Annotated in this window: 52 protein-coding genes, 2 tRNA genes and 1 pseudogene; 12 read left to right on the top strand and 43 right to left on the bottom strand. The window is 61.6% G+C overall.

The window, feature by feature from the left end:
• Positions 1–79 precede the first annotated feature (79 nt).
• From AC07RO_RS04200 to AC07RO_RS04090, 23 genes and pseudogenes are all read right to left on the bottom strand, one after another.
• Positions 80–784 (bottom strand): SPOR domain-containing protein, encoded by a 705-nt coding sequence (locus AC07RO_RS04200; protein ID WP_192172717.1) that lies wholly within the window; start codon positions 782–784, stop codon positions 80–82.
• Positions 768–2,074 (bottom strand): annotated as a pseudogene (folC, locus tag AC07RO_RS04195) (bifunctional tetrahydrofolate synthase/dihydrofolate synthase). Before folC ends, AC07RO_RS04200 begins: the two are co-directional and overlap by 17 nt.
• Complete coding sequence (gene accD / locus AC07RO_RS04190; protein ID WP_192172945.1) at positions 2,071–2,991, bottom strand: acetyl-CoA carboxylase, carboxyltransferase subunit beta; 921 nt, start codon at positions 2,989–2,991, stop codon at positions 2,071–2,073. The pseudogene folC and the gene accD overlap by 4 nt, the downstream one beginning before the upstream one ends.
• A gap of 284 nt (positions 2,992–3,275) precedes the next feature.
• Positions 3,276–3,896, bottom strand: coding sequence for a phosphoribosylanthranilate isomerase (locus AC07RO_RS04185; RefSeq protein WP_495085330.1), 621 nt, complete (start codon positions 3,894–3,896; stop codon positions 3,276–3,278).
• A 59-nt stretch (positions 3,897–3,955) separates the two neighbouring features.
• Positions 3,956–4,780, bottom strand: a complete 825-nt coding sequence (gene truA, locus AC07RO_RS04180; protein WP_122623808.1) for a tRNA pseudouridine(38-40) synthase TruA — start codon at positions 4,778–4,780, stop codon at positions 3,956–3,958.
• A 212-nt stretch (positions 4,781–4,992) separates the two neighbouring features.
• Positions 4,993–7,809: a FimV/HubP family polar landmark protein gene (locus AC07RO_RS04175; RefSeq protein ID WP_495085329.1), complete on the bottom strand. Its 2,817-nt coding sequence runs from the start codon at positions 7,807–7,809 to the stop codon at positions 4,993–4,995.
• 116 nt (positions 7,810–7,925) lie between these two features.
• On the bottom strand, positions 7,926–8,936 hold the full coding sequence (locus AC07RO_RS04170; protein ID WP_495085328.1) for an aspartate-semialdehyde dehydrogenase: 1,011 nt from the start codon (positions 8,934–8,936) through the stop codon (positions 7,926–7,928).
• A 108-nt stretch (positions 8,937–9,044) separates the two neighbouring features.
• Complete coding sequence (locus AC07RO_RS04165) at positions 9,045–9,608, bottom strand: DUF1285 domain-containing protein (RefSeq protein WP_495085327.1); 564 nt, start codon at positions 9,606–9,608, stop codon at positions 9,045–9,047.
• A gap of 10 nt (positions 9,609–9,618) precedes the next feature.
• Positions 9,619–10,224: a DUF4823 domain-containing protein gene (locus AC07RO_RS04160; RefSeq protein ID WP_495085326.1), complete on the bottom strand. Its 606-nt coding sequence runs from the start codon at positions 10,222–10,224 to the stop codon at positions 9,619–9,621.
• A gap of 117 nt (positions 10,225–10,341) precedes the next feature.
• Positions 10,342–11,028 (bottom strand): TetR/AcrR family transcriptional regulator, encoded by a 687-nt coding sequence (locus AC07RO_RS04155; RefSeq protein ID WP_463582786.1) that lies wholly within the window; start codon positions 11,026–11,028, stop codon positions 10,342–10,344.
• A gap of 466 nt (positions 11,029–11,494) precedes the next feature.
• Positions 11,495–12,280, bottom strand: a complete 786-nt coding sequence (locus tag AC07RO_RS04150; RefSeq protein ID WP_495085325.1) for a TatD family hydrolase — start codon at positions 12,278–12,280, stop codon at positions 11,495–11,497.
• A gap of 15 nt (positions 12,281–12,295) precedes the next feature.
• Positions 12,296–12,652 carry a PilZ domain-containing protein gene (locus AC07RO_RS04145; protein ID WP_037011754.1) on the bottom strand — a complete coding sequence of 119 codons (357 nt, stop codon included), beginning with the start codon at positions 12,650–12,652 and terminating at the stop codon, positions 12,296–12,298.
• Between the two features lie 43 nt (positions 12,653–12,695).
• Positions 12,696–13,682, bottom strand: coding sequence for a DNA polymerase III subunit delta' (locus AC07RO_RS04140; RefSeq protein ID WP_495085324.1), 987 nt, complete (start codon positions 13,680–13,682; stop codon positions 12,696–12,698).
• Entirely contained in the window at positions 13,675–14,319 is a 645-nt protein-coding gene (tmk, locus tag AC07RO_RS04135) for a dTMP kinase (protein ID WP_192172727.1), read from the bottom strand. Before tmk ends, AC07RO_RS04140 begins: the two co-directional genes overlap by 8 nt.
• A gap of 43 nt (positions 14,320–14,362) precedes the next feature.
• Positions 14,363–15,586, bottom strand: a complete 1,224-nt coding sequence (mltG, locus tag AC07RO_RS04130) for an endolytic transglycosylase MltG (protein ID WP_495085323.1) — start codon at positions 15,584–15,586, stop codon at positions 14,363–14,365.
• 3 nt (positions 15,587–15,589) lie between these two features.
• A complete protein-coding gene (gene pabC / locus AC07RO_RS04125; protein ID WP_495085344.1) occupies positions 15,590–16,405 on the bottom strand; it encodes an aminodeoxychorismate lyase in 816 nt (271 codons plus the stop codon).
• Complete coding sequence (gene fabF / locus AC07RO_RS04120) at positions 16,405–17,649, bottom strand: beta-ketoacyl-ACP synthase II (protein ID WP_192172729.1); 1,245 nt, start codon at positions 17,647–17,649, stop codon at positions 16,405–16,407. Before fabF ends, pabC begins: the two co-directional genes overlap by 1 nt.
• A 107-nt stretch (positions 17,650–17,756) precedes the next feature.
• Positions 17,757–17,993 (bottom strand): acyl carrier protein, encoded by a 237-nt coding sequence (acpP, locus tag AC07RO_RS04115; RefSeq protein ID WP_007987170.1) that lies wholly within the window; start codon positions 17,991–17,993, stop codon positions 17,757–17,759.
• A gap of 186 nt (positions 17,994–18,179) precedes the next feature.
• A complete protein-coding gene (gene fabG, locus AC07RO_RS04110) occupies positions 18,180–18,917 on the bottom strand; it encodes a 3-oxoacyl-ACP reductase FabG (protein ID WP_037011760.1) in 738 nt (245 codons plus the stop codon).
• A gap of 15 nt (positions 18,918–18,932) precedes the next feature.
• A complete protein-coding gene (fabD, locus tag AC07RO_RS04105) occupies positions 18,933–19,871 on the bottom strand; it encodes an ACP S-malonyltransferase (RefSeq protein ID WP_495008909.1) in 939 nt (312 codons plus the stop codon).
• A 138-nt stretch (positions 19,872–20,009) separates the two neighbouring features.
• On the bottom strand, positions 20,010–21,017 hold the full coding sequence (plsX, locus tag AC07RO_RS04100) for a phosphate acyltransferase PlsX (RefSeq protein WP_192172732.1): 1,008 nt from the start codon (positions 21,015–21,017) through the stop codon (positions 20,010–20,012).
• 4 nt (positions 21,018–21,021) lie between these two features.
• A complete protein-coding gene (gene rpmF / locus AC07RO_RS04095; RefSeq protein ID WP_003179396.1) occupies positions 21,022–21,204 on the bottom strand; it encodes a 50S ribosomal protein L32 in 183 nt (60 codons plus the stop codon).
• Positions 21,205–21,217: 13 nt separating this feature from the next.
• On the bottom strand, positions 21,218–21,745 hold the full coding sequence (locus AC07RO_RS04090) for a YceD family protein (protein ID WP_192172733.1): 528 nt from the start codon (positions 21,743–21,745) through the stop codon (positions 21,218–21,220).
• 106 nt (positions 21,746–21,851) lie between these two features.
• On the opposite strand from AC07RO_RS04090, the gene AC07RO_RS04085 reads away from it, so the two are divergent.
• Positions 21,852–22,430 (top strand): Maf family protein, encoded by a 579-nt coding sequence (locus tag AC07RO_RS04085; RefSeq protein ID WP_463582792.1) that lies wholly within the window; start codon positions 21,852–21,854, stop codon positions 22,428–22,430.
• A gap of 74 nt (positions 22,431–22,504) precedes the next feature.
• Here the strand turns inward: AC07RO_RS04085 and sppA are convergent, their stop codons facing one another.
• Genes sppA through rluC form a run of 3 tightly spaced genes read right to left on the bottom strand, consistent with a single transcriptional unit; the run spans position 22,505 to position 25,134 of the window.
• Entirely contained in the window at positions 22,505–23,497 is a 993-nt protein-coding gene (sppA, locus tag AC07RO_RS04080; protein ID WP_192172735.1) for a signal peptide peptidase SppA, read from the bottom strand.
• A gap of 7 nt (positions 23,498–23,504) precedes the next feature.
• Positions 23,505–24,185: an HAD-IA family hydrolase gene (locus tag AC07RO_RS04075; protein WP_423572748.1), complete on the bottom strand. Its 681-nt coding sequence runs from the start codon at positions 24,183–24,185 to the stop codon at positions 23,505–23,507.
• Entirely contained in the window at positions 24,175–25,134 is a 960-nt protein-coding gene (gene rluC, locus AC07RO_RS04070; protein WP_495085322.1) for a 23S rRNA pseudouridine(955/2504/2580) synthase RluC, read from the bottom strand. Before rluC ends, AC07RO_RS04075 begins: the two co-directional genes overlap by 11 nt.
• A gap of 713 nt (positions 25,135–25,847) precedes the next feature.
• Between rluC and rne the strand changes: the two genes are divergently transcribed.
• Positions 25,848–29,204 (top strand): ribonuclease E, encoded by a 3,357-nt coding sequence (gene rne / locus AC07RO_RS04065; RefSeq protein ID WP_495085321.1) that lies wholly within the window; start codon positions 25,848–25,850, stop codon positions 29,202–29,204.
• Between the two features lie 67 nt (positions 29,205–29,271).
• On the opposite strand, the gene AC07RO_RS04060 is transcribed toward rne, so the two are convergent.
• The 8 genes from AC07RO_RS04060 to AC07RO_RS04025 form a co-directional block, all read right to left on the bottom strand.
• Positions 29,272–29,868, bottom strand: coding sequence for a nucleotidyltransferase family protein (locus AC07RO_RS04060; RefSeq protein ID WP_495085320.1), 597 nt, complete (start codon positions 29,866–29,868; stop codon positions 29,272–29,274).
• A 62-nt stretch (positions 29,869–29,930) separates the two neighbouring features.
• Positions 29,931–30,950, bottom strand: coding sequence for a UDP-N-acetylmuramate dehydrogenase (gene murB, locus AC07RO_RS04055; RefSeq protein WP_495085319.1), 1,020 nt, complete (start codon positions 30,948–30,950; stop codon positions 29,931–29,933).
• Positions 30,951–30,996: 46 nt separating this feature from the next.
• On the bottom strand, positions 30,997–31,761 hold the full coding sequence (kdsB, locus tag AC07RO_RS04050; RefSeq protein ID WP_192172741.1) for a 3-deoxy-manno-octulosonate cytidylyltransferase: 765 nt from the start codon (positions 31,759–31,761) through the stop codon (positions 30,997–30,999).
• On the bottom strand, positions 31,758–31,943 hold the full coding sequence (locus tag AC07RO_RS04045) for a Trm112 family protein (protein ID WP_071551147.1): 186 nt from the start codon (positions 31,941–31,943) through the stop codon (positions 31,758–31,760). Before AC07RO_RS04045 ends, kdsB begins: the two co-directional genes overlap by 4 nt.
• A 17-nt stretch (positions 31,944–31,960) precedes the next feature.
• Complete coding sequence (gene lpxK, locus AC07RO_RS04040) at positions 31,961–32,956, bottom strand: tetraacyldisaccharide 4'-kinase (RefSeq protein WP_192172742.1); 996 nt, start codon at positions 32,954–32,956, stop codon at positions 31,961–31,963.
• Positions 32,956–33,387, bottom strand: coding sequence for an ExbD/TolR family protein (locus tag AC07RO_RS04035; protein ID WP_065993112.1), 432 nt, complete (start codon positions 33,385–33,387; stop codon positions 32,956–32,958). Before AC07RO_RS04035 ends, lpxK begins: the two co-directional genes overlap by 1 nt.
• Entirely contained in the window at positions 33,384–34,058 is a 675-nt protein-coding gene (locus AC07RO_RS04030) for a MotA/TolQ/ExbB proton channel family protein (protein ID WP_192172743.1), read from the bottom strand. The genes AC07RO_RS04035 and AC07RO_RS04030 overlap by 4 nt, the downstream gene beginning before the upstream one ends.
• 84 nt (positions 34,059–34,142) lie before the next feature.
• A complete protein-coding gene (locus AC07RO_RS04025; RefSeq protein ID WP_495085318.1) occupies positions 34,143–36,359 on the bottom strand; it encodes a DNA internalization-related competence protein ComEC/Rec2 in 2,217 nt (738 codons plus the stop codon).
• 153 nt (positions 36,360–36,512) lie between these two features.
• On the opposite strand from AC07RO_RS04025, the gene AC07RO_RS04020 reads away from it, so the two are divergent.
• A complete protein-coding gene (locus tag AC07RO_RS04020) occupies positions 36,513–37,028 on the top strand; it encodes a DUF2062 domain-containing protein (RefSeq protein WP_463582800.1) in 516 nt (171 codons plus the stop codon).
• A 123-nt stretch (positions 37,029–37,151) separates the two neighbouring features.
• Here the strand turns inward: AC07RO_RS04020 and AC07RO_RS04015 are convergent, their stop codons facing one another.
• The 3 genes from AC07RO_RS04015 to AC07RO_RS04005 form a co-directional block, all read right to left on the bottom strand.
• Positions 37,152–37,931, bottom strand: coding sequence for an ABC transporter permease (locus tag AC07RO_RS04015; protein ID WP_495008898.1), 780 nt, complete (start codon positions 37,929–37,931; stop codon positions 37,152–37,154).
• Positions 37,928–38,860 carry an ABC transporter ATP-binding protein gene (locus AC07RO_RS04010; protein WP_495085317.1) on the bottom strand — a complete coding sequence of 311 codons (933 nt, stop codon included), beginning with the start codon at positions 38,858–38,860 and terminating at the stop codon, positions 37,928–37,930. The genes AC07RO_RS04015 and AC07RO_RS04010 overlap by 4 nt, the downstream gene beginning before the upstream one ends.
• A gap of 219 nt (positions 38,861–39,079) precedes the next feature.
• On the bottom strand, positions 39,080–39,703 hold the full coding sequence (locus AC07RO_RS04005; protein ID WP_282373551.1) for a glutathione S-transferase family protein: 624 nt from the start codon (positions 39,701–39,703) through the stop codon (positions 39,080–39,082).
• 213 nt (positions 39,704–39,916) lie between these two features.
• On the opposite strand from AC07RO_RS04005, the gene AC07RO_RS04000 reads away from it, so the two are divergent.
• From AC07RO_RS04000 to AC07RO_RS03985, 4 genes are all read left to right on the top strand, one after another.
• Positions 39,917–42,361: an acyl-CoA dehydrogenase gene (locus AC07RO_RS04000; protein WP_495085316.1), complete on the top strand. Its 2,445-nt coding sequence runs from the start codon at positions 39,917–39,919 to the stop codon at positions 42,359–42,361.
• 198 nt (positions 42,362–42,559) lie between these two features.
• A complete protein-coding gene (locus AC07RO_RS03995) occupies positions 42,560–42,763 on the top strand; it encodes a hypothetical protein (protein ID WP_192172749.1) in 204 nt (67 codons plus the stop codon).
• Positions 42,764–42,827: 64 nt separating this feature from the next.
• Positions 42,828–43,238 (top strand): PA2817 family protein, encoded by a 411-nt coding sequence (locus AC07RO_RS03990; RefSeq protein ID WP_133776461.1) that lies wholly within the window; start codon positions 42,828–42,830, stop codon positions 43,236–43,238.
• Positions 43,239–43,935: 697 nt separating this feature from the next.
• Positions 43,936–45,024 carry an LLM class flavin-dependent oxidoreductase gene (locus tag AC07RO_RS03985; protein ID WP_495085315.1) on the top strand — a complete coding sequence of 363 codons (1,089 nt, stop codon included), beginning with the start codon at positions 43,936–43,938 and terminating at the stop codon, positions 45,022–45,024.
• Between the two features lie 74 nt (positions 45,025–45,098).
• On the opposite strand, the gene AC07RO_RS03980 is transcribed toward AC07RO_RS03985, so the two are convergent.
• Both AC07RO_RS03980 and AC07RO_RS03975 read right to left on the bottom strand, forming a co-directional pair.
• A complete protein-coding gene (locus AC07RO_RS03980) occupies positions 45,099–45,917 on the bottom strand; it encodes a class II aldolase/adducin family protein (protein ID WP_423572768.1) in 819 nt (272 codons plus the stop codon).
• 127 nt (positions 45,918–46,044) lie between these two features.
• On the bottom strand, positions 46,045–46,950 hold the full coding sequence (locus tag AC07RO_RS03975) for a LysR family transcriptional regulator (RefSeq protein ID WP_192172755.1): 906 nt from the start codon (positions 46,948–46,950) through the stop codon (positions 46,045–46,047).
• Positions 46,951–47,150: 200 nt separating this feature from the next.
• On the opposite strand from AC07RO_RS03975, the gene AC07RO_RS03970 reads away from it, so the two are divergent.
• From AC07RO_RS03970 to AC07RO_RS03950, 5 genes are all read left to right on the top strand, one after another.
• The gene (locus AC07RO_RS03970; RefSeq protein WP_495085314.1) at positions 47,151–47,759 is read left to right on the top strand and encodes a cysteine dioxygenase family protein; all 609 of its coding nucleotides are present in this window, start codon (positions 47,151–47,153) and stop codon (positions 47,757–47,759) included.
• Entirely contained in the window at positions 47,756–49,336 is a 1,581-nt protein-coding gene (locus tag AC07RO_RS03965; protein WP_495085313.1) for a rhodanese-related sulfurtransferase, read from the top strand. The genes AC07RO_RS03970 and AC07RO_RS03965 overlap by 4 nt, the downstream gene beginning before the upstream one ends.
• Before the next feature lie 331 nt (positions 49,337–49,667).
• The gene (locus AC07RO_RS03960) at positions 49,668–50,690 is read left to right on the top strand and encodes an ABC transporter substrate-binding protein (protein ID WP_495085312.1); all 1,023 of its coding nucleotides are present in this window, start codon (positions 49,668–49,670) and stop codon (positions 50,688–50,690) included.
• 24 nt (positions 50,691–50,714) lie between these two features.
• The gene (locus tag AC07RO_RS03955; protein WP_495085311.1) at positions 50,715–52,085 is read left to right on the top strand and encodes an LLM class flavin-dependent oxidoreductase; all 1,371 of its coding nucleotides are present in this window, start codon (positions 50,715–50,717) and stop codon (positions 52,083–52,085) included.
• Positions 52,082–53,269: an acyl-CoA dehydrogenase family protein gene (locus tag AC07RO_RS03950; protein ID WP_495085310.1), complete on the top strand. Its 1,188-nt coding sequence runs from the start codon at positions 52,082–52,084 to the stop codon at positions 53,267–53,269. The genes AC07RO_RS03955 and AC07RO_RS03950 overlap by 4 nt, the downstream gene beginning before the upstream one ends.
• 234 nt (positions 53,270–53,503) lie before the next feature.
• On the opposite strand, the gene AC07RO_RS03945 is transcribed toward AC07RO_RS03950, so the two are convergent.
• From AC07RO_RS03945 to AC07RO_RS03930, 4 genes are all read right to left on the bottom strand, one after another.
• Positions 53,504–55,792, bottom strand: a complete 2,289-nt coding sequence (locus tag AC07RO_RS03945) for a molybdopterin guanine dinucleotide-containing S/N-oxide reductase (protein WP_495085309.1) — start codon at positions 55,790–55,792, stop codon at positions 53,504–53,506.
• 48 nt (positions 55,793–55,840) lie between these two features.
• Positions 55,841–56,842, bottom strand: a complete 1,002-nt coding sequence (locus tag AC07RO_RS03940) for an ABC transporter substrate-binding protein (protein ID WP_495085308.1) — start codon at positions 56,840–56,842, stop codon at positions 55,841–55,843.
• 239 nt (positions 56,843–57,081) lie between these two features.
• Positions 57,082–57,157: transfer RNA gene (locus AC07RO_RS03935), tRNA-Gly, on the bottom strand.
• Between the two features lie 3 nt (positions 57,158–57,160).
• Positions 57,161–57,236 (bottom strand) — tRNA-Glu (locus tag AC07RO_RS03930).

Genomic DNA, 57,236 nt, shown 5'->3' with positions numbered 1-57,236 from the left:
CACACCGCGAAATCGAGGGTGGCTGATCCGGCCTCTTCCCGGCTAAAGCCGGTCCTACTGGGGGAAGGCGTCAGTCGAGTTACCTACGCTCCGGCTGGAAGCGCACGACGATGCCTTTGATTTTCTGCTGCTTTTCCAGCGTGTCACGCAAACGATCGGCCTCGGCACGCTCGATCACCGGGCCCACGAAGACACGGTTCACGCCATCGGAGGTGCGGATGTAGGCGTTGTAGCCCTGAGTGCGCAGGGTCTTCTGCAGATTGTCGGCGTTGGCGCGGTTGGACAGGCTCGCCAGTTGCACCGACCACGTGACCGACAGACCATTTGCATCAACCCGGCTGGTGTCAGCCGCCGATGCGACGGGTGCTGGCGCTTGAGCGGGTGCAGGTGTCGGCGCCGGAGCAGGTTTCGCGGGCGCGGTCTGAACGGCCTTCGGCGCAGCAGCCACAGGCTTGGAAGGCGCTGGCGCAATGGGCATTGCCGGCGGCTGCTGACTGGTGCGCTGCTGAACGGGCTGAGCAGTATGGGTGGACTGAGCAGGCTGGGTCAGTTCGTCATCGGTCGGCACGGGCTCCTGCGGCAATGGCTGCTGTTCAGGCACGCTGACCGGCTCGACCTTGATCGGCGAGGTGGCCGGCGCTTGCGGAGCGGCAGGCGCATCGACCTGCACACGGCGGGCTTCGTCCTGACGCGAAAACAGCATCGGCAGAAAAATCACCGCGATGGCAATCAGCACCAACGCTCCCACCATGCGCTGTTTGTACGCTTTATCCAGCAAAGCCATGTGTCACTTCCTCCGTGACGCGCCAGCAAGCCATTCCAGGGCCTCGGCTACGCAGTAAAAAGACCCGAACAGAACAATCTCGTCGTCGGCTGTCGCGTGGGCGCATTGGGCTTCAAGCGCCAGCGCGATACTCGGGTGAGACGTCACGCGAGCGCCAAGGTTCTGCAACGCCTGTTCGATCTCTTGTGCCGGACGACTGCGCGGCGTTGGCAGCGGCGCCACGGCCCAGCTGCTGAACGTTTCGCTCAACTCCGCCAGAACGCCTTGCAGGTCCTTGTCACTGAGCAGACCGAACACCGCCAGCCGCTTGCCTGCCACCGGTCGCTGATTCAGGCGCTGAGCGAGAAACGTTGCCGCATGGGGGTTATGGCCGACATCCAGCAGAAGGCTCAGCGATTTGCCCTGCCAGTCGATGCTGCGACGATCAAGGCGACCGGTGACGCGCGTGTTGACGAGCGCATCCCGTAGGGTCGCCTCATCCCACGGCAAATCCAGCAGCAGGTAGGCCTGCAGCGCCAGGGCCGCGTTCTGCATGGGCAGGTCGAGTAACGGCAGCGAATGCAGTTCGACTTTCCGGCCGTTTGCGTCGGTGCCCGACCAGTCCCAACCCGTCGCGTTGATCTGCAGCTCGAAATCGCGACCGCGCAGCGACAGCGGGCAATTCAGTGACCGCGCCTTCTCGAGCAATGGCTGCGGTGGATCGAGATCGCCGCACAGCGCGGGCTTTCCCTCACGGAATATCCCGGCTTTTTCGAAGGCCACGGTTTCGCGGGTATTGCCTAGAAACTCCGCGTGATCGACGCCAATGCTGGTGACCAGCGCCATGTCGGCGTCGATCAGGTTGACCGTATCGAGCCGCCCGCCAAGACCGACTTCCAGCACGACGGCGTCCAGCCCGGCCTGCCCGAACAGCCAGAAGGCTGCCAGCGTGCCCATCTCGAAGTAAGTCAGGGAGACGTCGCCACGGCCACGCTCGACCACCTCGAACGCCGCGCACAGCTCGGCGTCAGTCGCCTCAACGCCCTGCACCTGGACACGCTCGTTGTAGCGCAGCAGGTGCGGCGAACTGTAAACGCCGACCTTCAGGCCCTGTGCCTGCAACAAAGAAGCAACGAATGCGCAGGTCGAGCCCTTGCCGTTGGTGCCGGTGACGGTGATCACTTTCGGCGCCGGCCGGGTCAGGCCCATCTGCGTAGCCACCTGCTGCGAACGTTCCAGCCCCATGTCGATGGCCGAGGGGTGCAGTTGTTCCAGGTAACTGAGCCAGTCGCTCAAAGAGCGTGCGGTCATAGGTTGGCCGGAGCAGGCGGCACAACGATCGGCTCAAGTTTCGGCGCCACGAATTTCGGCGTCGGCAGCCCCATCATCTGCGCCAGGACGTTACCCAGACGCTGACGCAGTTCCTGACGGTGGATGATCATGTCGATCGCGCCATGGTCGAGCAGGAATTCGCTGCGCTGGAAGCCTTCCGGCAGCTTCTCGCGCACGGTCTGCTCGATCACGCGCGGGCCGGCGAAGCCGATCAGGGCCTTGGGCTCGGCGACGATGATGTCGCCCAGCATCGCCAGACTGGCAGAAACACCGCCGTAGACCGGGTCGGTCAGCACGGAAATAAACGGCAGGCCTTCTTCACGAAGACGCGCCAGCACGGCCGAGGTCTTGGCCATCTGCATCAAAGAGATCAGCGCTTCCTGCATGCGCGCACCGCCGGAGGCCGCAAAGCAGATCATCGGGCAGCGGTTTTCCAGCGCGTAGTTGGCGGCCTGCACGAAGCGCTCACCCACGACCGCACCCATCGAGCCGCCCATGAAGGAGAACTCGAATGCGCTGCACACCACCGGCATGCCCAGCAGGGTGCCGCTCATGGAAATCAGCGCATCTTTTTCACCGGTCTGCTTCTGCGCGGCGACCAGGCGATCCTTGTATTTCTTGCCGTCGCGGAATTTCAGACGGTCCACCGGCTCCAGATCAACGCCGATCTCCTGGCGGCCTTCGGCGTCCAGGAAGATATTCAGACGGGCACGGGCGCCGATGCGCATGTGGTGGTTGCACTTCGGGCAGACGTCCAGGGTCTTTTCCAGCTCCGGGCGATACAGCACCGCTTCGCAGGACGGGCACTTGTGCCACAGACCTTCGGGTACCGAGCTCTTCTTGACCTCGGAACGCATGATCGAAGGGATCAGTTTGTCTACCAACCAGTTGCTCATGCTTTCTTTCTCCAGTACCGATGGCTCGAACGCGATGGCAATCGGTGCCATGCGCATGCCCTTAAACCAATGTCATGTACGGTGCCGCAAAATGTCGTACAGCGATCGGCGCGAGGCCTGACCTGCCAAAACAACACTCAGCAACACCACTCTCAACTTCCATCACGAGACGCAAGACGTCTTCGCTCAATCAATTCGGCCACGCGCATCAGCGGATGGCAGGCTAGTGGACGGCGACCGTTGGTCCGCCGTCACATCCCGGCCAATGTTGCCGGGCAAATGCCCTAAGCCCCGTGTACAGCACTCATGAATGCACGGATCTTGTCGTGGTCCTTCAGTCCTTTGGACTTCTCCACCCCGCCGCTCACATCAACCGCGTAGGGCTGCACCTGCGCGATGGCCTGGGAAACGTTGGCCGAGGTCAGGCCACCGGCGAGAATCACCGGTTTGCTCAAATGTTTTGGAATCAGCGCCCAATCGAAGGTTTCACCCGTCCCGCCCGGAATGCCCGCGACATAAGTGTCGAGCAGGATGCCGCAGGCATTGGCGTAGGCATCGCAGCTGGCCGCGATGTCATCGCCAGCCTGTACGCGCAGGGCCTTGATGTACGGGCGGTTATAGCCCTCGCACTGCTCAGGGGTTTCATCGCCGTGAAACTGAATGAGGTCGAGGGGAACGACGTCGAGCAACGCTTTCAAGTCAGCGCGCTCGGCATTGACGAACAGGCCGACGGTGCTGACAAAGGGCGGCAGCGCGGCAACGATTGCCTGGGCCTGCTCCACCGTCACGAAGCGCGGGCTCTTGGGATAAAACACCAGCCCGATGGCGTCAGATCCGGCCTCAACGGCGGCCAACGCATCTTCTATGCAGGTAATCCCGCAGATCTTGCTGCGAACGGCTGACATGTAGTGGAGACCTCAAGCCTTGCGAAAGTCCCGGATGGTAGCAAATGCAGTCACCTGCGTCAGCCGTCCAGTTCCGAGAAGCCAGTGAGAAAATGCGGGCCGATGTAGCGATCCGGTAATGGGAACTCGTCGCGGTATTCCACCTGAACCAGGTACAGGCCGAAAGGATGAGCCGTCACCCCGCCAGTTCTTCGCACTCGGCTTTCGAGCACTTCCTTCGCCCACTCGATTGGCCGCTCCCCTGCCCCGATGGTCATCAGCACGCCGGCAATGTTGCGCACCATGTGGTGCAGGAAGGCATTGGCGCGAACATCGATGACGATCATCTTGCCGTGGCGGGTGACGCGCAGATGGTGAAGCTGCTTGATCGGCGACTTGGCCTGGCATTGCCCGGCACGGAACGCACTGAAGTCGTGGGTACCGACCAGATACTCGGCGGCCAGCGCCATGCGTTCGGCATCCAGCGGGCGGTGGTTCCAGGTGATTTCCTGGCCCAGGTGCGCCGGGCGGATCTGATCGTTGTAGATCACATAACGATAGCGACGGGCGATGGCTTTGAAACGCGCGTGAAAATGCGCGGGCATGACCTTGGCCCAGGTCACGCTGATGTCGTGGGGAAGATTGATATTGGCGCCCATGGTCCAGGCTTTCATGCTGCGCTCGGCCTGGGTATCGAAGTGCACCACCTGACCGCACGCATGCACGCCCGCATCGGTGCGCCCGGCACACATCAGTGACACCGGCGAATCGGCCACTTTCGACAGGGCATTTTCCAGCGTTTCCTGGACAGTCAGCACGCCGGTCAACTGGCGCTGCCAGCCGCTATAGCGCGAGCCTTTGTATTCCACGCCCAGGGCGATTCTGGAAAAACCTTCGGCGGCCAGTTCGGCTGCCGCTGTTTCTGCCTCGGTGTCTGTAGTTGCCAAGAGCTTAAAGCCTGTCGATGTGCGCAAGGGCGGCCATTATACGGATCGAAAAGAAAGACGCCATCGGCAGCGGCCAACGGTTGACCCGGAGGCGAGGGACAAGCCGAAATGCTCGACCCGGAAACGCAAACGACCGCCGAAGCGGTCGTTTATTACAGCGGTGAATCCGCTCAGACAAGGCGCGACAGCATGTCCCGTGCTTCGGTCTTCTGGCCGTCGTCACCTTCCGCCACAACCTCATCGAGGATGTCGCGCGCGCCGTCGGCGTCGCCCATCTCGATGTAGGCCCGGGCGAGGTCCAGCTTGGTCGCGGCTTCGTCGGTGCCGGACAAGAAGTCGAATTCCGGTTCGTCGTCCGCCAGCAGAGCATCGTCTTCGGTGAAACGAGGCGAAGCATCCACCGGCTTGTCCAGCCCTGTGTCGAACGGCTTGGCGATCGGTGGCTGCTCAAGGCTCTGGGAAAGACGGTCCAGCTCGGCATTGACGTCGTCGATCTCGGAGGCGAACGCCTCGGACGCCTGCTCGGTTTCCATCTCGTCAGCCAGTGAGAGGTCGAAATCAGCAGGCAACTCGATGTCGTCTTCCAGCCCAGGCTTGTCGGCGCCCACCGACGCAGGCTGTTCGAACGGCGGCAGATCACGCAGATCGTCTTCCATTCCCAGCAAGTAATCGTCTTCGGCCTTCAACGCCGGCTGATCTTCTGCCAGATCCAGATCGAAATCGTCCAGATCGGCCGGTTTGGCAGCACCGGATGTCGCCTGCTGCTCGCGCAGGATCGCGTCGAAATCCAAGTCATCGGAAGCCGACCCGGCAAACGGCGCGTCCAGGTCCAGGTCGTCGAGTGCAGCGGTGTTCTGTGCCGCAGCGCGGTTGGGCGCATCAGCAGGCGATTCGCTGTCCAGGTCATCCAGGCTCAGGTCAAAGGCGTTGTCGAACTCTTCGTCCAGCGGCACTTCGGTGACCGTTTCGGCAGCCGGAGCAGGCTGCGCGGCGACTTCAGGCTCATCATGGAGCAGCTCTTCAACGTACTTTGCGTCCATTTCCGCTGCTAAAGCCGCTGCTGCTGCCACCCCTGCTGCTGCGGCAGCCGCAGCCGCCATGGACGGATAGCGGGATTTCAGCTCTTCGACTTCAGCGTGGTTCTTTCCCGTGGCGATCAGTTGCCGCTCCTGCGCGACAAACCCGGATTTGTTGTCCTGCTCGGCATAGACTTCCATCAGCTTGAGGCGCAGATCACTGCGCTGCGGCTCGTGCTTGATGGCGTCTTCGAGAACAGCGACCGCCTGATTGGTGCGGCCGTATGCAATGTGGATTTCAGCCTGAACGAGCGCGTCAGCCGGATGTTCGCGGACCGGCTCGGCGACGGTCGGCGCCGGCGGCGTCTTTGCGTGGGGCGCCGGCGCCTCCAGGCCTTCGAAGCTGCTGGCAGGCATGTCCATGTCGGACGCGAAATCAGACTCTTCGGCCAAGGCGCGCGCCATCTGACGATGCCTTTCCGCTTCGATCAGCGCATTGCGGCGGCGGGCCAGCAGCAACAGAAGCAGCAGCAACAGCAACAGCGCGCCGCCGCCGATCAACCCCATCAGCATCGGGCTGGCGAGGATCTTTTCGAGGGCGCTGCGGTTGTCTTCATCGACCACCGGTTCTGTCGGCACAATCAGCGCTTGATCAGGCGTGGCGCTGGTAACTGCCGCCCCGTCCACCGGCAGTGCGTCTTCGGGGGCGATTTCGTCGGGGGCCTTGCCGGCAACATCAGGCGCCACGGCGTTCGGCACGACCTGGGCCTGCATCGCCGGGTTGGCGGCGTTGTTCGGATTGGTGACGCTGTTGGGGCTGACCGCGGGATTGGCAGGATTGGCGGCATCAATGGGCGGCGGAACCGCTGCGCCCGACGCCTGCATCTTCGCCAACTGGTCATTCTTCAGTTGAATCAGGCGCTGCAGTTTGTCGACCTGGCTTTGCAGGTCGGTCATGCGGCTCTTTAGCTCGGCATTGTCCCGACGCGTGGTATCCAGGCTTTCCTGGGTGGTCGCCAGCTGGTTGCTGATATCGGCATTGTCACCGGCTTTGCCTTTCGCGCCCGCCTTGTTGGCAGAGACGAGGCTGAGGTTGTCCTTGGCGTCAATCTGCGACGGCGCAGCGCCAGCCCGGTCGCGACGGGTCGCATCAACCTGACGCGCACCGCTCGGCAGGCGTCGGCCTTCGCGCCAGGCGCGATTCTGCTCGGCCACTTCGGCCACCGCGCGGGGCTGCGCGAGCGCTGTTGATTCCTGCGGCGACGGCAGACGCAACACCTGACCTTTTTTCAGGCGGTTGATGTTGCCGGCAATAAAGGCATCAGGGTTCAGCGCCTGAATCGCCAGCATGGTCTGCTGTACAGTCCCGCCATTTTTCACGCGCTCGGCAATTTCCCAGAGCGTGTCGTTATTGGCGGTGGTGTATTGAGTGAATTTGGGTTCCGGCGCCGGCGCTGGAGCGGGCGTTGGAGGCGCAGCGGCCGGTGTTTCGGCGGCGGGAGCCGGAGCAGGCGCGGCGCTCGGTGCCGTCGACGGCAGTTGAGCGGCGGCCGCAGCGGCTTGCGGCGAGAACTTCGGCGGGTCCAGCAACAGGCTGTACTCGCGCAGCGCACGGCCATTGGGCCAGAGCACTTGAACGAGGAACTTCACGTAGGGATCGCGGATGGGTTTGGTGGAGGTGATGCGCAACACGCTCTTGCCACCGGGATTGACCACCGGGGTAAAGGTCAGGTCATCCAGGATCGCCACCCGGCCGACGCCGGCCTGAGCAAACTCCGCAGAAGTCGCCAGACTTGGCACCACCTGGGAGGCATTGAGGTCCTGCACTTCCGTCAGCTCGATTTCGGCCAACAGCGGCTGATTCAGGGTCGACTTCACGGTCAGACCGCCGAGGCCGAGCGCTTGGGCCATTCCCGATGACAGCGCCGAAGCCGCAGCGATTGCTAAAACGAGTTTACGAACCTGAACCATAGCCCATCCCTTGTTTGAAATTTCCCCGGCAATCGCGAAGATAATGCCTGCTCGGGTGTAGGGCGTATCGACACGCCGCAGCTAGAATGATTCTTCGAGTTGTGGGCAAGTATCTTTTACGCAACATCTTTTATCAACAACTCAGCCACCTGCACAGCGTTCAACGCGGCGCCCTTGCGCACATTATCCAGCGTGACCCAGAAATTCAGTTCACAACCGTCGTCGACGCCCCCGCGCAAACGTCCTACATAGACAGCATCCTGCCCTACCGCGTCGCCTACCGGCGTCGGGTAATCGCCGGCCTCAACCAGCTCGATGCCCTCGGCCGTTTCCAGCGCCACATTGACCGCGTTGATGTCAACCGCCTCGCGGGTCTGCACCGACACGCTCAGGCTGTCGCCGAAGAACACCGGTACCTGGATGCAACTCACGCCGACCTTGATTAAAGGCAGCGAGAGCAACTCGCGCAACTCACTGACCAAACGTTTTTCAAGTGGCACATGACCTTCGGCGTCAGGCTTGCCCACCTGGGCCAGCACGTTGAACGCCATCTGCCGGTCAAACACCTTGGGTTCGAGGGGGCGAACGTTGAGCAGCTCGGCGGTTTGCCGGGCCAGTTCGGTGACCCCTTCGCGGCCCATGCTCGACACCGCAAGGCACGCCGTCACGGTGATCCGCTCGATGTTCAGCAGTGCGCGCAACGGCGCCAGCACCAGCGCGAGGGCGGCGGCGCTGGAACTTGGGCAGGCCACCTGCTGCGGTGTGGCCAGATCAGCCAAACGGGCGCCGTTGACCTCGGGCACCACATTCGGCGCCTGCTCGACTGACAAGCCGGCGGACAGGTCGATCACCACGCAACCGGCGGCGGTGGCGCGCTCGGCATAGCTGCGGGTGACGGCAGCGCCCGCGGCGAAGAACGCAATCTTGGCCTTGCTGAAATCAAAGGCATCGACTTCACGCACGCGGACGTTCTTGCCACGGTACGGCACCGAGCTGCCGGCCGATTCGACACTGGCGAGCAGGTGCAAATCGCCGACCGGGAAGTCGCGCTCTTCGAGAATCTGGACGATGGTTTCGCCGACAGTACCGGTGGCGCCGATCACGGCGATATCAAAGGACTGACTCATGGAAAAACCTCAGGAAAAATCGGGGGGCGGCACTGTAACTGCCTGGCAAAAGTCAGGCAATTGGCCGCGAGCGGATTAGCGAACGTGGTGGAAACAGAAATGAAGGGATCAGGGCTCAAGGCCAATGGGGAAGAACTCGCCACCACTCCATACCCCCAGCCAGCGCTGCCCGTCGATCTCACGCACCACGGCCAGGTCCACCAACTGATAGAAGACGTTGCGGTGGATAAGCGCTTCGAGGTTGTTGCGCACCAGAATATAAGGCGCCGGTTCCTGGCTTTGCGGATCGAGGTCAATACGCAGCGGGTGGTCGGTCCCCGCCTCCACCACGTCGTCGACGTTGGTAGTAAAGCGCAGCAACTGCGACTCGCCGCTGCCTTCTACGTCCAGCAGGACCGCCACAAAAGGGGCGTCGTCAACCTTGATACCGACTTTCTCGACCGGGGTGATGAGGAAGTAGTCATCGCCATCGCGGCGAATAATTCTGGAAAACAACCGGACCATCGGCTTGCGACCGATGGGCGTGCCCAGATAGAACCAGGTGCCATCGCGGGCGATGCGCATGTCGATGTCACCGCAGAAATCCGGGTTCCACAGGTGCACCGGCGGCAAGCCCTTGCCGCTCCTGGCAATCTGGGCCAACAGATCGTTGGCTTTGTCCTGCCCACTCATACGCCACTCCTCAGCGGGCTTCGACGCCCAGCAAACCTCGAGCGTAAGCTTCCATCGGGGGTCCTAGCAAATCCTCGGGCTTGGTGTCGTACAAAGTCAGCAGACCACCACGGAGGTGAATGCGTGCCGAATCGATAAGGTAGCGGGTGTTGGTTTCGATCAGCATCAGCTGTATGACGCCGTTGTCGATGCCAAGACGGTCCACTGCTTCCTGGTCCGACCACTCGTCAAACGTGCCGATGCGGTCATCAGCTTTGGCAAAACGGGTGTACAGCAGATAGTGCGCGCCGGCGGCCCGAGCCTCGTTCATCGCGTCATCCAGACCTTCCGGGGCGCGGGCGCGGCGGACCATCGGGAAATATTCGATAAAACCGTTGAAGGCTTCTTCGGCCACGACATTGGGACGCGGGTAGGCGCCGCCCGGGGGAGCAAAGGCGCCTTGGGCGATATAGATGAACGAGTCAGCTTGCACGCGAAAGTTGTTCAACCGGCGGGTCGAACTGTGATCCAGCAGCCCGGCGTCACTGAGCTCATCGTGAGCGCCTTGTGCCAGATCGCTGACGTGCATGCAGCCACTCAACGCCAGTAGAGCCAGCAGTAAAACCAGGCTACGCATTTTTATCTCCAAAGTCCGGCGACGGAAAACCGGCGAATGGCCGGTTAATGCAGCTTTTGCGCCATGTCGGACCTGGAGAAGGTTTCGCTCGCTGAATCGGGTTTTTGCGGCTGTGGTTTATTCGGCGGCCGGGTCAGCCTGGGAGTCGGATTGGAGCTCGGGTTTGGTCTCGTGGCCGTGGTCGACATCCCGCTTGCGCTTGTTGCCCATGCGCACACCGATGTCCATCAGGAACTGGAAGAAACCTTCCTGATCTTCAAGGACATTGCTCCAGAACGGCGAGTGGTACAACGCCACCGCGCCATGCACCAGAGCCCAGGCGGCGCAGTAGTGGAAATACGGAGGGACATCTTCCAGCTTGCCTTCGGAAATTCGGCCCTTGATCAACAAGGTCAGGTGCTCGAAGTTGGAGGCGCGGATCTTGTGCAACTCCTCGACCAGCTCCGGCACCTGATTGCCCTTGACGACCTTCTCTTCCAGGCGGTCAAACAGCCGGTAGCGCTGGGGGTCGCGCATGCGGAATTCAAAGTAGGCGCGGGACAGCGCTTCCTTGTCCTTGTCGACGTCCGCCGAATGCAGCAACTCGTTCAAATCACGCTCGTAGTCGAGCATCAGGCGCAGGTAGATCTCCGCCTTGGATTTGAAATGCTTGTAGATGGTGCCTTTGCCGATACCCACGGCATCCGCGATCATCTCGACGGTGACGCTGTCTTCGCCCTGTTCAAGGAACAGCTTGAGCGCGGTGTCGAGAATCTCCTGCTCACGGCGGCGAAACTCACGGACTTTACGAGGTTCTTTCTGCATAGGAGGAGACTGTGGGTTCGGAATCAGAAGCGCCACATTATGCCTATCCCGCAGCAGAATGCACGAACGATCCGACCTCTATCCGTTTTCTGACGATTTTCGACAACGGCAGGCAAAAAGGAAACGCTCGAGACCGAACCAGTCTCGGTTTTTGGCGGGATGAGACAGGCAGTCGAAAATCAGGGGCGTCGGTGGAATTGCGGTATCAGCAGGCCGTCAGGTATTCCAAAACTGTTTAAAAATCGTACAGCGTGCGGCTGGACGCCTGCGGATTATAGCCAATACTTATATTCGCCAACGCAGCATCTCCCCCAAGTGCCCGCGTTGGTAAGGACACCAATGGATAGCGTGTCTTTGTTTTACTCCTAATGGTCTTAACCCGGATTCACCCCCCAGAACCCGGGTTTTTTTTGCCCTTGATTTGCTGAACGTCGGGGGCTGGGCAATCACTGCCATGCACGGCAGATCAGCCCTGGACGCGCGCCAGCGGGAACAGCCGCTTGAAGTTCTCGCTGGTCTGCTCGGCAAAACGCTCGTAGGTCTCTCCGCGCAACATCGCCAGAAACTCGGCCACTTCACGCACGTACTGAGGCAGGTTCGGCTTGCCTCTATACGGGATCGGCGCCAGGTACGGCGAGTCGGTCTCGACCAGCAGCCGGTCGGCGGGCACTTTGCTGGCGACGTCCCGCAGCGCGTCGGCGTTGCGGAAAGTGACGATACCGGACAGCGAGATATAAAACCCCAGATCCAGCGCGGCCTTGGCCATGTCCCAGTCCTCGGTGAAGCAATGCAACACCCCGGCTTGAGGCAACGCGGCTTCACGCAACAGCTCCAGCGTGTCGGCACGCGCACCGCGGGTGTGGACGATCACAGGCTTGCCGGTCACGTTGGCCGCCTGCAGATGAAGCCGGAACGAGGCCTGCTGCAACTCGGCTGCCTCAGGCTCGTAGTGATAATCCAGACCGGTTTCGCCGATAGCCACCACGCGCGGATGGTTGAGTTCGTCGAGCAGCCACTCCAGCGCAGGCGCCTCGCCGGGCTTGAGGTCCAGCGGGTGAATGCCGACCGAGCAATCAACGTCGTCGTAGCGATCGGCCAGCGCTTTTACGGCACCGGCATTCTCGGCACTGACGCCGATGCACAGGAAGTGTCCGACGCCCCGCTCTCTCGCCGCTTGCAGGGCGTTGTCGAGGGAGCCGTCGTGGGCGCTGAGGTCGAGGCGGTCAAGGTGGCAGTGGGAATCTACAAGCATGGCGGCGGGGGCAACTTACATCGTGTGGGTAGGACGGTCGGACTTAAGCGCTCCGGCCAGGTAGTTTTCAATCATGTTGCGCGCGGTGTTGTCGCCATCGTTGAACTGCACCCCAACGCCAGCGGCGCGGTTCCCTTGAGCGCCCTTCGGCGTGATCCAGGTGACCTTGCCCGCGACCGGAATCTTTTCGGGCTCGTCCATCAGGTTGAGCAACATGAAGACTTCATCGCCCAGCTTGTAGCTTTTGCTGGTGGGAATGAACAGGCCGCCGTTTTTGATGAAGGGCATGTACGCAGCATACAGGACGGACTTGTCCTTGATGGTCAGGGACAGGATGCCGTTACGTGGACCTGGACTCAGTGGCACGCTCATCTCGTTTCCTCAGGCAATGCATGATGTCATGCAGATGGCCAGTCTAACCCTGTCCGGTCAGGCCTGCCCACTGCACCAATAACGCTTCGAGCAACAAAACCCGGTTGAGGTTCGCTTTTGACATGACCTTCTGGCGCTGCAGCAGCACCCAGTCCTGAATCGCCAGCACGTTGCGCTGGGACGATTTCTGCGCCAGATACTGCACGACCTTGCGCATGTCAGTCAGGCCCAGGCCTTCTTCGTCCTGGGTCAGCTGATAGCGCAGGATCAGGCTCGACCAATCGCAGAACCAGTCGAACAGCAACAACAGCGGAATGTCCTTCCAGCCTTCGGCCAGCTGGGTCGGTGATTGCTGGCCCTTGAGCAACTTTTTAACGCCGTCCACCACCAGCGCCCGTTGCTCATGAACACCCTGGGCGTGCAGCTTGACCGCCACCAGGGGCGAACCGGCCGCGAGAGTCAGCAACTCAACGCGTTCCTGATCGGTGCAATCGGGCAGCGCATCGGCCAGCCAGGCGATGCTCATGGCATCACTGGGCAGCGGACACGCCTGTTGCACGCATCGGCTCTTCACCGTAGGCAGCAGCCGACTCGGCTGATGGCTGACCAGCAACAGAACGGTGTTGCCCGACGGCTCTTCCAGACTTTTCAGCAGGGCATTGGCGGCATTGATGTTCATCGACTCGACGGGCTCGATCAGCACCACCTTGCGCCCGCCCATCTGCGCGGTCTGTACCACGAAGCTGACCAGATCGCGCACTTGATCGACCTTGATCGCCTTGTCGGCCTCTTCAGGCTCCAGCACGTAATGGTCGGGGTGACTGCCGGCCGCCAGCAACGAGCAGGATTTGCACTGGCCGCACGCTTCAAGGCCTGCCGGGCGTTGGCACAGCAGCAGGTACATCAAACGCTCGGCCAGCGCCCGCTTGCCGATACCGGCCGGACCGTGCAGCAAATACGCGTGAGCATGTTGCTTGCGACCCGCCAGTTGCTGCCACAGGCCATGCTGCCAGGGATAAGCCTCAGCCATGCCGGCGAGCCGCCAGCAGCGCGGTCAACTCAGGCACCAGCACATCGAGGGATGCCTGGACTTCGGTCAGCGGCAGCGCCGCGTCCACCAGGCGATAACGCTCAGGCGCCGCGGCCGCGCGGGACAGATACGTACTGCGCACGGCGTCGAAGAACGCTCGGCCCTCTTGCTCGAAACGGTCCAGCTGACCGCGCGCGGAGGCACGGGCAAGGCCGATCTCGATGGGCAGATCGAACACCAGGGTCAGATCCGGACGCAGGGCGCCCTGAACGAAATCTTCCAGCACGGCGATGCGTTCGATGGGCAGGCCTCGGCCGCCTCCCTGGTAGGCATAAGTGGCATCGGTGAATCGGTCGCAAAGCACCACGGCACCCCGCGCCAGCGCCGGGCGAATCAGCGCGGCGAGGTGCTGCGCGCGCGCGGCGAACATCAGCAGCAGTTCGGTATCCACGAACATCTGCTCGTCACCCGGCGTCAACAGCAGCTCGCGGATACGCTCGGCGAGCGGCGTACCGCCGGGCTCGCGGGTCAGGACGACATCAATGCCCTCACTGCGCAGCCGTTCGGCCAGGTAGTCGCGGTTGGTGCTTTTGCCCGCGCCTTCGGGGCCTTCCAGGGTAATAAACAAACCGGTCACGGGCAGTCCTTGGTCAGATTCATGGCGAGTGTGCTCGCTGTTGTCATTTGCCGGGGTCATTGGCTGGAGTCGACGGAGCTGCAGCGTCTGTCTGCGGTTTCGGCGACTGCTCGCTGGCGTCCGGCTCAGACCCCTTCGGCTCGTTCGCCTTCGATTCTGTCGATGGCGGCTCTATGGGTTGCGGCTCTGAAGGCGGCTGCTCGACGGCGTTCGCCGGCAGCGCCGGTGCAGCGACAGGCGCCGGGCTGGAGCGATAGTCCGCGCGACGCTTGAGCTGAAACTCCTTTACCGCCGCGTTGTGCGCATCCAGATCGGCGGAGAATACGTGACTGCCGTCCCCTCTCGCCACGAAGTACAGGCTGTTGCCGGCCACCGGGTGCATCGCCGCATGGATCGCTTCACGCCCGACCATGGAAATCGGCGTTGGCGGCAAACCGGAGATGACATAGGTGTTGTAGGGCGTAGGTTCTTTCAGCAACGCGCGGGTGATCTTGCCGTTGTACCGGTCGCCGAGCCCGTAAATGACGGTCGGATCGGTCTGCAGCAACATGCCTTGCTGCAAGCGACGCACGAACACACCGGCAATCTGGCCGCGTTCCTGAGGCACGCCGGTTTCCTTTTCCACCAGCGATGCCATGATCAGCGCCTGGTAAGGATCGGTGTAAGGCACATCGGCAGCGCGCTTCTCCCATTCCTCCTGAAGTACTTCATCCAGGCGGTTGTAGGCTTGTTTCAGCAGCTCGACGTCGGTCATGCCGCGCACGTAGCGATAGGTGTCCGGGAAAAACCGGCCTTCGGGGAAGACGTCCGGATGCCCCAGCTTCGCCATCAGCTCGGTGTCGCTGAGGTCGCTCGCCGTCTGCTCCAGCTTGACCTGTTTGGCCAGTGCCGCGCGCACCTGACGGAAGGTCCAGCCCTCCACCAGGGTGACGCTGTACTGCACCACTTCACCTTTTTGCCAGAGATCGAGCAGCGACTCGGCGTTCATGCCCGGTGCCATGCGGTATTCGCCACTGTGCAGCGACTGGCCCTGCAGATTGAAGCGCCAGTACAAACGCAGCCAAAACGCGTCCTTGATGACGCCGTCGGCTTGCAGCCGATTCAGCACGCCGGTCGGAGAAGAGCCAGACGGCACGTCCAGCAGTTTTTCCTGGGTCAGATTGAGGGGCTGCTGCAGCGCGCTGTTCTGCTGCCAATAAGCCACACCCAGCAAGAGCCCCGCCAGAACCACACCTCTTTCCAGCAAGACGAGTAATTTTCGGATCACGAATCAGATATCCAGAAGCCCGCGAACAAGGTGTTGGAGTTTACGGGTCAGCGGCCCAACCGGCCAGTTCAGATGCTCGACGCCGCGCACCGGCCAGATGCCGTACACGCTGTTGCAGACAAACACCTCATCGGCCTTTTGCAGGTCGGACATCTGCAGGTCAAGCTCACGGGCCGGCATGTTCTCGCGCTCGGCCATCGCCAGGATCTCGGCCCGCATCACGCCGGCCACGCCACAGCGGCGCAGGTCCGGCGTCAGCAACACCCCGCCCTTGACCATAAACAGATTGCTGTAGACCGCTTCAACGATACGCCCCGACACGTCCCGCATCAGCCCTTCCGCGTACTCGGCACTTTGCCACTCGCCACGGGCCAGCACTTGCTCAAGGCGATTGAGGTGCTTGAGCCCGGCCAGCAGCGGCTGCTCGGCGAGGCGGGTCTGACAAGCGAACAGTTTGACGCCCTGCGCTGCATGGGCCTCGGGATACGCCGGCAGCCCACTTGACTGGAGGATGCGTCGCGGCTGCGCGTCCGAAGCGGGTGCATAGCCCCGCACGCCATCGCCACGGGTAACGATGAGCTTCATCACACCATCACCCAACTGGGCAGCGAAGCGGCAGCATTCCTCTTCGACCAATGCCAGATCCAGGTTCAGCGCCAGGCGCTGTGCACCCAGTGCCAAGCGTTGCAGATGACGCGGGAAGAGCAATGGCTGTCCGGCCTTGACGAGGACGGTCTCGAAGAGACCATCGCCGTATGCCAACCCCCGATCCTTGACGGCAAGGGAGTCAGCAGCAAGGCCATCGATCCAGCTCACGATCATTCGGCGTACCGGCGGAAGACCAGCGAACCGTTGGTGCCACCAAAACCGAAGGAGTTGGAGATCACCACGTCGATCGGCATTTTGCGCGGCTCGTGGGGAACGAAGTCCAGGTCGCAGCCTTCATCGGGCTCGTCGAGGTTGATCGTCGGTGGCGCGACCTGATCCTTGATCGCCAGCACACTGAAAATCGCTTCGATCGCACCGGCGGCGCCCAACAGGTGGCCCGTCATCGACTTGGTCGAACTGACGGCCAGCTTGTAGGCGTGCTCGCCGAACACCTTCTTGATGGCGCTGACTTCGGCCAGATCGCCCGCAGGCGTCGAGGTGCCGTGGGCGTTGATGTATTGCACGTCCTCTGGACGAATCTTCGCGTCACGCAGGGCATTGGTGATACAGCGCGCGGCACCGGCGCCGTCATCCGGCGGCGAGGTCATGTGAAACGCATCGCCGCTCATGCCGAAGCCGATCAGCTCGGCATAAATCGTCGCGCCCCGGGCTTTGGCATGCTCGAGCTCTTCGAGGACCATGGCGCCGGCACCGTTGGACAGTACAAACCCATCGCGACCCTTGTCCCACGGACGGCTGGCGCGGGCGGGCTCATCGTTGCGGGTAGACAGCGCGCGCGAGGCGCCAAAGCCGCCCATGCCCAGGCCGCAGGCCGCCATTTCAGCGCCGCCGGCAATCATCACGTCGGCTTCGTCGTAGGCAATGTTGCGCGCGGCCATGCCGATGCAGTGGGTGCTCGTGGTGCACGCAGTGGCAATGGCGTAGTTGGGGCCCTGTGCGCCGAGGTGGATCGACAGGAACCCGGAAATCATGTTGATGATCGACCCCGGCACGAAGAACGGGGAGATCTTGCCTGGCCCCTGTTCATGCATCAGCCGGCTGGTGTTCTCGATATTGGTCAGGCCCCCGATGCCCGATCCCATCGCCACGCCGACGCGCTCGCGATTGGTGTCGTCGATCTCGATACCGGAGTTGCGCACGGCCTGAAAGCTGGCAGCCAGCCCGTACTGGATGAACAGATCGAGTCTGCGGGCCTCTTTGGCCGACAGGTATTCCTCGACGTTGAATCCCTTCACCGATCCGCCAAAACGGGTGGTGTATTTGGACAGGTCCGTGTGTTCGATAGGCCCAATGCCACTCTGGCCAGCCAGAATGCCTTGCCAGGTGCTCGGCACATCCGTGCCCAAAGGCGTCAGCATACCCATACCGGTGACCACGACGCGTCTACGCGACACAGGACTCTCCTTTCTTCTATTGATGAAACGCTGCCCTATTCAAAGAAAAAACCGCACGCCAGGGGCAGTGCGGTTTCTCCAGGACAGCAAACTACGATTACAAAATCTTACGCCTGGTGGGCTGTAACGTAATCGATAGCGGCTTGTACGGTGGTGATCTTCTCGGCTTCTTCGTCAGGGATTTCGGTCTCGAATTCCTCTTCCAGAGCCATTACCAGCTCTACGGTATCAAGGGAGTCGGCACCCAGGTCTTCAACGAAGGAAGCAGTGTTCACGACTTCCTCTTCCTTGACGCCAAGTTGTTCGGCAACGATTTTCTTGACGCGCTCTTCGATGGTGCTCATACCGTGTTTTAACTCCTAGTGGACAAATTCAGGCAGCTGGCCGATGGGTAAGTGTATAGAAGAGGTTTTGCGCATTTCAAGCTAAACGCAATTCCCGCTACGCCCAACAGCCCTCTACCCCTTAAAAGATTTCAGCTTTATAACGGATTTTAGACAGCCCGTATGACATTTTTTCGATACGACCGGTCACATGTACATGCCGCCGTTAACGGGGATTGTAGCCCCGGTAACGTAGCCTGCACCTTCTGAGGCAAGAAAAGCGACAACATGCGCGATCTCTTCTGCCTGCCCCAGTCGGCCCAGAGGAATCTGTGCCGTCAGGGAATCACGTTGCGCTTCTGGCAGCTCGCGGGTCATGTCGGTGTCGATGAAACCCGGCGTCACCGAGTTGACCGTCACTGCGCGCGACCCGACTTCACGTGCCAGGGCACGACTGAAGCCTTCCAGACCCGCCTTGGCGGCTGCGTAGTTTACTTGACCTGCGTTGCCCATGGCACCCACCACCGAACCAATGCTGATGATCCGGCCCCAACGCGCCTTGGTCATCCCGCGCAGAACGCCCTTGGACAGGCGAAACAGACTGCTCAGGTTGGTGTTGATGACGTCATGCCACTCGTCATCCTTCATGCGCATCATCAGGTTGTCACGGGTGATACCGGCGTTGTTGACCAGGATCAACGGCGCACCAACGCGTTCGGTGATCTGGGCCAGCGCGGCGGCAACGGATTCGTCGCTGCCCACGTCCAGCGCCAGGCCGAAGCCTTCGATGCCGTTTTCCTTGAAATAAGCGGTGATCTTCTCGGCGCCGGACTCGGACGTCGCCGTACCCACGACGGTGGCGCCGTTACGACCCAGTTCAAGGGCGATCGCCCGGCCAATGCCACGGCTCGCGCCGGTGACAAGTGCAACTTTACCCTGACTCATGCAGGCGTCTCCTAATCAGGCCAGCGCCGCGCGAGCGGCGGCGAAGGCGTCTGGGGTATTGAGGTTGTGAGTGGTCACGCCATCAGCGCAGCGCTTGTTCAAGCCGGCGAGCACCTTGCCCGGGCCGCACTCGACCAGTTGCAGGGCGCCCTGAGCCGCCAAGGTCTGAATCGATTCGACCCAGCGCACCGGCTTGTACAGCTGCTGCAGCAAATCGGTTTTCAGCGTTTCGAGATCGGACACGACACTCGCAGTGACGTTCTGAACCAGCGGGATCTGCGGCACCTGCCAGTCGATGGCGGCGATGGACTCGGCGAAGCGTTCGGCTGCCGGACGCATCAGTTCGCAGTGGGAAGGCACACTCACCGGCAACGGCAAGGCGCGCTTGGCGCCTTTGGCCTTGCAGACTTCGATGGCGCGCTCCACAGCGGCCTTGGCACCGGCAATCACAACCTGCCCGGGCGAATTGAAATTCACCGCGCTGACCACATCGCCCTGAGCCGCTTCGGCACAGGCGGCTATAACCACCGCATCGTCGAGACCCAGAATGGCCGCCATGCCGCCCTGCCCCGCCGGCACAGCTTCCTGCATTAATTGACCGCGACGCTCGACCAGCTTGACCGCGTCCGCAAGGCTCAGACTGCCGGCCGCGACCAGCGCGCTGTACTCACCCAGACTGTGGCCGGCGACATACGCCGGGCGCACGCCGCCTTCCGCCAGCCACAGGCGCCACAAGGCAATCGATGCAGTGAGGATGGCAGGCTGGGTTTTATCGGTCTGGTTGAGGCTCTCTTCCGGGCCCTGCTGGGTCAGCGCCCAGAGGTCATAGCCCAGCGCAGCGGAAGCTTCTTTGAACGTCTCCAGCACCAGCGGATGCTGCGCGCCCAGCTCGGCCAGCATGCCGAGGGACTGCGAGCCCTGGCCCGGAAAGACAAATGCGACGGAAGCAGACATTAACAAGCCCCTGATTATTCTCGTCAAAATGAGCGTCCGGCGGGCCGAACGCGAGGTAATTCAATGTGTTGCGATGGACAGTTGGATGACCATGCGGTCACAGGCGTCACATTCTAGCCCAAGACTCGCATTGAAGCCTTAAAGCAGATCCTCAAGACGACCGCGCAAGCGCTGCGGGAGGTTTTCCTGAATCTCGATCAGCGCCCGCTGTATCGCGCTCTGGAAACCCTGAGCATCGGCCGAGCCATGACTCTTCACCACGATGCCCTGCAAACCGAGAAAACTGGCACCGTTATGCCGCGCCGGGGCCAGATCGGCCTTGAGCCTGCCGAGTACAGGCCTTGCCATCAAACCCACCAGTCGCGACAACACGTTGCGGCGAAACAACCGCTCAATCCGCTCACCAATCATCAACGCCAGGCCTTCGCTGGACTTCAGCAGCACGTTGCCGACAAAGCCGTCGCAGACCACGACATCCGCCTCACCCCGGTACAGGCCATCCCCTTCGACAAAGCCGATGTAATTCAGCCCCGGTGCGGCCTGCAAAAGACTCGCGGCCAACTTGACTTGCTGGTTGCCCTTGATGTCTTCAGTGCCAACGTTCAGCAGTGCGACTCTGGGTCGCACCACGCCCAGCGCCTCGGCGGCCACCGAACCCATCACGGCGAACTGATAAAGATGTTCGGCGGTACAATCCACGTTCGCACCCAGATCCAGCAACTGGCAATAACCGCGCTGTGTCGGAATCGCGGCCACCATGGCCGGCCGGTCGATACCGGGCAAGGTTTTCAGCACGAAGCGGGACAGCGCCATCAAGGCACCGGTATTGCCTGCACTGACACAGGCGTGGGCCTTGCCATCGGCGAGGAGCCCCAGCGCAACGCGCATCGACGAATCAGGCTTGCCGCGCAAGGCCTGGGACGGACGCTCATCCATGGTGATGATCTCGCTGGCATGCACAACGTGCAGGCGTGAGCGATCGACACCGGAGTGGCGTGCGATGAGTTCTTCAAGAAGGTGGGATTGACCGACGAGGGTCAGGTGCAACGAGGGTGTGGCAAGCAGGCAGGCAATGCTGGCCTGAACAATGTGGCGGGGACCGAAGTCCCCGCCCATTGCATCGATCGCGATGACCGGAGCAGACAAGAAATTACTCGTCAGCGCCCTTGTCGATCACTTTACGGCCACGGTATACGCCTTCTGGCGATACGTGGTGACGCAGGTGAACTTCACCGGTGGTTTTTTCTACAGACAGAGTGCTAGCCTCGAGAGCGTCGTGGGAACGACGCATGTCACGGGCAGAGCGGGATTTTTTGTTCTGCTGAACAGCCATAATTGATTAACTCCTAAACGTTTGGGTCACGCTTTAACTGCGCCAATACACTGAACGGGTTGGACCGCGTTACCTCGTCCTCGCTCGGTTCGGACTCGTTGAGGTCCGCCGGCGGCTGGCATTCTTTCGGATCATGAGTTGGAACAATGGGCAAGGCGAGCAGAAGCTCATCCTCGATCAAAGCCAGCAGATCCATGGGATCTTCGCCGAGTTCCAGCACGTCATAGCCTTTCGGCATCGACTGGGTGTTTGCACCCTCCTTCACCACGGCATAACTGCATTCGCTGTGGATCGGAAAGGTGACCAGCTCAAGACAACGCTGGCAAACCATTTTGACTTCGACGTCAATTGCACTGTGGATAACCACAGCGCGCTGCTCGTCTCGCTCAAAAACGAATTTCGCCTGCACCGTACCGAGATTGTCAGCAAGCGGGTCGCAGAGTCTCTCCAAATCAGCCAGCAGCATCTCTCCCTGAAGAGTAGTGCCACGATCAGCTAATTTGCGCGGGTCAACGTGAGGTGGAATCGGGTCATTCAACATAGGCGCAGCATTCTAGGGACGACCCTGGCGACTGTCAAAGGAAATTCAGGCCTGTTCGCAACCTGACCTGCTGATTACACTCGACTTTCATGTTTCGGAGCTACCCATGCTGCCTCTACTCCTTGCTTCCAGCTCGCCTTACCGCCGTGAATTGCTCGATCGCCTGCGCTTGCCATTCGTCTGTGCGTCGCCTGACATCGACGAAAGCCGCCGGCCGAACGAGCCTGCTATCGACCTTGTGACCCGCCTGGCGCGTGAGAAAGCCATGGCACTGGCCGAACGATTCCCCGACCACCTGATCATCGGGTCAGACCAGGTCGCCGTGCTTGGCGAACAGATCCTTGGCAAGCCCCACACGTTCGAGCGCGCGCTGGAACAGCTGAAGGAGAGCAGCGGCAACAGCGTCAGCTTCCTCACCGGCCTTGCGCTCTTCAACAGCCGCACGGGTCAGTGCCAAGTCGATTGCGTGCCCTTCACCGTGCACATGCGCCAGCTGGACGAGACGCGTATCAGCCGCTACCTCCACGCCGAACAACCCTATGACTGCGCCGGCAGCTTCAAGGCCGAAGGACTGGGCGTCAGCCTCTTTCGCAGCACCGAGGGCGCGGATGCGACCAGCCTGATCGGCCTTCCTTTAATACGCTTGGTGGACATGTTGATGAACGAAGGCATCGAGCTGCCCTGATCTCGACAAAATAAACAGATGCGAAAAGCCCGACCAATGGCCGGGCTTTTCTTCACACGCGAAGGCTGAAGCGATCAGCGCAGGGACGGCCCTTTGAAGCCTGCCCACATTGCGATCTGCTCGGCCACGCTGGCGCCCATCTTTTTGGAGAAACGATCGAACGCCGACTCTTGCACCGTGTAATCGACCATCTCTTTCTCGCCGATGATATCCCGCGCCACATAGCTGGCACTGCCAAGCCCATCGACCAGACCCAGGCCCACCGCCTGCTCGCCTGTCCAGACCAGCCCCGAGAACAGTTCCGGATGGTCCTTGTCTTTCAGGCGATCACCGCGACCCGCCTTCACACTGGCGATGAACTGCTTGTGGGTAGTGTCCAGAACGCCCTGCCAGAAGGCAGTCTCGTCAGGCTTTGGCGGCTGGAACGGATCAAGGAACGCCTTGTGCTCGCCCGACGTGTAGGTACGACGGTCAACACCCAGTTTTTCCATCGTGCCGACGAAACCGAAGCCGGCTGCCGTGACACCGATCGAACCCACCAGACTGGCTTTGTCCGCGTAGATCTGGTCGGCGGCGCTGGCGATGTAATACGCACCGGACGCACCCAGATCAGTGATCACCGCATACACCTTGATGTTCGGCTTCTGCGCGCGCAGACGACGGATTTCGTCGTAGATATAGCCGGACTGCACCGGACTGCCGCCCGGGCTGTTGATGCGCAGAATCACGCCCTTGGTTTTTTCATCTTCAAACGCTTTCCGCAAACTGCCAACGATGTTGTCGGCGCTGGCCGCCTCGGTGTCGGCAATCATGCCCTTCACTTCGATCAGCGCAGTGTGACTGGTGCTGCGTGAAGCGCCCTTGCCGAAATCCATCAGCGGCGAGAACAGTGCCAGTGCGCCGAACAGATAAAGAAAGGTCAGGGATTTGAAGAAGATCCCCCAGCGCCGCGACCGACGCTGCTCCTGCACGCTGGCGAGCAGGGTCTTTTCCAGCAGTTTCCAGCTTTTTGCATCCCCTGCGTCGTCGCGCTCTGGCGAAGACGGAGATTTCCATTCGTCCGACATAGATCAGTTACCCCAACAACGAAGTTTCAGCAGTCCGCGCACCCAACCAGGTGCGCAATTCGGAAAAGTGCTCGATCGCCAGACGCGGCTGGTATTGAAGCAGGGAGCCAAGCGCTTGCGCGCCGTACCCGACAGCCACCGAATCCATTCCGGCGTTACGCGCCATCAGCAGATCGAACGAAGCGTCGCCAACCATCAGCGCCTTTTCAGGCCTGACGCCGCAATGCTGCAGGATTTCATTGAGCATCAGCGGATCGGGCTTGCTGGCCGTTTCATCCGCTGCGCGGGTGGCGTCGAAGAAGTCGGTCCAGCCGTGCGCCTTCAACACCCGATCCAGACCACGCCGGGCCTTGCCGGTGGCGACCGCCAGGCGATAGCCCTCGTCACGAAACGCCTCCAGCGACTCACGCACCCCGTCGAACAGTTTCGAGGGCTCAACGTCCATGGCCATGTAACGGTCGGCATAGTGCTGCCGGAAATCGATCAGGTCATTGGCCGTGATATCCGGGTACAGCGTGCGAATCGCTTCCGGCAAACCCAGACCAATAATGCCCTTGATCGCTGCATCGTCGCGCACCGGACGACCGGCAAGCTGTGCGGCGGCTTGCATCGCGTCGACGATACGACCGATGGAATCGGACAGCGTGCCGTCCCAGTCGAAGATCAGCAGTTCGTAATCAGGGCGCAAGCAGCAATCGCTCCACGGTCTTGGCCCACATCTCGTCGACGGGCGCTTCGAGTTTCAACTCGCCACCATCCGGCAGCGGCACGGTCAGGGCATAGGCGTGCAGGAACAGACGCTTGCCGCCGAGATCACGAATTTCGCGGCTGAAATCTTCATCGCCGTACTTAGGGTCACCGGCGATGCAGTGGCCGGCATGTAAGGCGTGGACGCGAATCTGGTGGGTACGGCCGGTAATGGGCCGGGCTTCGACCATGGTGGCGAAGTCGCCGAAGCGGCGCAGCACCTTGAACAGGGTCAGCGCCTCCTTGCCCTCCTCATTGACCTCGACCATGCGCTCGCCGGAGCGAAGATTGCTCTTGAGCAACGGTGCCCGGACCTGCTTCTGCGCGGTGGGCCAGTTTCCGCGGACCAGCGCCATGTAACGCTTGTCCACGCCGTCGCCGCGCAACTGTTCGTGCAGGTGACGCAACATGCTGCGTTTCTTGGCGATCATCAGCAGCCCGGAGGTGTCGCGGTCCAGACGGTGGACCAGTTCCAGCTCCTTGGCGTCGGGACGCAGCTGACGAAAGGCTTCGATGACGCCAAAGCTCAAGCCGCTGCCACCGTGAACCGCGATGCCTGCGGGCTTGTTGAGGACGATCAGGCCTTTGTCTTCATGGACAATGGCGGCCTCAAGACGCTGCAGCAAACCCTGGGCAACCGGCACAGGTTCGTCGCGCTCAGGCACTCGAACGGGTGGGACGCGCACGACATCGCCCTCCTGAAGCTTGTACTCGGGCTTGATCCGGCCCTTGTTCACACGCACTTCGCCCTTGCGCAAAATGCGGTAAATCAAGGTCTTGGGAACGCCCTTGAGGTACGTGATCAGAAAGTTATCGATGCGCTGACCGGCAAATTCCGGCGCAACCTCTACCAGCCGGACGCCGGGGGTTGGGGGGGTAAGATTTGTCATGGCGCAAATCATAACAATTTTTTATGGATTTGAAGCACTTAATGATTGCTGCTATAGTCGCGAACGCCGCCAAAAGCGGCCTGGACAGCGGACAAACGGTATGACAGCCGGCCCTGCCCAACGCAATTCACGAGGGCGCGAGGCCGTCCTACGGGGCTTTCGGTGACAACGGAAGATATGCAAGCGTAACGAGCGCAGGTGACATGAGGCCTGAAACAAGCCCGATCGCAGAGTGAGTCACTCGCCATCGAGGCCCACGTTCAAGGCCAGTTCACAAAGTGCAGTCGCTGGCAGTCGCTCCGGGCGAATGCTTCGGAAACCATGCCTTATTTGAGCCATGACGCGCGGACTTCCCATGGAAGATCGCGATAAATGCAACCCGCTGCGGATTCAGCGCGCGGCAGCACCCGAATTATCAGGGATACGTGTGGGGTGGAGACGCACAACCGTCGGACTGTGTAGCACAAGGCTTTATTCAAGACGCTTCATATCGTCCGCTACCGATGGTTGATTCCTCCTCCTGACAAAGCTTTTGCTGACAGGGTGTCATTTGTCACCACAGCAAGCAGGAACGTCGTCGCGACTCGGCCCCGCTGGCCGAACCTCGTTAGACACTGGAGTGTTCAAGCACTCCTGACGTGCCCTGACACCGACCGTGAGAAGTCGTGTGTGCCGAACGCCGTTTCCGGCAGCCCGGAAACCGACGGTACTACATGAAAAGAATGCTGATTAACGCAACTCAACCCGAAGAGTTGCGTGTTGCGCTGGTAGACGGCCAGCGCCTCTACGACCTGGACATCGAATCCGGGGCCCGCGAACAGAAGAAGGCCAACATCTACAAAGGCCGGATCACGCGTATCGAACCCAGCCTTGAAGCCGCGTTTGTCGACTTCGGCTCCGAGCGTCACGGTTTTCTGCCGCTGAAAGAAATCTCCCGCGAATACTTCAAGAAGTCGCCCGAAGGCCGCGTCAACATCAAGGACGTCCTGAGCGAAGGCCAGGAAGTCATCGTTCAGGTCGAGAAAGAAGAGCGCGGCAACAAGGGCGCTGCCCTGACCACGTTCATCAGCCTCGCAGGCCGCTATCTGGTCCTGATGCCGAACAACCCGCGCGCCGGCGGCATTTCTCGTCGTATCGAAGGCGAAGAGCGCAACGAACTGCGTGAAGCGCTGAACGGCCTGATCGCCCCTGCCGACATGGGTCTGATCGTTCGCACTGCCGGCCTTGGCCGCAGCAGCGAAGAAATGCAGTGGGACCTCGATTACCTGCTGCAACTGTGGACCGCGATCAAAGAGGCTTCCCTCGACCGCTCCGCGCCCTTCCTGATCTATCAGGAAAGCAACGTCATCATCCGCGCCATCCGCGACTATCTGCGCCAGGACATCGGCGAAGTGCTGATCGACAGCGTCGAAGCCCAGGAAGAAGCGCTGACGTTCATCCGTCAGGTGATGCCGCAGTACGCCAGCAAGATCAAGCTCTACGAAGACAGCGTTCCGCTGTTCAACCGTTTCCAGATCGAAAGCCAGATCGAAACCGCCTTCCAGCGCGTCGTCGAACTGCCTTCCGGTGGCTCCATCGTCATCGATCCGACCGAAGCACTGGTGTCCATCGACATCAACTCGGCGCGCGCCACCAAAGGCAGCGACATCGAAGAGACCGCCCTGCAGACCAACCTTGAAGCGGCTGAGGAAATCGCCCGTCAACTGCGTCTGCGCGACATCGGCGGCCTGATCGTCATCGACTTCATCGACATGACCCCGGCCAAGAACCAGCGCGCTGTGGAAGAAAAGGTCCGTGAAAGCCTCGAGGCCGACCGTGCCCGCGTTCAGGTCGGTCGCATCTCGCGCTTCGGCCTGCTGGAAATGTCCCGTCAGCGTCTGCGTCCATCCCTGGGTGAGAGCAGCGGCATTGTCTGCCCGCGTTGCAACGGCACCGGCATCATCCGTGACGTTGAATCGCTGTCCCTGGCAATCCTGCGCCTGATTGAAGAAGAAGCCCTGAAAGACCGCACGGCCGAAGTGCGCGCTCAAGTGCCGATCCCGGTCGCTGCGTTCCTGCTCAACGAAAAACGCAACTCGATCACCAAGATCGAACTGCGCACACGCGCGCGCATTATCATCCTGCCGAACGACCATCTCGAAACCCCGCACTTCGAAGTGCAGCGTCTGCGTGATGACAGTCCGGAAGCCCACAGCCTGCAGACCAGCTATGAAATCGCTGCCGCTGCTGCTGAAGTGGAAGAAGTTGCACCGCCTGCCGCTGCTACCCGCACCCTGGTTCGCCAGGAAGCGGCAGTCAAGACCGCTCCGGCCCGTGCCAACGCACCGGTTCCGGTTGAAGCCGCTGCACCGGTTGCCGCTGCCCCTGCACCGGTTGCCCACGAGCCAAGCTTGTTCAAAGGCTTGGTGAAGTCGCTGGTCAGCCTGTTCGCTTCCAAGGAAGAGCCTGCCGCTGCCGCACCTGCCGCCGTGGTAGAAAAACCGGCTGCCGAGCGTCCTGCGCGCAACGATGAGCGTCGTAATGGCCGTCAGCAGAGCCGCAGCCGTAACGGCCGTCGTGACGAAGAACGCAAGCCGCGTGAAGAACGTGCGCCGCGTGCCGATCGCGAAGAACGCGCACCCCGTGAAGAACGTGCCCCACGTGAGGAGCGCGCGCCTCGTGAAGAGCGTGCACCGCGCGAGCCGCGCGAAGCCCGTGAAGAAACCACTGCGCCGCGTGAAGAGCGTCAGGCCCGTGCGCCTCGCGAAGAGCGTCAGCCACGTGCTGCCCGTGAAGACCGCAAGCCGCGTGAAGAGCGTGTGCGTGAACTGCGTGAGCCGATCGACGCCGCACCGGCTGTCAACCTGCCCCGCGAAGAACGCCCTGAGCGCGCCCCGCGTGAAGAGCGTCAGCCGCGTGCGCCGCGTGAAGAGCGTCAACCACGCGCCGAACAGGCTGTAGTGGCTGCTGAAGACGAAACCCTGCTGACCAGCGAAGAGCAGCAGGATGACAACCAGGAGCACGCCGAAGGCGATCGCCCTCGTCGTCGTTCACGTGGTCAGCGTCGTCGCAGCAACCGTCGTGAGCGCCAGCGTGATGCCAATGGCAATGAAATCGAAGGCAGCGAAGGCGTTGAGGGTTCGGAGGGTTCTGAAGCCCACGACGGCGAAAGCAATGAGCACAGTCATGAGTCCCATGACGAAGTGCACGCGAACGCCGACCGTGGCGATGTCGCTGCCGGTGCAAGCGTTGCTGCCGTAGCGGAGCGCGTCATCAGCGCCACCGCCGAAGCCGATGCCCACCGTCAGGCTGAACGTGCGAACACGTCCGTTGAAGCCCGCGCGACTGAAGCAGCACCGGTGGCTCAGGCCTCCGAAGCAGCGCCAGAAGCGCCCGCCGTCGAGTCCCCTGCCCCTGAAGCCAAGCGCTCGGTGATGCCGGAAGTGGAAGTGGCAACATTCGACGCCTCACTGAGCCCGTTCGAACGCCAGGTGAAAGCCGCCGCTGAAGCTGAATCGACCGACACGCCAGCCAGTGCCGAGACTTCGGTCGCTGTTGAAGCGCCAGCGGTTGTGGAAGCCCCGGCCTTTATGCCGACTCCTGCGCTGGTGCATGAGGCGGTTGAAGTCGCCGTGGCTGAGCCGGTTCACGTTGTTGAGCCTGTTAAAGCCGAGCATGTCCAGGCTGCTGAGCCTGTTCAGACGGCCGAGCCTGCCGAAGCGTCTGAGCTCGTTCAGATCTCTGAACCTGCTCAAGCCGCCGAGCCAGTGCACGCCAAGGCCTCGGTAATCGACGCGCCGACCGTGGTTGAACCCGTTGCTCAGCAGCCTGTGGCCGCTGAACCGGTCATCGCGCCAGCCGTAGAAGCGCCAGCTCAGACTGCAGCGCCGGAAATCGTCGCTGCGCCAGTCGCTGTCGAACCTCCTCAAGTGCCGGTTGCAGAACCGGCCAAAGAAGAGACGCCTGCGCTGCCGGTTGCCAGCAATGGCCGTGCACCGAATGATCCCCGTGAAGTGCGCCGCCGTCGTCTGGAAGCCGAGCGTCAGCAGAAAGAGGCCCAAGCCTCGGATGAGCCTAAACCGCTCGTTTAATCGGCGGTAACTAAAAAGCCCCACCTGTGTAAGCAGGTGGGGCTTTTTTATGCCTGGAGGTTTGAAATCAGCCGGGTTGAAAGATCAGCGCAGCAGGCACGTCCACGTCCCACAACACACCTGGATCGTCAACCTCGATCTCCTTGATCCGCGCGCCCTGGAAAAGCCGTTTGGCGCCCTTCTCCCCGGCAAGTGCCATGAGCGCCGGCCCGAACGCACGACCAAAAGCGACGGGGTGCCCATACCGCCCGCCATGGACCGGTACGCTGATGGCGTCGTCCTCTACCGAGCAGGCCACGCGCTCGAGTGTGTCAGCATGAATGAAGGGCATGTCGCCCAACGCAATCAACCAGCCGCAATGAGCAGGCTCCGCCGAAACGGCAGCAGCGATGCTGTCGCCCATGCCAGGGGAATCCAGCACCACCACTTCACAGCCGTGACGCAGGCCCAACTCGGCCACGCTGCAGTAATCGGCTCGTGTCAGAAGGACGGTTTTATCGGCGAGGGTTTTTACGTGGGCAAGCACCTGCTCCAGCACCGATCGCTCCGCACCGTCACGCCCGATGCATTGCGCCAGCAGCTTGTTGCGGTGGTCACCGGCAACCGCTCGATAGCGACTGCCGAGGCCCGCCGCCAGCACGACGGCACACAGCGTTTCACTCATGTTCAACCCTCATGGGATACACGCTGACTGAAACTCAAACCGGAAGAGGACGGATCCCACGGTCAATACAGGTTAGGCTCCATCTCAAGCGCAACGCCGAAGCGCTCGAGGATGTCCGCCTGAATCCGCTGCGCGAGACCGAGCAATTGCCCGCCCGATGCCTGGCCGTAATTGACCAGCACCAGCGACTGCAACGCGTGAACGCCGGCGTCACCATCACGAAAGCCCTTCCAGCCCGCCTGCTCGATCAACCAGCCGGCCGCCAGTTTTACCTGACCATCAGCCTGAGGGTAGCCGACCACGCCAGGGTGCGTGCGTTTGATGACAGCCACACGCTCGGCGGACACCAGAGGGTTCTTGAAGAAGCTCCCCGCGTTGCCCAGCGTCGCGGGGTCCGGCAGTTTTTCGCTGCGAATGGCGCAGATCGCCCGGCTCACGTGGATCGGCGAGGGCTCTTTGATGCCCTGCTCTTCCAGCCGCTGACGCACCGGACCGTAATCGAGATGCAGGCTCGCCGAGTAACTGAGCTTGAAGCGAACCCGCAGGATCAGCCAGCGGTTTGGCTGACGCTTGAACAGGCTGTCCCGGTAACCGAACGCACAGTCGGCCAGGGCAAATTCCCGCAGCTCGCCGTTGTGTCGATCGATCGCGGTCAGGCTGTGGAAAACATCCTTGAGTTCAACGCCATAGGCGCCGATGTTTTGCATCGGTGCAGCGCCGACGGTGCCCGGGATCAGGCTGAGGTTTTCCAGCCCGGCCAGTCCCTGAGCGAGCGTGTCCTGGACGAAAGGATGCCAGGGCTCTCCCGCCTCCGCTTCAACAATGGCGCCGCTGCAATCCTCGTGGGTGATGCGGATGCCACGGCTGGCCATGCGCAACACGAGGGCATCGACGTCACGGGTCAGCAGCAGGTTGCTGCCGCCGCCGATGACCATCAGCGGCACGTCGTGGCTGGCCGAATACGCGAGGGCCTCGCGCACGTCGTCGTCGCTGAACGCCTCGGCAAAACGCCGGGCACGCACAGCCACGCCGAAGGTGTTGTAGGGCTTGAGAGACACGTCGTGCTGCACATTCAGCGTCATGGGTGCATCCGCGAAAACAGTGGAAGAGTGACCAGACCCATGCCCATCAACCCTCCAGCAGACGACGAACGCGTTCCAGGTCTTCGGCGGTGTCGACGCCGGCCGGTGGCGCTTCAAGGGCATCGGCCACGTGAATGCGCACGCCGTGCCAGAGCGCACGCAACTGCTCGAGGTTTTCGGTGTTTTCCAGCCAGCATGGGCCCCAGCTGACGAAGTCGTGGAGGAACCCGGCGCGGTAGGCATAAATGCCGATGTGACGGCGATACGGCACGCCTTCCGGCAGCTCGTCGCGGGTCTTCGCCAGCGCATCGCGAGCCCAGGGCAGCGGCGCGCGGCTGAAGGTCAGCGCCAGGCCGTTGAGGTCCGAGCAGACCTTGACCACATTGGGATTGAACAGTGATGCCACGTCCTCGATCGGCTCGGCGAGGGTCGACATGCGCGCTTCGGGGTGTGCGGCGAGATTGTCGGCAACCTGATCGATCACGGCGGGCGGGATCATCGGCTCGTCGCCCTGGACGTTGACCACGATGGCGTCGTCGGCCAGACCCAGCTTGGCGGCGACTTCAGCCAGGCGGTCGGTCCCGGAGTTGTGATCGTCGCGGGTCATCAGCACTTCGGCGCCGAACGACTGGCAGGCGTCGACGATGCGCTGATCGTCAGTGGCAACCACCACGCGCTCTGCGCTGCTTTTGCACGCCTGTTCCCAGACGTGCTGGATCATCGGCTTGCCGGCGATGGTTTTCAGCGGCTTGCCCGGAAAGCGACTGGAGCCGTAGCGTGCCGGAATGACAACGGTGAACGCTGCGGTCATTTGTCCAGACGCTCGTCGGCGGTGAGGGTGCGCGCTTCGCTTTCCAGCATCACCGGGATGCCGTCGCGGATCGGATAGGCAAGGCCGGCGCCTTTGCTGATCAGCTCGGTTTTATCGGCGCTGAGCTTGAGGGGACCCTTGCAGATCGGGCAGGCAAGAATGTCGAGCAATTTGGTGTCCATAAGAGATCCTGAGCGAGTCATGGCAAAAGACGGGTTAACTGCGAATCGAACCAACTGACGAACGCCGGCGAAGGCGCGGCTTCCACGGCCAGATACCACCAGTCCGGCGCGGCGAAGGAGGCGCATTTGACGGCGTCCTTCTCGGTCATGACCACGGGCAATGCCGGAGTGAACGACAGGGATTGGGCACTGAACACGGCGTGGTCGGCGAACGCATGTGGAACAGGCCGCCAGTGTAGTCCTTCGAGGGTGTTGAAGAAACGTTGTGGATTACCGATGCCGGCCACTGCGTGGACCTGCTGACCGGGCAGGAAATGATCGACCGGCCGGCGTTCACCGGTGACCAGGTTGACCAGCGTGGAGGGCTTGAGCTGAAACCCAAAGCCGTCTTCGCGATCAGCGCCCGCGCCGTTGTACAGCAGCGCATCTACGCTTTGCAGCCGCTCGACTGGTTCGCGCAACGGGCCCGCCGGCAGGCAGCGGTGATTGCCAAGCCCGCGAACGGCATCGATCAGCACCAGTTCGAGGTCGCGGTTCAGGCGATAGTGCTGCAGGCCGTCGTCGGAAAGAATGAGGTCGAGGGGCTCTTCAGCCAGCAAGGCGCGCACGGCTTGCGAGCGGTCCGGGTCGATCATCAGTGGCACGCCGGTGCGATTGACGATCAGCAGCGGTTCATCGCCCGCGTGCTCGGCAGTCTGTTGCGGCACTACGCGCCAGGGCAGGCTCGGCGGCTTGGCGCCGTAGCCGCGACTGACCACACCGACGCGCAGGCCGCGCGCCCGGCAATGATCGATCATCCAGAGAATCAGCGGCGTCTTGCCGGTGCCGCCGATGGTGATATTGCCGACGACAACGACCGGAACGGGCGCTTTATAGATGTCGCCCTGCCCTGCGAGGAAACGCGCGCGCTTACGGTTCACCACGCGTCGGTACAGGCATTCGAGCGGGCGCAATAACACCAGCGCCGGATGGCCGTTGTACCAGGCGTCGAGCAGTCGGTCAGTGAATGCCATCAGTTAGCCGATGCGGCCTCGACGGTGGTCATGCGCAAATGAGCGAAACCGAGTTTGCCGGCAGCATCCATGGCGGTAATCACCGCCTGATGGGGGGTCTTGCCGTCAGCGCTGATCGACAGCGGCAGGCTGGTGTCGCCCTCGGACTCCTTCTGCAAGGCATCAATCAGGGTTTCCAGCTTGCTGTCGCCCAGCAGCGTGTTGTTCACAGAGTAAACACCGTCGGCATTGATGGTGATGTCGAGGTGCTTTTTGTCGACATCATCGGCCGAGGCACCGGTCACAGCCTGGGGCAGGTCGACGCGCAGCTGGGTTTCCCGGGTGAACGTGGTGGTCACGACAAAGAACAGCAGCAGGATGAACACGACGTCGATCAGCGACACCAGATTGATGTCGATGGTCTCCCTGGGCTTGCGACGGCGGAATTTCACTTCTTCTTGCCCTCGCCACGCGCGGCAGCCTTGATGTCCGGCTTGGCGTCGGTCAGATCGACGTCACGATCGCCCTGCACGACTTCCACCAGCTTGATGGCTTCCTGTTCCATGCCGACGACCAGTTCATCCACGCGGCTTTGCAGGTAGCGGTGAAAGAAAATTGCTGGAATCGCTACGGTCAGGCCAGAGGCGGTGCAGATGAGTGCCTTGCCAATACCGCCGGCGAGCATGCCTGCGTTGCCGGTCATGCCGCTGCTGGTGAACGAGCTGAAGATGTCGATCATGCCGAGCACGGTGCCCAGCAGACCCAGCAGCGGGGCCATGGCAGCGATGGTGCCGAGTGTTGCCAGATAGCGTTCGAGCTCGTGAATGACCCGGGCTGCGGCCTCCTCGATGCACTCTTTCATGATCTCGCGGCCATGACGGGAATTGGCGAGGCCTGCGGCGAGGATTTCACCCAATGGCGAATCGGCGCGCAGCTCCTTGAGCTTTTCGGCGCTCAGCTGGTTGTCCTGAATCCAGCGCCACACCTGGCCGAGCAAATGCGGCGGCGTGATGCGGCTGGCGCGCAGGGTCCAGAGGCGTTCAATGATGATTCCGACGGCGGCGATGGAACTCAAAATGATCGGTAGCATCATCCAGCCACCTGATTTGACCAGCTCCCACACAGCGACCACCCCCTCAAAAAAAGTGGCGCCACTCTAACATAGCGTCGGCGCCTCGCCGAACGTGTCGATGAATAACCAGACCTTTCAGTCACGCCAGAAGCGTCGCGTCCTACGTTCGGCCTGCGCCTTCTCGTAAGCGCCCAACTGCACGGTGATAGCACCCAGCACAGCGCTGTCGTGGATTTCCATGCCCGACCACGCATACCGCGACATCACCAGAGGATGGGGATGACCGAAGGCATTATTGCGGCCTCGGGAAATCAGCACGCCCCGGGCGCCGACCGCGCGCAGAAACGCCCGGGACGACGAGCTGCGGCTGCCGTGGTGGGGGGATTGCAGCCAGTGGGCGCTGACGTCAAACCCGTCGTCGAGCATCGCGCGCTCTGCCTCCACGTCGATATCACCGGTCAGCAACAGCCGCTCGCCGTTGGCCTCGACGCTGAGCACGCACGAGGCCTGATTGCCCTCGGCGGCTTGCTCCCAACTCCAGGTGGAAAAAACGACTTCATCCCACGTCCATGTTTCCCCGTTACTGCAGGACTCGGCCGACAACTCGGCAGGCATGCGCCCTACGTCTCCCGCCAGCACTCTCGCAACGAGCACGCCTTTTAGAACAGCGGCGGCGCCACCGGCATGATCAGAATCGGCATGACTGAGCAGCAGCGTGTCCAGCTGCCTGACCCCGGCGCGCCGAATGGCCGGCAACACCACGCGCTCGCCGATATCGAAATCGCCGAAGCGCGGCCCCGCGTCATACAGCAGCGCGTGATCACGGGTACGGAGCAATATGGCAAGACCCTGCCCTACGTCCAGTTGCAACACTTCGACTTGCCCGGCGGGCACTGTCTTCTGCGGCGGAAAGATGCACAGCAACAGTAACGGCCAGCCCAGCGGACGCATCGGCAGGCCTTTGGGCAGTAACAGCAGCAACGCGCCGAGCAGGCTGAGCGGCCAGACCCACACCGGCACGTGGGGCCCGGTCCAGGCGGGAGCGAGATCCGCCATGAACGAGAGCCATCGAAACAACCCGTCCATCGAACCGCCCGCCAGCCACAGCAGGCTTTCGCCAAGGGATGGAATCGCCAGCAGCAGCGTGCCGATCAACGCCAGCGGCAGAATCAACAGGCTTACCCACGGCACGGCGAGCAGATTGACGACGGGGCCGCTCACGCTCACCGGCAGGTTCAGCGCCAGCAACACCGGCAACAGGCCAAGCGCAATCAGCCATTGTGCGCGGGTCCAGCTCTTCAGCCAGCTCCACCGCCCGAGTCGCCCGCTGAAGATCAGCATCAGGATCGCGACGGCCAGAAACGACAGCCAAAAGCCGGGGCGCAGCGTGATCAACGGCTCGGCGATCAGCACCAGATTCAGCGCCAGCAAAAGCGGCCACGTGGTGCCCAGATGGCGGAACCGCAGACGCCACAGCAGCACCAGACCCAGCATGGTGACAGCCCGCTGCACCGGCACTTCAAACCCCGCCAGCACGCCATAGGCCAGCGCGCCCGAGAAGGCCGCGATGCACGCCGAGGGCAGCCAGGGTAAAAAAGCCGGCCACGCGCCCCAGCGGGCCAGCCCGGCGACGAGCCCGTAGAGCAAGCCGGCAAGCAAGCCGATGTGCGTCCCGGAGATGACCAACAGGTGAACGGTGCCGGTGTCCTGCAGGACCTGCCAGTCGGCGGCGCTCAGTCCTGAATCGTCACCGAGCACCAAAGCAGCCAGCCCGCCCTGTCGGCCCTGGGCATCCACACTGAGCAGGCGCTGGCGGATGCCGTCGCGCCAATTGCCCCGGGCCGGTTCGAGCAACTGACCGTCCACCACGGTGCCGGTAGCGCCAATGCGCTGGGCCAGCAGCCATGCCTGGTAATCGAACGCGCCGGGGTTGACCAGCCCGCCCGGGCGTTTGAGCTTGACCGCCAGACGCCAGCGCTCTCCGCTATTGACCGGCGGGCCGCCGTACCAGCCGATGCGGATCTGCTCGGGCAATCGCGCGCGTCGTGAAACGGGATCATCCAGCTGAAAACGCACCACGCCGTCGACGGTCTGCGGCAGCCCGACCACGCGCCCTTCCAGCCAGAGCGTTTGCCCATCGAGGCGCTCGGCCAGTCGGTCATCCAGCGCCGACGACGCCGAGACGCAGGCCCAAGTGAGGCCGAACAGGTAAAACGCCAGCGGGTAGGTGCGAAACGGCAGCAGCATCAGCGCCACCACGGGCATCGCCAGCAGCAACCAGACCGGCGGTAGTGCTGGCAAAAAACGTAGCGTCAGCAATCCGAGTGCGAGGGCGAGCATCCCTGTGCGCATGAGGCTTTCCTTGTCTGCGGGCGAAATCGACCTCCACGGCTTAGTCGATGCCCCGGCACGCGCGCTTATTAATTGTCACAAAGTCTGAATTTGCGTTTGCGACCATCCGTGCATACTTCCTCGAATTTCCCGCCCACCTCGCCGGATTCCCGTATGCCACGCCACCTGATCAAGCGGTACATGCCCGATCCGAACAGCATCCGGGAACACAAATCCTTACGCTTTCTTGGCTCTCTTCTGCACGACCCCAACCTCTGGCACCTCAATCGACGCTCCGTGGCGCGCGCGATGGGGATCGGGCTGTTCGCCGCGTTGATGCCGATGCCGTTGCAGATGCTGCTGGCTGCCGTGCTGGCGATCTGGGTACGGGCCAACATGCCGATTGCGGTGAGTCTGTGCTGGCTGACCAACCCGCTGACGATGCCGCCGGTGTTCTATTGCACCTACAAAATCGGTGCGCTGCTGATGGGCTTGCCGCCACGGCATTTCCCGGACGAGCTGAGCTGGGACTGGATCAGCGGGCAGCTTTCTACCCTGTGGCAGCCATTTTTGCTGGGGTCGGTGGTGGCGGGGATCGTGCTGGGCGTGGCGGGGTATTTCGGGACAATGGCGTACTGGCGCTGGTGGGTCGGACGGCAGTGGAAGCAGCGCAAGGCAAAGCGCCAATAGTACGAACACAGCAGAACATGTGCGAGTGAGCTTGCTCGCGAAGGGGTCAGCACATGCGCTACAGATTCAGCGCGTGTAATAAAGTCTTCGCGAGCAAGCTCGCTCCCACAAGGTGCGGCGAAATTACTGACGCATCCCGCGCCCGCTCACCAGCAATCGCGCGCAGCCCAGGTACAGCACGATGGTCGCAACGACCATGAACGCCAGGGCGATGCTGATCTTGATGTCCGACACGCCGAGGATGCCGAAGCGGAAGGCGTTGACCATGTGCAGCACCGGGTTGGCCAGCGACACGGTTTGCCAGAACGGCGGCAGCAGGTTAATCGAATAGAACACCCCGCCCAGGTAGGTCAACGGCGTCAGCACAAAGGTCGGGATGATCGAGATATCATCAAAATTGCGCGCAAACACAGCGTTGATGAAGCCCAGCAGCGAAAAGATTGTCGCGGTCAGCAGCACCACAATGATGGTGATCCCCAGGTGATGCACCTGCAGGTCGGTGAAGAACATCGACAGCATCGTGACGATCACCCCCACCGCCAGCCCGCGCAGTACGCCGCCGATGGTGTAGCCGACCAGAATGGTGTGGGGCGACACCGGCGAGACCATCAGCTCTTCGACCGAACGCTGGAACTTGGCGCCGAAGAAGCTCGAGACGACGTTGCCGTAGGAGTTGGTGATCACCGACATCATGATCAGGCCGGGCACGATGTACTGCATGTAGGTGAAGCCACCCATGTCGCCGATCTGCCGACCGATCAGGTTGCCGAAGATCACGAAGTACAGAACCATGGTGATCGCCGGCGGCAGCAGGGTCTGCGGCCAGATCCGCATGAAGCGCCGGACCTCACGGTAAACGATGGTGTTCAGGGCGATCAGGTTGGGACGCAGCTCCGAGCTCATATCGCCACCTTCGCCAGATTCTTCTCGACCAGACCCACGAACAACTCCTCAAGGCGATTGGTTTTATTGCGCAGGCTCAGCACCTGAATGTTCTGCAGCGACAGCTGGCTGAACAGCGACGTGATGCCGATGGTCTTGTCGACCTGCACCTCAAGCGTCTGGCTATCCACCCGTTTCACCGGATAACCGTTGAGCTGAGGCGCGGCCTGCAGTGGATCGCGCAGGTCCAGCAGGAAGGTCTCCACATGCAGCTTGTTGAGCAGGTTCTTCATGCTGGTGTTTTCGATGATCGTGCCGTGATCGATGATGCCGATGTTGCGGCACAGCTGCTCAGCCTCCTCCAGATAATGCGTGGTGAGGATGATGGTGATGCCCTTCTCGTTCAGCTCGGTGAGGAAGGTCCACATCGAACGTCGCAGCTCGATATCAACGCCGGCAGTAGGCTCGTCGAGGATCAACAAACGCGGCTCATGAATCAGTGCGCGGGCAATCATCAGTCGGCGTTTCATGCCGCCGGACAACGAACGTGACGGCGAGCCGCGCTTGTCCCACAACCCAAGCTGGGTCAGGTACTGCTCGGCGCGCTCTTTGGCGATCTTCGGCGGAATGCCGTAATAACCCGCCTGAGTCACGACGATATCGAAAGTCTTCTCGAACTGATTGAAATTGAATTCCTGCGGCACCACGCCGATCGAGCGCTTGAGTTGCGCCGGATTGGTATCGAGGTCGTGGCCGAAGATGTTCACCGTGCCGCTGGTTTTGTTGACCAGGGTCGAGATGATCCCGATGGTGGTGGATTTGCCGGCGCCGTTGGGGCCGAGCAATGCGAAGAAATCACCCTCGGCGACGTCCAGATCAATGCCCTTGAGGGCCTGGAAACCGTTGCCGTAGGTCTTGGTTAGCTGCCGGATGGACAGAGCTGAACTCATGACTGAACACACACCAATAAAAAATGAAAAGGGAAGATAAACGAATACGAACGTGCAGTTGCCGGGCTCACAGGGGCGCTGACATTTACCGTGCTGCGCAGCTGGAATATCAGGCGCAACACAACGCTACAAACGCAGTGGCCGCAATGTTGCGTGCCGATGCCGCCCAAGTACAGCGACATCGATTGATAGTCAGTATTAACTCGACACGGGCTGAACTCAGGTCAGCGCGGTCATGACGGCTTTTCGATACGCCGGACGCTGTTGCAAACGCTCGTACCAGGCTTTGAGGTGGGGCAGCTCGCGACGTTCAATCGGCATTTCGAACCAGGGATAAGCGAAGCAGCCGAGGGGAATGTCGCCCACGCCGAATTCGTCGCCCGAGAGGTACGGCTGATGCGCCAGTGCTGCGTCGACGATGACCAGCAGGCGCTCGACTTCAGCTTTGGCCGCGTTGATCTGCGTCCAGTCCTGTTTGTCGGCTGGCGTGCGTACTACGCCCCAGAACACCGGGCGGAAAGGGCCGGCCAGCGTCGACGTAGTCCAGTCCATCCACTTCTCCGCCTGAGCGCGCGCCTTGGGGCTGGCGGGATAGAAAGCAGGATCCGGCGCGTATTGAGCCGCCAGATAACGGACGATGGTGTTGGATTCCCACAGCACGAACTCGCCGTCTTCAATCATCGGCACCACACCGTTGGGGTTCTTCGCCAGGTACTCGGGCTGATCGTTGACACCAAAGGCGCCGCCGGCATTCAGCGACTCGTATTCCAGTCCCAGTTCCTCGGCGATCCACAATGCCTTGCGCACATTGGACGAGTTCTTGCGGCCCCAGATCTTCAACATGTTGTCATTCTCCGTGTGGTCAACGAGCGATGAGTGGCGTTTGCGGCGGGCCACAGTCTACTCCGGGATGCGGGTGTTCGAGCCACAACTTCCTGTGCATCGGCCAGCCCCCGAACTCCCTTGATAGCACGGGGTCACTATCGAAGCGCGGGCCAGAGCGGTCGACTGCGCAGCCGGTTGCGCTTATCGCACCGTCATCATGGAGGGCTGTTTATGTTGTTGCTGTGGATCGTAGTGTTGGTGGTCGGCGTGGCCTGGCTGGCCCATCGGCGAGTTGCGCCCTTCCCCGCCCTGGGCATCGTCGCGGTGTACCTGCTGGCGATGGGCGCGTTCAGCCATGCCCACGGCTGGATGATCATCCCGTGGGTGTTGTGGATTGGCGTCGCGTTGATGCTGGCGCTGCCGGACCTGCGCCGCAAACACTTCAGTGCGCCGATGTTCTCGTGGTTTCAGAAAGTGCTGCCGCCAATGTCCGCCACCGAGCGCGACGCCATCGACGCCGGCACGGTGTGGTGGGATGGCGAGCTGTTCAGCGGCCGTCCGGACTGGAACACCCTGCTCAGCTACCCGAAGAGCAAACTGACCGATGAAGAGCAGGCGTTCCTCGACGGCCCGACCGAAGCACTGTGTGCCATGGTCAGCGACTGGGAGATCGGTCAGGCCATGGACCTGCCGCCTGAAGCCTGGGCGCATATAAAGGAGCACGGTTTCTTCGCGCTGATCATTCCCAAGGAATATGGCGGTAAAGGCTTCTCGGCCTACGCCCACTCGCAAGTAGCGATGAAGTTGGCGACCCGCAGCGGCGATCTGGCCTCCACCGTGATGGTGCCCAATTCACTGGGCCCGGCAGAGCTGTTGCTGCATTACGGCACCGACGAGCAGCGCAATAATTACTTGCCGCGCCTGGCGCGAGGCGACGAGATCCCATGCTTCGCACTGACCGGGCCGCTGGCCGGCTCCGACGCAGGGGCCATGCCTGACACCGGGATCATCTGCAAGGGCCAGTGGGAAGGTGAGGAAGTCATTGGTCTGCGCCTGAATTGGGAAAAGCGCTACATCACCCTCGGTCCCGTCGCCACCCTGCTCGGCCTCGCCTTCAAGGCCTACGACCCTGAGCATTTGCTCGGTGACGAGACAGACCTGGGCATCAGCCTGGCGCTGATTCCAACCGACACCGCCGGTGTGGAAATCGGTCGCCGTCATGTGCCACTGGGCGCGGCGTTCATGAACGGCCCGAACTCCGGCAAGGACGTGTTCATTCCGCTGGAATACCTGATCGGCGGCCAGGACATGCTCGGCAAAGGCTGGATGATGCTGATGAATTGTCTGTCGGTCGGACGTTCGATTTCCCTGCCGGCGGTCGGTACCGGCGCTGCGAAGTTCACCAGCCTCGTTACCGGGCAGTACACCCAGGTGCGCGAGCAGTTCAACGTACCGCTGGCAGCGTTCGAAGGGATTCAGGAATCCCTCGCGCGCATCGGTGGCAACGCATGGCTGATGGACAGTGCGCGCATTCTGACCGCCAACGCGGTGGACCTGGGCGAGAAGCCTTCGGTGCTGTCGGCGATCCTGAAATACCACCTGACCGAGCGTGGCCGCGAGTGCATCACCCACGCGATGGATGTGCACGGCGGCAAGGGCATCATCATGGGCCCGAACAACTACCTCGGTCGCTCATGGCAAGGCGCGCCGATCTTCATCACCGTGGAAGGCGCGAACATTCTCTCGCGCAACCTGATGATCTTCGGTCAGGGCGCTATTCGCTGCCATCCGTTCGTGCTGAAGGAAATGGCCCTCGCCGACCGTAAGGATCACGATCGGGCGGTGGTGGAATTCGACGGTCTGCTCATGCAGCACATTGGCTTCGCCGTGCGCAACGCGGCCAGCACGCTGGTGCTGAATCTGGGGCTGGGGCATTTCGAAAGCGTACCGGGGGATCGCCTGAGTCAGGGTTATTTCCGCGCACTGAACCGGCAGGCTGCTGCGTTCGCGATGTTGGCGGACCTGAGCATGATGCTGCTGGGCGGCGAGCTGAAACGCCGCGAGCGCCTGTCGGCGCGTCTTGGCGATGTGCTGAGCCACATGTACCTGGCGTCCGCCGCGCTCAAGCGTTACCACGATCTGGATTATCCCGAAGCGCTGGCGCCGCTGTTTTGCTGGTCCATGGAAGAAGCGCTGGGTGAGTCCGAGCGCGCGCTGGACGAGTTGCTCAGTAATTTCCCGAACCGCATTCTCGGCGGGCTGCTGCGGGTGATCGTGTTCCCGTTCGGTCGTCGTCACAAAGGGCCGTCGGACAGGCTCGATGCGCAGGTCGCGGAGATCCTTGGCCGTGCCAAGGGCGACCCGGCGCTGGAATCGGTGCTTGCCGGTTGCTATCGCCCGACTGACGCAGAGGATCCGGTCGGCGCGTTGCAGCACGCCAGCGACTTGCTCGGCGGCGCCAAGGCGATCCGCAGCAAACTTCATCACGCGGTGAAAAGCGGCCAGGTCAAACCGGCGGGTGGCGAGCATCTGATCGACGCCGCGCTCGACGCAGGCGTGCTGCAGGCGGCGGAAGCGGAAACCTTGCGCGCTGCAGAGGCGGCGCGACGCAAGGTGATCGATGTGGATGATTTCGACAAGGAAGCGCTGGTCGCCACCGAAGGCAAAACCCGCTAACAACGACGTACCCTGTAGGAGTGAGCTTGCTCGCGATTGCGGTGGGTCAGCAACATGCACGTTAGCTGACACGCCGTCATCCGCGAGCAAGGGAATCGCTCCTGCAGTTGCTGCCCACGACTTACGTCTACATACACCGCTCTAGCGAATTGTCCTACACTCCTTGGTAACAACAAGAAAAACCCAAGGGGACGCATCATGATTAACCAACGCCTGACTCATCGCTGCCTGCTCTCTGAAATTGCCTCGGGGGAGGATCATTACAGAGGCAAGCCGACACAAACCCTGCAAACCCTGCTGATGATGGGCTTCGTCACTCGTCTGCCCAGTCCTGACCGTACCTATGCTCATCTTGCGCTTACCGAAGCAGGCCATCGGTATCTGGCCGGGTTGTGGCATTGAGATAGCCGCAGGCGGCGGGGGCCTCTATACTCCCGCGCCTGTTTTTGTCTCTGAGGGCTTCATCATGGCCGACGCCAATCTCGACCACATCATGAATCTGCTGTTGCATTTGCGCGGCATCCTGGTCGCGCTGGGAGAGGCCGAGCAGGTCCCCGAAGAAAGTCATGCGCTGTTTCTGGAGCGTTACGATGAGTTGCTGACGCTGTTGCCTGCTGATCCGATCGAGAGTCAGTATCTGGGGCAGGATTTGTTGTGTCAGGTGATTCAGCGCTATCCGCAGATTGCTCATTTGGTGCCGCGGGATTTGTTGTGGTTTTTCGCGGGCGATTGTCTGCATTTCATGCCGGACGATGAGATTGATTTGTATACGGCGCTGGAGGAGCGTCGGTTTGAGGCGATGGAGAACGAGGAGCCGTTCGACTGGAATCAGGAGAAGCAGTTGTTGGCGATGTCGCAGTCTGAGTCCAAGCATTGATCTGAGGTTATCCGGATCAAGATCAACATCAAGAGCGTCCGCCTGTGGGCGGACTGTTTCGCCTTCGGCGAGTTACTTGATAAAGCCCCAAGTAACCAAGGGCTTGTGCTCCTGGTTGGGCCCTTCCTTCGTCAGGGTTCCTTCACTCCGGTCTCGCTCCGTGGGCCCGCGCCGAACGGACATCCATGTCCTGACGGCGCTCTTGCCGCATCCATGCGGCTCGGCCCACTCCGCGAAACCTGCGTTCAGCCTGCACCCAAGTCGCGTTTGGCGGTGTCTGGACATTCTGCGTATGAAGATCAAGATCAAGATCAACGGCAGATCAGGGGGTTCCCGGCTGATGCCGGTCCTACGGGGGGCGCCCCCGGTCCTTATGACTGCGCGCATTTGTAGGACCGGCTTTAGCCGGGAAGAGGCCGGTATGGGCAAATGCAAGCTCGCCGCCTAACGCTTCGATCCTTTCCACGCTCTGCGTGGGAAGGCATTCCTTGACGCTCCGCGTCGTCATTGAGCTTGGCAGTGGCTCTGCCGCTCAACAAAACATTTTGTGATCTTACCTGCCCGCTAAATGCATATTTTTTATAATTAGCTTAGCGCCAAATCGAATTTCACAGACCCTCGACTTCCCCCTATGTTGCTGACTCGCACCCGCGCCCTCCCCTTGGTGCAGGTTGTTCCATCAGCACGAGGAATTGTCATGAGCGTCGAGTTCATCGGTTATATCGCGACCCAACCCGGGTCGGAGATTCATCCGCGCAGCGAGCCGGCGGTTCAGCCTGAGTATGTGGAGAAAGTCGCCCGTGCCCATGAAGAGGCGGGCTTTGATCGTGCGCTGGTTGCCTACCATTCCAACAGCCCGGACAGTGCGTTCGTGGCGTCTTACGCGGCCAGCGTCACGACAACATTGAAGTTTCTCGTCGCACACCGTCCGGGTTTTATCTCACCCACCGTCGCCGCTCGGCAATTCGCCACGCTGGATGTGTTCACTGGCGGGCGGATTGCGGTGCACATCATTACAGGCGGCGATGATCAGGAGCTGCGCGCCGACGGCAGCTTCATTGGCAAGGATGAGCGTTACGCGCGCACGGACGAGTACCTCGGCGTGGTGCGCCAGGAATGGACAGCCGACAAGCCGTTCTATCACCACGGTGATTACTACCAGTTCGAGGGCGCTCACTCGCTGGTCAAGTCGCCGCAGCAGCCGCATATTCCGCTGTATTTCGGGGGTGCCTCGCAGGCTGCGCTGGAAGTCGCGGGCAAGCATGCCGATGTCTATGCGCTGTGGGGCGAGACCTACGAGCAAGTAAGAGACATCGTCAAACAGGTGCGGGCTGAAGCCGCAAAACACGGCCGGACGGTACGTTTCAGCCTGTCGTTGCGGCCGATTCTGGCGGAGACGGAGGAAAAGGCCTGGGCGCGTGCGGACAATATCCTTGAGCGGGCGAAGGCACTGGCGCAGGCTTCAGGGTTTGAACGCCGGGAGCCGCCAAATGAAGGTTCGCGGCGTTTGCTGGAAGCCGCGGCCCAAGGTGCGCGTCTGGACAAACGCTTGTGGACCGGCATTGCCGGGCTGCTTGGCGCGAAAGGCAATTCCACCGCGCTGGTGGGTACCGCAGAGCAAGTGGCCGAGGCGCTGCTGGATTATTACGACTTGGGAATCACGACGTTCCTGATTCGCGGTTTTGATCCGCTGCAAGACGCAATCGATTACGGCAAAAAACTGATCCCGCTGACACGGGAATTGGTCGCGCGGCGTGAGCAGGAGAAGAACGAGAAAGTGGCGTAATCGCCGCCTGCGCGGCAGGCCTCATCAACACCCCATGCCAGGCGCGCCGCGTAACGGCGCGCCAGGATTCGACATCACGCCTGATAATCCGTCCCGTGCCGATCCAGTTCGCGGATCAGCGCGTTCCAGTGCCGTGTCACGCCCGGACCCGTGCCGCTTTTCAGGACTTTGGCCTGTTCTTCCACTTTCCTGACCACTTCCTCGGGCGGGAAGATCAATTCGGCATTGCCCGCCGCCTGCGCCGCGATCTGAATGTTGCACGCGTATTCGAGGTTGTGCAGCTGTTGAAACGCGTGCTCGACACTCACCCCTGCCGTGAGCAGACCGTGGTTGCGCAGGATCATCACGCTCTTGTCGCCCAGGTCCGCCACCAGGCGTTCACGCTCGCCGAGGTCCTGCGCGATGCCTTCGTAACCGTGGTACGCCACGCGCCCGGAGAACCCGAGGGAATGCTGGGAGATCAGCAACAGCCCGTTCTTCTGCGCAGAGACGGCAATCCCGTCGCGGGTGTGGGTGTGCAGCACCGCCTGTAAATCAGGGCGCGCTGCATGGATGGCGCTGTGGATAACGTAGCCAGCGTTGTTGATGCCCAGGCCGGTCGGGTCATCGACGAGGGTGCCGTCGATGTCGACCTTGACCAGATTGGACGCGGTGATCTCGTCGAACAGCAAGCCAAAGGCGTTGATCAGGAAGTGCTCATCAGGCCCCGGCACGCGCGCGGAAAAGTGCGTGTAGATGTGGTCGGTCCAGCGTTTCAGGGCGGCGATCCGGTAAGCCGCCGCCAGTTTCACCCGCACCTCCCACTCTTCCGGGCTGACCCGATCACGCACGCTGCCGGCGTTGACGGCGGTGCTAACGCCGGACTGAACGGGTAAAGAACTGACGTTGCTCATGCATGACTCCCTGGTGGTCTGGTTCAGACGTAATCGGGGCAGCCTATGCGCCGAGCAAACCATTTAGAAATCACATTTTCTTCTAAGCTAATTATCAGTATTTTTTATTATTAGACTGGAGCAGCCCTCAAGCCGCATCCCGCTCCTGCTTCAGCGATTGCGCCACCAGACTGCCGAAGGACGCCACCGGCGCCTGCAGATTGCCGAGGAAGCGAGGGTAGATCAGCCACAGGTCCATGACCGGCTTGAAATCCTTTAGCGGCATGACCGCCAGTGAATCGCGGTGGACGCTGCGTTCCAGCAGCGGACGCGGCACCAGACCCAGGCCCATGCCATCGGCAACCAGCCCCAGTTGCAGCTCGGTGCCGAAGGTTTCCAGATTGACCTTCAGGCTTAACCCCTGATCAGCCAGCGTGCGTTGCAGTCCGGCGCGGAAACCGCAGCCATCGGGGTTGAGCACCCAGCCCAGCTCGTAGCAGTCCGCCAGCTTCACCGGCTTTTTCGGCAGCGCGCTCCTGGCGCACACCACCACCAGCTCCATCTTGCCGATGGACTCGCCAACGATGCCTTCAGGGAAGATCTTCCCGGCCGGGAACAGCGCCGCGGCCGCGTCCAGTTCGCCATTCTCGATTTTGCCGATCAGGTGGCTGCCCCAGCCAGTGATCACTTGGGCGCGCAGGTCGGGAAATTGCCCGCGCAGGTGTTTCAACGCATCCAGCAGCACGACGTCGCCGATGGTTTGCGGCACCCCCAGCCTGAGCAAACCGCTGGGCGGCGTGTCGCTGGCGACGAGTTCACGCAGAGAGTCCATTTCCCGCAGGATCGCCAGACACTTCTGATACACCTGCGTGCCCATTGGCGTCGGCTTGAGCGGCTTGGTATTACGGTCAAACAACTCAACGCCCAGCGCCTGCTCGAAATTCTGCACCCGGCGCGTGATAGCGGGTTGGGTCAGGTCGAGGGATTCAGCGGCATGGCTGATCGACTGGCAGCGAATGACCGCTACGAAAGCATCGATGTCATCAATTTTCATTCGGATCGCACATGGAATAAGAGAAACAAGATAGGCAAAAATCATAATGGCTATCGAAGGCGCTGGATAGCCTCACAACGTCCGGCACCCTGCGAATCGGTTATCAACGACTTTTTGGTTATAACCTAATCATCAATAAATAGCATATTAGCCAGGCGCATTATGCTTATATTAAGCATCCCCTTCCGACCGGAGCCGATATGACTCACATCCGACACCCTGAACGACTCAGGGCCTTTATCGGCGCGTTGGCCGAGCTGATCGATAGCAACCCGGGGGAAGGCGACCTGCTCTCCCGGGGTGGCAAGCTGCTGGGGCAACTGGTCAGTCATGACGACTGGCTGCCGGATGAGTTCGCCGTGCCCGATCCGGCGCGCTATCAACAGTTTCTGTTGCACGCCGACTCACGGCAGCGGTTCTCGGTCGTCAGCTTCGTGTGGGGGCCGGGCCAGAGCACGCCGATTCATGATCATCGCGTCTGGGGCTTGATCGGCATGCTGCGCGGCGCCGAGTATTCCCAGGGGTTCGCCCGCAGCGCCGATGGCCGGCTGGAACAGGAAGGCCCGGCGATCCGCCTGGAGCCCGGTCATGTCGAGGCGTTGTCGCCGGGCAGCAACGACATTCATCAGGTCAGCAACGCCTTCGACGACCAGGTGTCGATCAGTATTCATGTCTACGGCGCCAACATCGGCGCCGTGAAGCGCGCTGTTTACCAGCCCGATGGCAGCGAAAAGCTGTTCATCTCCGGCTATTCCAACGCTTTTCTCCCGAACATCTGGGACCTGTCCAAAGAGAACCAAGCCCAATGAGCCATGACACCCGTTCATACGCCGACATCCACCGCGCCCTGCTCGCCCATGAAGAGGTCGCGCTGGTGGATGTGCGCGAAGAAGCCCCGTTCGCCGAAGCTCACCCGCTGTTCGCCGCCAACATTCCGTTGTCGAAGCTGGAGCTGGAGGTGCTCGCGCGCATCCCACGTCGCGACACCGCTGTCACCGTTTATGACAACGGCGAAGGTCTGGCCGAACGCGCCTTGAAGCGTCTTCAGGACCTGGGTTACAGCGACGTCAAGCTGCTTGAAGGCGGGCTGCAGGGCTGGCGCGACGCTGGCGGCGAGGTGTTCATTGACGTCAACGTGCCAAGCAAGGCGTTCGGCGAACTGGTGGAGCACCATCGCCACACGCCGTCTTTGGCCGCCGAAGAGGTCAAGCAATTGCTCGACGCCAAGGCCGACGTGGTGGTGCTGGATGCGCGGCGGTTCGATGAATATCAGACCATGAGCATTCCCACCGGCGTCAGTGTGCCCGGTGCCGAACTGGTGCTGCGTGCCCGTGAGCTGGCGCCCGATCCCAATACCCGGATCATCGTCAATTGCGCCGGCCGTACGCGCAGCATCATCGGCACCCAGTCGCTGGTCAACGCGGGCCTGCCCAACCCGATTTCCGCCCTGCGCAATGGCACCATCGGCTGGCTGCTGGCCGGGCAGACCCTGGATCACGGGCAATCCCGGCGCTTCCCGCAAGTCACTGAAGCGACCCGGGAAGTTGCTCGGGCGGATGCGCGCAACGTGGCGGACAAAGCACGAGTGAAACGCGGCAGCCGGGCGGACTTGCCGGTCTGGCAGGCAGAGACGACTCGCACGACGTACCTGTTCGATGTGCGCACGCCGGAAGAATTCGAAGCCGGTCACGTGCCGGGGGCGCGTTCGACGCCGGGCGGCCAACTGGTGCAGGAGACTGACCATTACGCCAGCGTGCGCGGCGCACGAATTGTTTTGCTCGACGACGACGGCGTGCGCGCGAACATGTCGGCTTCGTGGCTCGCACAGCTCGGCTGGGAGGTGTTCGTGGTGGACGACCTGGGCCCTGAGGATTTCAGCGAAAAAGGCGGCTGGAACGCGCCGAGTCCGCCCGCGCCGCAGGTCGAGAAGATCAGCGCCGAAACACTGCGCCAGTGGCGCGAACACGGTGGCGTGGCGGTGCTGGATTTCACCGCCAGCGCCAACTACGTCAAGCAGCATATTCCGGGTGCCTGGTGGACGCTGCGAGCCGACCTTGCCAGCGCGCTGCAAAACATTCCGGTCGCCGAGCGTTACGTGCTGACCTGTGGCAGCAGCAAACTGGCGCGCCTGGCTGTGTCTGAGGTCGAAGCGCTAACGGGCAAGCCGGTGTTTGTGCTCAAGGACGGCACCGCCAGTTGGGTCGCGGCGGGGTTAGAGCTTGAGCACGGCGAAAGCCATCTGGCCTCCCCGCGCATTGATCGCTATCGCCGGCCTTATGAAGGCACCGATGCGCCGCGGGAGGCGATGCAGGCGTATCTGGATTGGGAGTACGGATTGGTCGAGCAGTTGGGCCGCGACGGGACCCACGGGTTTTATGTGATCTGAGCCGCCGCATGACGGCTGGCCCCCGTCGCGCGGACGACGCCAGTCGCTGTGGGAGTGAGCGTGCTCGCGAAGATGGCGTTCCAGCCGCTGAAGATTCAGCGCGTGTGCCCGCCACCTCGTGGGCAACCGCTCCTGCACAAAATGCATCGCCCCAAAAATAGTTATGCATTAATTTAATAATTAGTATCCGCATCATCACACAAATACATAATTAGCATATAACCAAAAGATACTTCTATTCCGTTTCTTATAGGCATAAGGTCAATCCCCTTGCCGACCCCTTCTCCAGGCGGAGGCCAAGAATCCACTTCCACGCCTGGAGACACGCACCATGTCCGCCCCTTTCACTCCCCTGCTCCGCGTCCGACACGTGATACTCGGCGCACTGCTCGCATTGTCATTCAGCCAAATCACGCAGGCCGCCGAGCCACTCCAGCCGCTGCTCGTCGCTAACCAGAAGTCCGCGCTGAAGGTGCTGCTGGAGGTGTCCGGCGAGCTCAAGGACGTGCCCTACGAGATCAAGTTCTCCGAATTCCCTTCGGCGTCGCCACTGGGCGAAGCCCTGAACGCAGGGGCCGTTGACGTTGGCGCACTGGGCGACGCGCCGTATGTCTTTGCGCTGGGCGCGGGGGCCGCGTTGAAGGTCATCAGCATCACCCACGTCAGCGGCCGCTATACCACTGCATTGATCGTGCGCAACGACTCGCCGATCAAGTCGGTTGCCGACCTCAGGGGCAAGCGCATCGTCACCGGGCGCGGCTCCATTGGCCATTACCTGGCCATCCGCGCGCTGAACGAAGCAGGCCTGAAGACCAGCGACGTGAATTTCGTCTACCTGCTGCCCAGCGAGTCGCGGCTGATCCTCGACAACGGCGATGCTGACGCCTGGGCCACCTGGGCGCCCTACACCACCGTCGCCACGCAGAACGGCGCGCGCATTCTGCCCAACGGCCCGGACTTGCTGACCAATCATTCCTACCTCGCTGCGACCAGCAAGGCTATCGCCGACAAGCGCGTGCAACTGGACGACTTCGTGGTGCGCCTCGACCGCGCCTACCGCTGGGCCAACGCCCATCCCGCCGAATACGCCGCCGCCCAGACCAAGGTCACCGGGCTGCCATTGGCCGTGCACTTGGCGGTCAACCAGGACACCAAAATGGAACGCGTGAGCATCGATGACGGCGTCATCAAAGGCTTGCAGAACACAGCGGACATCTACCAGCGCGAAGGCATCCTGAATAAGCACGTCGACGTGTCCCACGGCTTCGATGCGGATTTCAACGCCATCCGCCTGGCCGCCGAGCAATCAGCCGGGCAAGCCGCCCACCAGAACAATCCCCAAGCTGCGCGCTAAGCGCTCAACTCAGGAGCACACATCATGAGCAAGCCTCGTCAACTCAAATTCGGTGCAATGGTCCATGGCGTGGGCCACGGTTGGGGCGAGTGGCGCCACCCGGATGCGCAGGCCGACGCCAGCACCAACGTCGACTGGTATAAAGGCCAGGCCCAACTGGCTGAAGACGCGAAATTCGACTTCGTGTTCATCGCCGACAGCCTGCACATCCACGAGAACTCCAGCCCGCACTACCTCAACCGTTTCGAGCCACTGACCATTCTCTCGGCGCTGGCGGCGACGACATCAAAGATCGGCCTGGTGGCGACTGTGACCGTCAGCTACACCGAACCCTTTCAAGTGGCGCGGCAGATCTCTTCCCTGGACCACATCAGCGGCGGCCGCGCCGGCTGGAACGTCGTCACCTCATGGCTCAGCGGCACCGCCGAAAACTTCAGCAAGAGCGAGCATCCGCCCCACGCCGTGCGCTATCGCATTGCCAGGGAGCACGTGTCGGCGGTCAAAGGGCTGTGGGATTCCTGGGAGGACGACGCCTTCACCCGCAACAAGCAGACCGGTGAGTTTTTCGACCGCAGCAAGCTGCACGCCTTGAACCACGCGGGCGACTTCTTTCAGGTCAAAGGCCCGCTGAACATCGCCCGCTCCCGTCAGGGTCAGCCGGTGCTGTTTCAGGCAGGGACCTCCGAGGACGGGCGCAACTTCGCTGCAGAGTATTCCGATGCGATTTTCGTCCACGCCGAGTCCCTGGAAGAGACTCAAGCGTATTACGCCGACCTCAAGCGCCGCGCTATCGGCTTTGGACGCAACCCGGATGACCTGTCGATTTTGCCGGGCATTCGCCCGATCGTGGGGCGCGACGCCGAAGAGGTTGAGCAGCGTTATCAGCAAGCGGTGGAACTGGTGAGCATCGAAGACGCTATCGTCGCGCTGGGCCGGCCGTTCAACGATCACGACTTCCGCCAATACCCGCTGGATGCGGCGTTTCCGGACCTGGGCGATCTGGGCGCCAACAGCCAGAAAGGCGGTTCGGATCGGATCAAGCAGCAGGCCAGGGAGCAGAACCTGACCCTGCGTCAGGTTGCGCTGGATTTCTCCCGCCCCCGCCGCGAGTTCGTCGGCACGCCCGAACAGGTCGCCGACCAGATTCAGCACTGGTTCGAGAACGGCGCCAGTGATGGCTTCATCATCAATTCGCTGTTGCCTGATGGGCTGAAATACTTCACCGAGTTGGTGATTCCGGTCCTGCAGCAGCGCGGCCTGCAACGCAATGATTACACCGGCTCGACCCTGCGCGAACACTTTGGTCTGGAGTTTCCCGTCAATCGTCATACCGCCGCGCGGCTGGCAGCGGCTGCGAAGGTCACGGACGCTGAAAAATCGCAGGTCCCGGCATGAGCGCAGGATTGAATCGGCAACCTGATGCTTCAGCAGATGCCGAGACCGAGGCGGCCTTTGTGGGGCGTTTGCAGGGGATCACCGAGCGGCTGGCCGAGACCGCGCAGCACTACGATGAAACGGCTGACTTCCCACACGAGAACTTCCGTTTGCTGCACGAGCAAGGTCTGCTCGGGCTGACGGTCGAAGGCGCGCTGGGGGGCGGCGATGCGGATCTTAAGCGGGCACAGCAAGTGATCAGCGCGGTGGCGCGCGGCGAGCCTTCCACTGCGCTGATTCTGGTGATGCAGTACATCCAGCACGCACGCATTCGGGAAGTCAAAAACTGGCCCGAGCATTTATACCGACAGGTGGCGCTGGACGCGGTGCATAAAGGTGCGCTGATCAACGCGCTGCGGGTCGAGCCGGACTTGGGCTCGCCTTCTCGCGGCGGGCTGCCGGCGACGATTGCGCGCAGGACGGCGGAAGGCTGGCGGATCAGCGGACGGAAGATTTACTCGACGGGGAGCCGCGGCCTGACCTGGTTCAACGTCTGGGCCCGCAGCGATGACGCCGATCCGATGGTCGGGGTGTGGCTGGTGCGCAAGGACAGCCCGGGCGTGAGCATCGTCGAGGACTGGGATCATTTGGGCATGCGCGCGACCTCCAGCCACGAGGTGATTTTCGACGACGTGCTGGTGCCGCTGGATCATGGGGTCAACACCAGCCCGGCGAGTTCGCCGCAGCCTGAATTGGATGCAACAGGATTGCTGTGGATGTCGGTGTTGTTGTCGTCGGTGTACGACGGCATTGCGCAATCGGCGCGGGACTGGCTGGTGAATTTTCTGGAGCAGCGCACGCCGTCCAACCTGGGGGCCTCGCTGTCGACGCTGCCGCGCTTTCAAGAAGTACTCGGCCACATCGACACCTTGTTGTTCGCCAACCGGACGTTGCTGGAATCGGCGACTCATGGGCTGACGCCGGCCAGTCATGGGGCGCAAATCAAATACCTGGTGACCAGCAACGCCATTCGCGCGGTTGAACTGGCCATTGAAGCCACCGGCAACCCCGGCCTGTCGCGCAGCAACCCGCTGCAACGCCATTATCGCAACGTCGTCTGCGGCCGAGTGCACACGCCACAGAATGACGTGGTGCTGCAGGGGGTGGGCAAGGCCGTGTTTGCCGGGCGAGCAGTCAGGCAGTAAGTAGCACCGCATTCCACGGTAGGACCGGCTTCAGCCGGGAAGGCGCCAGTGTGAACACCCCAAATCTTGCAGCGTGACACCCGACGCATTCCCGGCTAAAGCCAGTCCTACCGGGTGTACGCATTGTTTTTAGTGGGACCGGCTTCAGCCGGGAAGAGGCCAGTTGCGACACCCTCAATCTTGCAGCGTCATGTCCAACGTCTTCCCGGCTAAAGCCAGTCCTACGTTCGCCGATCAAGCCAGCATTTCAGGCGGCTCGAACGCGGTGATCGGCGGTACTTCGCCGTGCCACCTTTCAACGTCAACCGTCACTGTCTGCGCCGAGCAGCCCTGAGACAGCCTCGACGCCCCGATATCTTCAGTCAGCACATTCGGGTTGCCGTGCTTCTCCAGGCTCTCCGCCTGCCCCTTCACCAGCGGATCAAACCAGGCCCCCGTGGCGATCTGTACCACGCCCGGGCGAATGTCGTCGGACACAATCACCCCCGCCAGAAAAGCACCTCGATTGTTGAACACCCTGACCACATCCCCCTCGGTAATCCCGCGCGCCAAGGCGTCCTGCCGGTTGATCGTCAACGGCTCCCGCCCCTGAATTTTCGAAGCCTGGCTGTAAGCACCGTGATCATACTGACTGTGCAGGCGCGTCTTCGGCTGGTTCGACAGTAGATGCAGGGGCAGCGGCTGGGCGGGTTTGTCCAGCCAAACGGGATGGCCGGGGCAGTCGGCATAGCCAAAGCCTGCGATCGTCTCACTGAAAATCTCGATCCTGCCCGACGGCGTCTGCAGCGGATTCCCCTGGAGATCCTCCCGAAAGGCCTTGAGCAGCACAGTATCGTCTGCCGGGTAATCCACTTCGAACACGCCCTCGCGCCAGAACTCGTCAAAATCCGGCAGCTCGATGGCAAAGCTTCCGGCACGTGGTCGCGACTCTTCATACAGCAAGCGCAGCCATTGCCCGGCATCACGGCCCTCAGTAAACACCTGCTCGCAGTCCAGCCGACGGGACAGCTCGGCGAAGATCGCATAATCGTCCCGCGCCTCCCCCACCGGCTCGATCACCTTGTGCATGGCGATCATGAAGCGGTCGGACGCAGCGCTACCAATGTCGTCACGCTCCAGCGCAGTGGTCGCAGGCAGCACAATGTCCGCGTGTTTGGCCTGAGCGGTCCAGAACTGCTCGTGAACGATGATGGTTTCCGGACGCTGCCAGCCCTGCAGCAGTCGATTGATGTCCTGGTGATGATGAAAAATGTTGCCGCCCGCCCAGTACACCAGTCGGACGTCCGGGTAGTGATAACGCTTGCCGTTGTAATCGAACGCCTCGCCGGGATTGAGCAGCATGTCAGTGACCCGCGCCACCGGAATGAAATCCTTGACCGGGTTCACGCCCTGGGAAAAGCGCGGCCCGGAAAACGCCTTGCGCCCGCTGCCGGTGTTGTTCATGCAGCCATAACCCAGCCCGAAGCCGCCGCCGGGCAGACCGATCTGACCAAGCATCGCCGCCAACGTCACGGTCATCCAGAACGGTTGCTCGCCAAACTGCGCCCGCTGCAGCGAGTAGGCGACGTTGATCATCGTGCGCTTGCCGGCCATCTCCCGCGCCAGGCTGACGATCCGTTGCGCCGGAATATCCGTCAGCGCTGCCGCCCACTCCGGCGTCTTCGCCACGCCATCTACCGCGCCGAGCACATATTCGATGAAGCGCTCATGCCCCACCGTATAACGACGCAGAAAATCTACGTTGTGCAGTCCTTCGTCCACCAGCACCCAGCACAGCGCCATCATCAGCGCAGTGTCGGTGCCGGGCCGCACGGCGAGCCACTCATTGCGCTGCGGTCCGGTTAAATCATCACGCAGCGGGCTGATATTGACGAACTGCACGCCAGCGTCCGACATCCTGCGAATGCCGTTGCTGACCAGATGATCGCTGGCACCGCCGGGGCTGCATTGCGCGTTCTTCAACGGCAACCCGCCAAACGCGACGAACAGCTCGCAATGCTCCGCCAGATTCTGCCAGGAGGTGTGCGCTGCGAGCAGCCAGTCCATGTTGCCGACGATGTGCGGCATCAACACCCGGCCCGCGCCGAGGCTGTAACTGTCAACGCTGTAGACGTAGCCGCCGCAGCTGTTGAGGAAACGGTGCAACTGGCTTTGCGCATGATGAAACCGCCCCGCGCTGCCCCAGCCGTAACTGCCGCCGAATATCGCTTTGTTGCCATGCTCACTCTTTACCCGCGACAACTCGGTGGCGACCAGATCCAGCGCAACATCCCACGGCACCTCGACGAAGGCTTCGTGGCCGCGCAAGTGCGGGTTGCGCAGGGCCGGATGATCGTCGAAGCGCTCGAGAAAACTGCGGCGCACGGCCGGCCGACGGATACGCGTGGCCGAGTCGATTGCCCCGGGAATAGACGAACCAATCGGCGAAGGGTCCGCGTCCCACTCCACCGGATCCATGGCCTGAAGCCGTCCGTCAACAACCCGCGGACGGTAAGCGCCCCAATGCAACGAGGTGAAACTCATGGGTCAATGCTCCAGCAAGTGGGCCTGTGCGGTGACTGCCGTGATCGATCAACGCGCCGCTTGTGCCGACGCGTCAGCCCCGGCGTCAAGCGCAGCGGCAAAGGAGTCGTCGAACACAGTGCCAGCCGGATAGGACTTCGTCAGCCCCGCAGCGTTGAAAAAGTCGATGGTCTGCTGCGCCTGGGTAATGACCTGGGGTGAAATCGGCAGCACCACCGTCGCCGAACGCTCGAACCAGCCCCGCGCCACCTCGGGGTCGGCCTTGGACAGGACCGCCCACGCATTAGCGTACGTGTCGGTGTTCTGCTTGTTGGCGACCGACCAGGCCCGCGCTTTTTGCAGGCGCCGGAGGAAGTCGGTGATTTCAGGGCGCTTGTCTTTGATCGAGCGGTCACTGGCGACGACAAAGCTCTGCGCCGGGATCAGGTTTTGCGCGGTGGTGATCACCCGCCCGCCCTGGCGCTCCTGCTGAATCACGTAGGGATCCCACGTGGCGATGGCGTCAACCGAACCACCGTCCAGAGCATGGGAAGCGTCCAGCGCACTCAAATATCGATATTCCACCGCATCCCGCGCGATGCCGGCCTTGTCCAGCGCAGTCAGCATCAATTGCTGGCTCCACGAACCCTTCCAGATCGCCACCCGCTTGCCTTTAAGGTCGGCCACCGATTTGATCGGCGAATCCTTGCCCACCACGATCGCCACCCCCGCCAGGTTCTGCCGTGAAACGCCAATCACCTTGATGGGCGCCCCTAACGCGCCGAGAAACAGCACCGGCGCATCACCCAGCAAGCCGACGTCGAGGCTGCCGGCATTCAGCGCTTCCGCGACGGGTGAGCCGGCGGTGAACTGTTTCCATTCCAGCGTGTAGGGCAAATCGTTGAGAACGCCAGCGGCTTCCATGACGGTTCGGGCGCCATAGCTTTGATCGCCCACCACCAGTTCTGCGGCATGCACCGCGCTGAGTGAGCCGGTGAATAGGAGAAGTGATAACACAGGGCGCAACAGAAGGGATTTGATCGACACAGGCAATCTCCGAGGAGGCTCCATCGGAACCGGATCATGAAATGAACGCCGGTCCGCCTGTGCGGTAGCCGATTCTTGGGCCTGCGCCGGGTGAAGCAGCGTCAGGGATCAGAACCATAGCATCGAAGGTTATATTAATTAAATTCAATATAGTTATATGTAAATATGCGGAATGTGCAGATCAAGGTAGCGGTAGACTGGATCACTACCCAAATCCCGCACAAACAAAAACGCCGCTCTAGTGAGCGGCGTTTTTGAGAATTTGGAGCGGGAAACGAGACTCGAACTCGCGACCCCGACCTTGGCAAGGTCGTGCTCTACCAACTGAGCTATTCCCGCAAATGGCGTCCCCTAGGGGACTCGAACCCCTGTTACCGCCGTGAAAGGGCGGTGTCCTAGGCCACTAGACGAAGGGGAC

Source organism: Pseudomonas sp. GW821-FHT07F05, from assembly GCF_059418765.1.
The sequence above is the reverse complement of the archived record's forward strand: the minus strand, read 5'-3'. Positions and strand labels throughout refer to the sequence as shown.

Excerpts from the sequence above, each read along its gene's own strand:
- AC07RO_RS04090 (WP_192172733.1), bottom strand. The coding sequence starts at position 21,745 with ATGTTGAATGACCCGATTCCACCTCACGTTGACCCGCGCAAATTAGCT.
- AC07RO_RS04020 (WP_463582800.1), top strand. The coding sequence starts at position 36,513 with ATGCCACGCCACCTGATCAAGCGGTACATGCCCGATCCGAACAGCATC.
- AC07RO_RS04155 (WP_463582786.1), bottom strand. The coding sequence starts at position 11,028 with ATGCAGAAAGAACCTCGTAAAGTCCGTGAGTTTCGCCGCCGTGAGCAG.
- AC07RO_RS03960 (WP_495085312.1), top strand. The coding sequence starts at position 49,668 with ATGTCCGCCCCTTTCACTCCCCTGCTCCGCGTCCGACACGTGATACTC.
- rluC (WP_495085322.1), bottom strand. The coding sequence starts at position 25,134 with ATGACAAATCTTACCCCCCCAACCCCCGGCGTCCGGCTGGTAGAGGTT.
- AC07RO_RS04150 (WP_495085325.1), bottom strand. The coding sequence starts at position 12,280 with ATGCTTGTAGATTCCCACTGCCACCTTGACCGCCTCGACCTCAGCGCC.
- AC07RO_RS04145 (WP_037011754.1), bottom strand. The coding sequence starts at position 12,652 with ATGAGCGTGCCACTGAGTCCAGGTCCACGTAACGGCATCCTGTCCCTG.
- AC07RO_RS04140 (WP_495085324.1), bottom strand. The coding sequence starts at position 13,682 with ATGGCTGAGGCTTATCCCTGGCAGCATGGCCTGTGGCAGCAACTGGCG.
- AC07RO_RS03945 (WP_495085309.1), bottom strand. The coding sequence starts at position 55,792 with ATGAGTTTCACCTCGTTGCATTGGGGCGCTTACCGTCCGCGGGTTGTT.
- AC07RO_RS04200 (WP_192172717.1), bottom strand. The coding sequence starts at position 784 with ATGGCTTTGCTGGATAAAGCGTACAAACAGCGCATGGTGGGAGCGTTG.
- AC07RO_RS03965 (WP_495085313.1), top strand. The coding sequence starts at position 47,756 with ATGAGCCATGACACCCGTTCATACGCCGACATCCACCGCGCCCTGCTC.
- AC07RO_RS04175 (WP_495085329.1), bottom strand. The coding sequence starts at position 7,809 with ATGGTTCAGGTTCGTAAACTCGTTTTAGCAATCGCTGCGGCTTCGGCG.
- fabD (WP_495008909.1), bottom strand. The coding sequence starts at position 19,871 with ATGTCTGCTTCCGTCGCATTTGTCTTTCCGGGCCAGGGCTCGCAGTCC.
- acpP (WP_007987170.1), bottom strand. The coding sequence starts at position 17,993 with ATGAGCACCATCGAAGAGCGCGTCAAGAAAATCGTTGCCGAACAACTT.
- rpmF (WP_003179396.1), bottom strand. The coding sequence starts at position 21,204 with ATGGCTGTTCAGCAGAACAAAAAATCCCGCTCTGCCCGTGACATGCGT.
- AC07RO_RS03950 (WP_495085310.1), top strand. The coding sequence starts at position 52,082 with ATGAGCGCAGGATTGAATCGGCAACCTGATGCTTCAGCAGATGCCGAG.
- AC07RO_RS03990 (WP_133776461.1), top strand. The coding sequence starts at position 42,828 with ATGGCCGACGCCAATCTCGACCACATCATGAATCTGCTGTTGCATTTG.
- AC07RO_RS03980 (WP_423572768.1), bottom strand. The coding sequence starts at position 45,917 with ATGAGCAACGTCAGTTCTTTACCCGTTCAGTCCGGCGTTAGCACCGCC.
- AC07RO_RS03995 (WP_192172749.1), top strand. The coding sequence starts at position 42,560 with ATGATTAACCAACGCCTGACTCATCGCTGCCTGCTCTCTGAAATTGCC.
- kdsB (WP_192172741.1), bottom strand. The coding sequence starts at position 31,761 with ATGACCGCAGCGTTCACCGTTGTCATTCCGGCACGCTACGGCTCCAGT.
- murB (WP_495085319.1), bottom strand. The coding sequence starts at position 30,950 with ATGACGCTGAATGTGCAGCACGACGTGTCTCTCAAGCCCTACAACACC.
- AC07RO_RS04025 (WP_495085318.1), bottom strand. The coding sequence starts at position 36,359 with ATGCGCACAGGGATGCTCGCCCTCGCACTCGGATTGCTGACGCTACGT.
- AC07RO_RS03985 (WP_495085315.1), top strand. The coding sequence starts at position 43,936 with ATGAGCGTCGAGTTCATCGGTTATATCGCGACCCAACCCGGGTCGGAG.
- AC07RO_RS04010 (WP_495085317.1), bottom strand. The coding sequence starts at position 38,860 with ATGAGTTCAGCTCTGTCCATCCGGCAGCTAACCAAGACCTACGGCAAC.
- AC07RO_RS04015 (WP_495008898.1), bottom strand. The coding sequence starts at position 37,931 with ATGAGCTCGGAGCTGCGTCCCAACCTGATCGCCCTGAACACCATCGTT.
- AC07RO_RS04005 (WP_282373551.1), bottom strand. The coding sequence starts at position 39,703 with ATGTTGAAGATCTGGGGCCGCAAGAACTCGTCCAATGTGCGCAAGGCA.
- AC07RO_RS03970 (WP_495085314.1), top strand. The coding sequence starts at position 47,151 with ATGACTCACATCCGACACCCTGAACGACTCAGGGCCTTTATCGGCGCG.
- lpxK (WP_192172742.1), bottom strand. The coding sequence starts at position 32,956 with ATGGCATTCACTGACCGACTGCTCGACGCCTGGTACAACGGCCATCCG.
- AC07RO_RS03940 (WP_495085308.1), bottom strand. The coding sequence starts at position 56,842 with ATGGAGCCTCCTCGGAGATTGCCTGTGTCGATCAAATCCCTTCTGTTG.
- rne (WP_495085321.1), top strand. The coding sequence starts at position 25,848 with ATGAAAAGAATGCTGATTAACGCAACTCAACCCGAAGAGTTGCGTGTT.
- sppA (WP_192172735.1), bottom strand. The coding sequence starts at position 23,497 with ATGTCGGACGAATGGAAATCTCCGTCTTCGCCAGAGCGCGACGACGCA.
- AC07RO_RS03955 (WP_495085311.1), top strand. The coding sequence starts at position 50,715 with ATGAGCAAGCCTCGTCAACTCAAATTCGGTGCAATGGTCCATGGCGTG.
- AC07RO_RS04185 (WP_495085330.1), bottom strand. The coding sequence starts at position 3,896 with ATGTCAGCCGTTCGCAGCAAGATCTGCGGGATTACCTGCATAGAAGAT.
- accD (WP_192172945.1), bottom strand. The coding sequence starts at position 2,991 with ATGAGCAACTGGTTGGTAGACAAACTGATCCCTTCGATCATGCGTTCC.
- AC07RO_RS04165 (WP_495085327.1), bottom strand. The coding sequence starts at position 9,608 with ATGAGTGGGCAGGACAAAGCCAACGATCTGTTGGCCCAGATTGCCAGG.
- AC07RO_RS04160 (WP_495085326.1), bottom strand. The coding sequence starts at position 10,224 with ATGCGTAGCCTGGTTTTACTGCTGGCTCTACTGGCGTTGAGTGGCTGC.
- AC07RO_RS04045 (WP_071551147.1), bottom strand. The coding sequence starts at position 31,943 with ATGGACACCAAATTGCTCGACATTCTTGCCTGCCCGATCTGCAAGGGT.
- AC07RO_RS04085 (WP_463582792.1), top strand. The coding sequence starts at position 21,852 with ATGCTGCCTCTACTCCTTGCTTCCAGCTCGCCTTACCGCCGTGAATTG.
- AC07RO_RS03975 (WP_192172755.1), bottom strand. The coding sequence starts at position 46,950 with ATGAAAATTGATGACATCGATGCTTTCGTAGCGGTCATTCGCTGCCAG.
- AC07RO_RS04000 (WP_495085316.1), top strand. The coding sequence starts at position 39,917 with ATGTTGTTGCTGTGGATCGTAGTGTTGGTGGTCGGCGTGGCCTGGCTG.
- fabG (WP_037011760.1), bottom strand. The coding sequence starts at position 18,917 with ATGAGTCAGGGTAAAGTTGCACTTGTCACCGGCGCGAGCCGTGGCATT.
- AC07RO_RS04060 (WP_495085320.1), bottom strand. The coding sequence starts at position 29,868 with ATGAGTGAAACGCTGTGTGCCGTCGTGCTGGCGGCGGGCCTCGGCAGT.
- AC07RO_RS04170 (WP_495085328.1), bottom strand. The coding sequence starts at position 8,936 with ATGAGTCAGTCCTTTGATATCGCCGTGATCGGCGCCACCGGTACTGTC.